This is a genomic window from uncultured Ellagibacter sp. (assembly GCF_934617235.1).
GTDB lineage: Bacteria > Actinomycetota > Coriobacteriia > Coriobacteriales > Eggerthellaceae > Ellagibacter.
This window is the reverse complement of sequence record NZ_CAKTTZ010000018.1, coordinates 1-43,524: the sequence shown is the minus strand read 5'-3', so window position 1 is coordinate 43,524 and position 43,524 is coordinate 1. Positions and strand designations below refer to the sequence as shown.

The 43,524-nt window shown below is 59.6% G+C and carries 42 protein-coding genes and 1 tRNA gene; 10 read left to right on the top strand and 33 right to left on the bottom strand.

All coding sequences use genetic code 11. From position 1 onward, the window contains the following. Nucleotides 1-351: 351 nt before the first annotated feature. Nucleotides 352-1,575, bottom strand: a complete 1,224-nt coding sequence (locus Q0G85_RS05055) for an aminotransferase class V-fold PLP-dependent enzyme (RefSeq protein ID WP_297155341.1) — start codon at nt 1,573-1,575, stop codon at nt 352-354. 51 nt (nt 1,576-1,626) lie between these two features. On the opposite strand from Q0G85_RS05055, the gene pyrE reads away from it, so the two are divergent. After that, entirely contained in the window at nt 1,627-2,307 is a 681-nt protein-coding gene (gene pyrE / locus Q0G85_RS05050; RefSeq protein ID WP_297155339.1) for an orotate phosphoribosyltransferase, read from the top strand. A gap of 126 nt (nt 2,308-2,433) precedes the next feature. On the opposite strand, the gene Q0G85_RS05045 is transcribed toward pyrE, so the two are convergent. From Q0G85_RS05045 to Q0G85_RS05025, 5 genes are all read right to left on the bottom strand, one after another. Continuing rightward, the gene (locus tag Q0G85_RS05045; protein ID WP_297155337.1) at nt 2,434-3,036 is read right to left on the bottom strand and encodes a hypothetical protein; all 603 of its coding nucleotides are present in this window, start codon (nt 3,034-3,036) and stop codon (nt 2,434-2,436) included. A 74-nt stretch (nt 3,037-3,110) separates the two neighbouring features. After that, nucleotides 3,111-3,608 (bottom strand): hypothetical protein, encoded by a 498-nt coding sequence (locus tag Q0G85_RS05040; protein ID WP_297155335.1) that lies wholly within the window; start codon nt 3,606-3,608, stop codon nt 3,111-3,113. A 24-nt stretch (nt 3,609-3,632) separates the two neighbouring features. Further along, complete coding sequence (locus Q0G85_RS05035; protein ID WP_297155333.1) at nt 3,633-4,361, bottom strand: hypothetical protein; 729 nt, start codon at nt 4,359-4,361, stop codon at nt 3,633-3,635. 28 nt (nt 4,362-4,389) lie between these two features. Further along, a complete protein-coding gene (locus Q0G85_RS05030) occupies nt 4,390-5,184 on the bottom strand; it encodes a hypothetical protein (RefSeq protein ID WP_297155331.1) in 795 nt (264 codons plus the stop codon). A gap of 10 nt (nt 5,185-5,194) precedes the next feature. Beyond that, complete coding sequence (locus Q0G85_RS05025) at nt 5,195-5,626, bottom strand: hypothetical protein (RefSeq protein WP_297155329.1); 432 nt, start codon at nt 5,624-5,626, stop codon at nt 5,195-5,197. Nucleotides 5,627-5,821: 195 nt separating this feature from the next. Between Q0G85_RS05025 and Q0G85_RS05020 the strand changes: the two genes are divergently transcribed. The 3 genes from Q0G85_RS05020 (at nt 5,822) to Q0G85_RS05010 (ending at nt 7,331) form a co-directional block, all read left to right on the top strand. Beyond that, the gene (locus tag Q0G85_RS05020) at nt 5,822-6,298 is read left to right on the top strand and encodes an RNA polymerase sigma factor (protein ID WP_297155327.1); all 477 of its coding nucleotides are present in this window, start codon (nt 5,822-5,824) and stop codon (nt 6,296-6,298) included. A 12-nt stretch (nt 6,299-6,310) separates the two neighbouring features. Next, nucleotides 6,311-7,141 (top strand): hypothetical protein, encoded by an 831-nt coding sequence (locus Q0G85_RS05015; RefSeq protein WP_297155325.1) that lies wholly within the window; start codon nt 6,311-6,313, stop codon nt 7,139-7,141. Nucleotides 7,142-7,256: 115 nt separating this feature from the next. Then, nucleotides 7,257-7,331, top strand: a tRNA-Thr gene (locus Q0G85_RS05010). Nucleotides 7,332-7,391: 60 nt separating this feature from the next. Here Q0G85_RS05010 and Q0G85_RS05005 read toward each other — a convergent pair. Beyond that, the gene (locus tag Q0G85_RS05005) at nt 7,392-7,853 is read right to left on the bottom strand and encodes a universal stress protein (protein WP_297155323.1); all 462 of its coding nucleotides are present in this window, start codon (nt 7,851-7,853) and stop codon (nt 7,392-7,394) included. A 208-nt stretch (nt 7,854-8,061) separates the two neighbouring features. On the opposite strand from Q0G85_RS05005, the gene Q0G85_RS05000 reads away from it, so the two are divergent. Together Q0G85_RS05000 and Q0G85_RS04995 are read left to right on the top strand one after the other, a co-directional pair. After that, nucleotides 8,062-9,408, top strand: a complete 1,347-nt coding sequence (locus Q0G85_RS05000) for a putative DNA modification/repair radical SAM protein (RefSeq protein ID WP_297155322.1) — start codon at nt 8,062-8,064, stop codon at nt 9,406-9,408. Next, nucleotides 9,405-10,280, top strand: coding sequence for a TIGR03915 family putative DNA repair protein (locus Q0G85_RS04995; RefSeq protein WP_297155321.1), 876 nt, complete (start codon nt 9,405-9,407; stop codon nt 10,278-10,280). Before Q0G85_RS05000 ends, Q0G85_RS04995 begins: the two co-directional genes overlap by 4 nt. Here the strand turns inward: Q0G85_RS04995 and Q0G85_RS04990 are convergent. The 8 genes from Q0G85_RS04990 to Q0G85_RS04955 all read right to left on the bottom strand — a co-directional run bounded on the left by Q0G85_RS04990 (nt 10,202) and on the right by Q0G85_RS04955 (nt 19,644). Further along, the gene (locus Q0G85_RS04990; protein ID WP_297155319.1) at nt 10,202-11,170 is read right to left on the bottom strand and encodes a radical SAM protein; all 969 of its coding nucleotides are present in this window, start codon (nt 11,168-11,170) and stop codon (nt 10,202-10,204) included. The genes Q0G85_RS04995 and Q0G85_RS04990 overlap by 79 nt on opposite strands. 431 nt (nt 11,171-11,601) lie before the next feature. Then, entirely contained in the window at nt 11,602-12,534 is a 933-nt protein-coding gene (locus tag Q0G85_RS04985; RefSeq protein WP_297155317.1) for an NAD(P)-binding domain-containing protein, read from the bottom strand. Nucleotides 12,535-12,542: 8 nt separating this feature from the next. After that, entirely contained in the window at nt 12,543-13,466 is a 924-nt protein-coding gene (locus Q0G85_RS04980; protein ID WP_297155315.1) for a DegV family protein, read from the bottom strand. A gap of 62 nt (nt 13,467-13,528) precedes the next feature. Further along, complete coding sequence (locus Q0G85_RS04975) at nt 13,529-14,983, bottom strand: nicotinate phosphoribosyltransferase (protein ID WP_297155313.1); 1,455 nt, start codon at nt 14,981-14,983, stop codon at nt 13,529-13,531. A gap of 9 nt (nt 14,984-14,992) precedes the next feature. Then, on the bottom strand, nt 14,993-16,438 hold the full coding sequence (ricT, locus tag Q0G85_RS04970; RefSeq protein ID WP_297155311.1) for a regulatory iron-sulfur-containing complex subunit RicT: 1,446 nt from the start codon (nt 16,436-16,438) through the stop codon (nt 14,993-14,995). Beyond that, nucleotides 16,416-17,567, bottom strand: coding sequence for a DNA polymerase III subunit delta' (locus Q0G85_RS04965; protein ID WP_297155309.1), 1,152 nt, complete (start codon nt 17,565-17,567; stop codon nt 16,416-16,418). Before Q0G85_RS04965 ends, ricT begins: the two co-directional genes overlap by 23 nt. Further along, nucleotides 17,560-18,483, bottom strand: coding sequence for a dTMP kinase (gene tmk / locus Q0G85_RS04960; RefSeq protein ID WP_297155307.1), 924 nt, complete (start codon nt 18,481-18,483; stop codon nt 17,560-17,562). The genes Q0G85_RS04965 and tmk overlap by 8 nt, the downstream gene beginning before the upstream one ends. A gap of 6 nt (nt 18,484-18,489) precedes the next feature. Continuing rightward, complete coding sequence (locus Q0G85_RS04955; protein WP_297155305.1) at nt 18,490-19,644, bottom strand: NADP-dependent malic enzyme; 1,155 nt, start codon at nt 19,642-19,644, stop codon at nt 18,490-18,492. Nucleotides 19,645-19,829: 185 nt separating this feature from the next. Here Q0G85_RS04955 and Q0G85_RS04950 point away from each other — a divergent pair, with 185 nt between their 5' ends. Next, nucleotides 19,830-20,741: a fumarate hydratase gene (locus tag Q0G85_RS04950; protein WP_367116869.1), complete on the top strand. Its 912-nt coding sequence runs from the start codon at nt 19,830-19,832 to the stop codon at nt 20,739-20,741. A gap of 2 nt (nt 20,742-20,743) precedes the next feature. Then, the gene (locus Q0G85_RS04945) at nt 20,744-21,298 is read left to right on the top strand and encodes a FumA C-terminus/TtdB family hydratase beta subunit (protein WP_297155302.1); all 555 of its coding nucleotides are present in this window, start codon (nt 20,744-20,746) and stop codon (nt 21,296-21,298) included. Between the two features lie 193 nt (nt 21,299-21,491). Here the strand turns inward: Q0G85_RS04945 and Q0G85_RS04940 are convergent, their stop codons facing one another. The 4 genes from Q0G85_RS04940 to thyX form a co-directional block, all read right to left on the bottom strand. Continuing rightward, nucleotides 21,492-22,157, bottom strand: a complete 666-nt coding sequence (locus Q0G85_RS04940; protein ID WP_297155301.1) for a TetR/AcrR family transcriptional regulator — start codon at nt 22,155-22,157, stop codon at nt 21,492-21,494. Between the two features lie 4 nt (nt 22,158-22,161). After that, nucleotides 22,162-24,762, bottom strand: a complete 2,601-nt coding sequence (locus tag Q0G85_RS04935; protein WP_297155299.1) for a DNA topoisomerase I — start codon at nt 24,760-24,762, stop codon at nt 22,162-22,164. A 263-nt stretch (nt 24,763-25,025) separates the two neighbouring features. After that, a complete protein-coding gene (locus Q0G85_RS04930; protein ID WP_297155298.1) occupies nt 25,026-26,414 on the bottom strand; it encodes a DUF1385 domain-containing protein in 1,389 nt (462 codons plus the stop codon). Nucleotides 26,415-26,421: 7 nt separating this feature from the next. Then, on the bottom strand, nt 26,422-27,102 hold the full coding sequence (gene thyX, locus Q0G85_RS04925) for an FAD-dependent thymidylate synthase (RefSeq protein WP_297155297.1): 681 nt from the start codon (nt 27,100-27,102) through the stop codon (nt 26,422-26,424). 164 nt (nt 27,103-27,266) lie between these two features. Between thyX and Q0G85_RS04920 the strand changes: the two genes are divergently transcribed. Continuing rightward, nucleotides 27,267-28,160, top strand: a complete 894-nt coding sequence (locus Q0G85_RS04920; RefSeq protein WP_297155295.1) for a class I SAM-dependent methyltransferase — start codon at nt 27,267-27,269, stop codon at nt 28,158-28,160. Between the two features lie 105 nt (nt 28,161-28,265). Then, entirely contained in the window at nt 28,266-28,691 is a 426-nt protein-coding gene (locus Q0G85_RS04915; RefSeq protein ID WP_297155293.1) for a molybdopterin-binding protein, read from the top strand. A 250-nt stretch (nt 28,692-28,941) separates the two neighbouring features. Here Q0G85_RS04915 and rpmE read toward each other — a convergent pair whose 3' ends face one another. From rpmE to fsa, 14 genes are all read right to left on the bottom strand, one after another. Beyond that, a complete protein-coding gene (gene rpmE, locus Q0G85_RS04910) occupies nt 28,942-29,409 on the bottom strand; it encodes a 50S ribosomal protein L31 (protein WP_158049415.1) in 468 nt (155 codons plus the stop codon). A 192-nt stretch (nt 29,410-29,601) separates the two neighbouring features. Beyond that, a complete protein-coding gene (locus tag Q0G85_RS04905; protein ID WP_297155291.1) occupies nt 29,602-29,982 on the bottom strand; it encodes a desulfoferrodoxin family protein in 381 nt (126 codons plus the stop codon). A gap of 106 nt (nt 29,983-30,088) precedes the next feature. Beyond that, nucleotides 30,089-30,922, bottom strand: a complete 834-nt coding sequence (lgt, locus tag Q0G85_RS04900; protein ID WP_297155289.1) for a prolipoprotein diacylglyceryl transferase — start codon at nt 30,920-30,922, stop codon at nt 30,089-30,091. Nucleotides 30,923-30,926: 4 nt separating this feature from the next. Beyond that, nucleotides 30,927-31,145: a UDP-N-acetylmuramoylalanyl-D-glutamate--2,6-diaminopimelate ligase gene (locus Q0G85_RS04895; RefSeq protein ID WP_297155288.1), complete on the bottom strand. Its 219-nt coding sequence runs from the start codon at nt 31,143-31,145 to the stop codon at nt 30,927-30,929. A 67-nt stretch (nt 31,146-31,212) separates the two neighbouring features. Beyond that, nucleotides 31,213-31,503 (bottom strand): hypothetical protein, encoded by a 291-nt coding sequence (locus tag Q0G85_RS04890; protein WP_297155285.1) that lies wholly within the window; start codon nt 31,501-31,503, stop codon nt 31,213-31,215. Nucleotides 31,504-31,639: 136 nt separating this feature from the next. After that, entirely contained in the window at nt 31,640-31,879 is a 240-nt protein-coding gene (locus Q0G85_RS04885; protein ID WP_297155283.1) for a NifU family protein, read from the bottom strand. 108 nt (nt 31,880-31,987) lie between these two features. Then, the gene (locus Q0G85_RS04880; protein WP_297155281.1) at nt 31,988-33,490 is read right to left on the bottom strand and encodes an LCP family protein; all 1,503 of its coding nucleotides are present in this window, start codon (nt 33,488-33,490) and stop codon (nt 31,988-31,990) included. Nucleotides 33,491-33,502: 12 nt separating this feature from the next. Then, on the bottom strand, nt 33,503-34,783 hold the full coding sequence (gene murA / locus Q0G85_RS04875; RefSeq protein ID WP_297155279.1) for a UDP-N-acetylglucosamine 1-carboxyvinyltransferase: 1,281 nt from the start codon (nt 34,781-34,783) through the stop codon (nt 33,503-33,505). 190 nt (nt 34,784-34,973) lie between these two features. Then, nucleotides 34,974-35,834: a translation elongation factor Ts gene (gene tsf, locus Q0G85_RS04870; RefSeq protein WP_297155276.1), complete on the bottom strand. Its 861-nt coding sequence runs from the start codon at nt 35,832-35,834 to the stop codon at nt 34,974-34,976. Nucleotides 35,835-35,916: 82 nt separating this feature from the next. Beyond that, nucleotides 35,917-36,684 carry a 30S ribosomal protein S2 gene (gene rpsB / locus Q0G85_RS04865; protein ID WP_297155275.1) on the bottom strand — a complete coding sequence of 256 codons (768 nt, stop codon included), beginning with the start codon at nt 36,682-36,684 and terminating at the stop codon, nt 35,917-35,919. A gap of 316 nt (nt 36,685-37,000) precedes the next feature. After that, nucleotides 37,001-39,028, bottom strand: a complete 2,028-nt coding sequence (locus Q0G85_RS04860) for a methionine--tRNA ligase (protein ID WP_297155273.1) — start codon at nt 39,026-39,028, stop codon at nt 37,001-37,003. Further along, nucleotides 39,012-40,094, bottom strand: a complete 1,083-nt coding sequence (gene sppA, locus Q0G85_RS04855; RefSeq protein WP_297155271.1) for a signal peptide peptidase SppA — start codon at nt 40,092-40,094, stop codon at nt 39,012-39,014. Before sppA ends, Q0G85_RS04860 begins: the two co-directional genes overlap by 17 nt. Before the next feature lie 130 nt (nt 40,095-40,224). Beyond that, nucleotides 40,225-42,369 carry a transcription termination factor Rho gene (gene rho / locus Q0G85_RS04850; RefSeq protein ID WP_297155269.1) on the bottom strand — a complete coding sequence of 715 codons (2,145 nt, stop codon included), beginning with the start codon at nt 42,367-42,369 and terminating at the stop codon, nt 40,225-40,227. Between the two features lie 3 nt (nt 42,370-42,372). Next, the gene (fsa, locus tag Q0G85_RS04845; protein WP_297155267.1) at nt 42,373-43,059 is read right to left on the bottom strand and encodes a fructose-6-phosphate aldolase; all 687 of its coding nucleotides are present in this window, start codon (nt 43,057-43,059) and stop codon (nt 42,373-42,375) included. Nucleotides 43,060-43,524 lie beyond the last annotated feature (465 nt).

Genomic DNA, 43,524 nt, shown 5'->3' with positions numbered 1-43,524 from the left:
ACCTCGAATGCGGCGACGCCATGGTCTACTGGACCAGGCAGATCGCCGACATGTCAACGGTGGTTTAACATAGAGCTCGCCGGCGAAGCCGCAAACGCCACGACACGCCCGACTCATCACCCGAACCGCGAGCAAACCGCCACCGTAGGCCTCGCGGCGGCGCAAGTCCGAAATAGATTAGCTTGTGCCCCGTCACCCAAGCATCAGCCAACTCATCGCCCGAGCCGCGAGTGCTGCTCGACTCGATCGCCGACTTCCGCACGAGCCCAGAAGCCCCACCCGAGCACGAATACCAGCGAGAAACCCAGCGACACATTCCAATCAATCCGCGCGCTGGCCCCGTGCCAACACCTAACGCAGCGCCTGCGCGATTTCCTCCACCGCCGCAAGCGCAACCTCGACTTCCGCCTGCGTGTTGAAGCTGGAGAAACTCGCGCGCACGACGCCCTGCTCCGCCGTTCCGAGCGCCTTGTGCATAAGCGGCGCACAGTGGGCACCGGGGCGCGTGCAAATCCCGAAATCAGCATCGAGCCGCGCGGAGACCTCGCCCGAGTCGGCGTCGCCGATGTTGAAGGCGACGATCCCCGAACGCCCAAAGCTCGCATGCCCGCCGTACATCACGATCCCAGGAACGCTCGCCAGCCCGCGCTCGAAACGCTCGACAAGCCCAGCCACCTGGGCAGCAATCGCAGCCGGCGTCTTCCCCGTCACGTACTCCACGCCAGCGGCAAGCCCGGCCAAGCCATGTGCGTTTTCCGTTCCCGCCTCAAGCGACTCGGGCATGAAAGACGGTTGGCGCTCATCGAAGCTGTGCACGCCCGACCCGCCTTCGAGAAGCGGCGCAATTTCAAGCCCCTCGCGGACGATAAGGCCACCTGTCCCCTGCGGGCCGTAGAGGCTTTTGTGCCCGGTGAAACAAAGCACGTCCACCCCAAGCGCGGCCATGTCGACCGGCATCGCCCCCGCCGTTTGCGCCGCATCCAAAACGAACAGAGCGCCTGCGTCGTGAGCCATCGCAGTCATGCGCGCAACATCGTACACATCGCCCGTCACGTTCGACGCATGCGTGGCGGCGACCACGTCCGCCCCACCCTCAAGCGCACGCTCGTAGGATTCCCAATCAAGCGACCCATCAGGAAGAATGCGCGCAACCTCCACCTGTACCCCACGCATATCGCGAGCGCGGAAAAGCGGCCGCAGCACCGAGTTGTGCGATGCGGCCGTAGTGACGGCGCGCCCTCCATCAGGCAAAAGGCCAGCAATAGCGATGTTGAGCGCCATCGTGGCGTTCATGGCGAACGAGACGCGGGAAGCATCCGGCGCACCGAGCAGCCCCGCCACGGCCGAGCGCGCCTCGAACACGGCCATGCTCGCCGCAAGCGCCGCCGCATGCGAGCCGCGTCCCGGGCCACCGAACGAACCGATCGCGTTTGCCACCGCACGAGCCACACCGTCGGGCTTCTTAAGCGTCGTCGCCGCATTATCGAGGTAAATCACGTGAGCGCCTTTCGGGAAATCCGCCCGCAGACGAGCAGTATCCGCCGCAGGCGTCGAGTTCTTGTATAGTAGAATCATACCGCGAAAACGACTCGCGCGGCCACGCGCACGACAGGGAAAGGACGCCCCATGGAGCAGTACAAGCAGGAGTTCATCGAGTTCATGGTCGAAAGCCATGTGCTCAAGTTCGGCGAATTCACGTTGAAAAGCGGCCGCAAGTCCCCGTTTTTCATGAACGCGGGCGCCTATGTGACGGGTGATCAGCTGCATCGTCTGGGGCTCTACTACGCGCGCGCAATCCACGACAACTTCGGGCTCGACTTCGACGTCGTGTTCGGCCCCGCGTACAAGGGCATCCCCCTGTCAGTCGTAACGGCGATGGGGCTTCACGAGCTCTACGGCAAAGAAGTGAAGTACTGCTCGAATCGTAAGGAAGCGAAGGACCACGGCGAGGGCGGCAACCTGCTCGGGCACGTACTCGAAGACGGCGACCGCGTCGTCATGGTGGAGGATGTCACCACGTCGGGCAAGTCGATCGACGAGACCTACCCTCTCATCACCGGCGCCGCGAACATCGAGGTCAAAGGCCTTATGGTCTCGCTCAACCGCATGGAGGTCGGCAAGGACGGCGTGAAGTGCGCCTGCGACGAGGTGTCGGAGAAGTACGGCTTCCCCACGGCGAGCATCGTGAACATGGCCGAAGTGACCGAGTGCCTCTACAACCGCGAAGTGCAGGGCGAGGTCCTCATCAACGACGACATCAAGGCCGCTATCGACGCATATTACAAAGAATGGGGCGCGAAGGAATAATCTCGCTCACTTGATTAAGCGGGCGAGAAGGCTCCAGGGCACGCCAAGCCGCACCTTCTCGCCCGCCCCAGCTTAGCCGGATCTCGCCCGCCCCGGCTAAGCCGCACCTCCTCGCCCGCCACCTCGTTAATGGATGATTTCCACGTTTCTCAGCATGTTCTCGGCAAGAGCGACTTCTTGCGCTCGATCCTCTCCCTCAACCAGCCCAAGATATGTCAGCCCCACGCCAATGAGCCGATCGTTCCAGAAATAGCTCGCAACGCGCATCTCCGCAGCCTTGTTCTTGTCCGCCTTCTCATATGCGGCGTAAATGAGAATAGACTCACCGTTTCCTTTGTCGATATCGTCAACGAGGCGAAATTCCGGATCGGTCATTTCAGGACGCGGAAGCGTGAAGTTGTCGATAGCGCTTTTCACATCTTGGCTGGAAACATCGCCATCATTGACCTCGGAAAACATCGAGAGCGAACGAAAGTTATGGTTTTCCTCCTCGCCCGACACCAAAAGCGTGGGCTCAAGATACGTCACTTCATTTAAAGAGAAGAGCGCATTATACGCGTCAAGAAATGTGACGAAGCCTCTTTCGTGGTAGAAGCTGTCCCCAGGAACAACCGCGTAAGGTTCCTCGTAATAAATGCGCAGCTTCCCACTATCCACATGGAGAGACGAGTTGTCGCCGTCGCTCGAGGAGCAAGCAGCCAGCGCAAAAACCATCAGCGCGAAAGCCAAAACCGAGGCAACCCTTACAGGAATAGAGAATCGAGAACAGCGCATTCAGTACCCCCTCGTAGCCAACTATCCAATTATCCAATTATCTCAATAGCATTTTCTTCTGTTCCAATTTCGTGCATGTTACACGCAGGGTCTCTAATTTTGCCATAGCCCCATGCAAAGCCATCCCCTTTCATGAGCTCATTATAGTAATGGCTTTCAATCGCATTGCCAGCGGGATTATCGAAAAAGTTAGTTACTACTGGTCCCCATTCCACTACTTTGGGGTCACCGAAAACATAAATGGTTACACCAGCCTGCGACACAATTGCCCCGGGCATTACCGACCGGTTGGTGTTTTTGACCCACATCCAGGATTCATAAATATTGAAAAGGGCACCATACGATCTTCCGTCATATCCGTTTCTCCATCCGTAGTTAACGTAATCCCCCTCGTGCCAAAAGCCCCTTTCATGATACTGACCAAACTTCTTTGCCGCATATGCCGTGCCCGTAAATGCACCAGCTAAAAGAGCGATACAAACCAATACGCAAATCATAATTACACTTCGACATCTCGAACCGCCCATCGTCGCACTCCCTCCTTTGCTACTTTACATACGATCGACTTCGTATACGCCAACGATCGTCGACCCATCGCTCGCATAAACGGGAACCTCAATACAAACGTCCTTTTGAGCCTCTTTGTAAATGGAGGCAAACAGCTGCTCGTTGATGGCGAAACCCCCCGACAGGAGCAATTCATCCGAATTGTCATCAGCGCCCATAGCTATGGTTGCGATTTCGTTAGCCTTGGCCGACGAAATGACTCCTTCTTCTAAAGCCACGGCAATTCTCTGAGTTGCAGCGCCTTGCATGGCATCCTTTGCTTTTAGCATACCGTTTGCCTGAACGAGAAGATTGCCGATTTCGTAAGCTTCGTCGTAGGTGAGAACCTCAAAACCAAAACGTTGATTCGCTGCGTTAGCCAACGCTTGCGCCTTTTTGTCAGCAAGCGAAGCAAGAACCGTCTCAATTTCATCTTGCTCAACTGCTCCTTCAAAGAAAGCATTCGTCATCTCATCGGGCGATACATATCCGATTTCGCCATTAGTGGCTTTCACGCGAACCATATCCGGCATAGCGATAATGCCCTCATCGCCTTCTACCGGCACACCGTAACTCTGGCCATCAGCTCCGATGAAATAATCCGAAGACTCATCAAACAACGCTTCACCGCTCGCAGTCAGGCAGAAGGCGAAGGAAAGGCAGAACGCCGCCGCGACCGCCAAAGCAACTCCAATTGCAGCTCCAGGTTTTTTAAGCGCGCTATAACTTTTCATTCCCGACACCCCTTTTCATTGACTAGAACTAAAGCGAATCAATTACGATTTCCCCGATTACCGTTCTGCCGTCTTTCTCGTATACAGGGAGCGCAATACCCACTGCGTCCTTCGCTTTTTGATAGAAATACGCATACTCCATCGTGCTCATATAGTTAGTTGCAAGCGCTTCCGACAGGCATGAGGAATCAATAATGGCGGCATTTGTTGATTTGTCAAACGACACGGCTTCAGCCACGTCGCTAATAAGTGACATCCTTTGAGATTGAACAACCTTTACCGCGTCCTCTGCGTTTCCACCATGGACTATCTCACCGCCCGAAACAGTTTCGTTAGCCAAAACTGCGGAGCGCACGTCCCCTTCAAGGAGAGTAATCGCTGCTTCTGTTCCACCAACAGAAGTAGTTAAACTCAATGCCTCTTTCACTTCTTCAATGGAAAGCAACTCGTAACCGTAATAAGTATTGGCCGTCTCCGCAAAAACCTTAGCAATAGTTTCAGCCCTATCGGGCATAATAGAATTGAGTTCTTCGGAAGAAAGCTCGAAATCTCTCTGCGTTATCGCCGAATACTCTCCATAGTACATATACCCCCTTTTCCCGTTCGTGGCTATGCATGATACGAGTTCAGGCATTTCCGTACCATTCATTTCAGCTTCAAGCATTGATCCATAGGTGACGCCCTCGCTGTTTACAGGCAAAGGCGCTTCGCCCTTTCCGGAGGCAAAGCCGATCGCATGAGATACGCCGACCACAGCCAAAGCTGCAATCATTACTAACGCGAGCAGTCCGCTGAGTTTTGTTCGATTCGAAGCAGTAATCATTACGCCTCCTCTAGCTATAATTCCAGTCTTCTGCGCCAACAGTTTCAAAATAGCCATCGTCGTACCCGATGGAGCCGCGATAAAGTGCATGCGTCGAATACGTAGCGCAGTAGTAATAATCCGCGCTCCAAGCGCTCGCCAGGATTTTGTTCTCTATAGCATCACCAGCTGAATGAGCAGTTGTCGTATTCACCACAACTTGATCTTTGTAGAAATCGAGGTTTCTATAAGCTTTTGTTCGATTCCTTAACCAATACTGCGGAGCAGTTGTATTCGTGATTTTCGTCCATGTACGCCAGTCCTCGGTAATCCACGATTCTCCCGAATTCTGATACTCGTACGCAGCAGATCTGCCACGCCAAATCTTGCCGTAATATTCCTTGTCAACAGACTGCCCCATACCGGCAAGAGCAACTGCTGGAGCAAGACAAACCAAGAGCATAGCAAGAAGACAAATCCAGATACTTTTTTCTTCACGCCTCTTTCCATTGACTTTCCCTTTCTTTTGAACGACGATGAGCGCATCATGTTGACCGCCCTGTTAGCTATACGCTTCCAAGGCGTGAATTGTTCCCATAGTTAGATTATTTTTGTTTTTCCGAAAGGAAGCTATCTGACAGGCAGATACGTTGACATAGTGACGTACGCAGCAACTGCTTATGGAAGCACCGTCTTCCGCTTTGCTTTCACTCTCCTTCGCTCTTTTCATCAAGCAGAAGACGTTTATCAAGAAACCTTTTTGGCGCTTCACTCCTCGCAGCAGACTTTCGAGAGCGACGAGCATCTTAAAGCTTGGCTTTTGAAGGTTGCTGGCAACCGTTGTCGCACGTTTTTTCGAGAAAAGCAGCGACATCGAGAAGATTTGCTCGATCCGGCTGACTTCGCATCCATGCCCATCGCGGGCGGGGAGACGCCCAGCTCGGAGGCACCCAACGTAGGCGGTGTCTGGGATATTGTAGATACCCTGAACAACGACCAGCGCGAGGCGATTTATCTGTTTTACGTCGAAGGGTATTCAACAGAAGAGATCGCGAAAATCGTAGGCGTATCGAATGCAACCATTCGAACACGCCTCCATCGGGCAAGAGCCAAAATCAAACAGCACCTGAAATGAGGAGGTGACCGCATGACAAGAAGTGAAGAGAAGGGAAGAGAAGACGAATCTTTCAATGCCTTCATCGAACAGTTCAAGCAAACGTCGCTTTCCATCGAGCCACACGCCGACCTGCAAGAAAGAACGCTGGCAATGATAGCGATGAAGCCTTCGAGCCAATCAGAGGAGGTAGAGCACCACTCAACGCCCCTGAAGCGCAACAATCACCCGAAGCGAATGGGCTTTGTGCTTGCCAGCGCAGCTGCTGCATGCCTCATCGTGGCTACCCTATTTGTCGCAAAACCATGGAGCTATGACCCCGTCGAGCACCATTCCGCAGGCGTAACCAGCGCTTTCGCGGAAACTATGCCCGTTAGAATCTCTGGAATGGACGCTGATGGCGAGCAAGCGAGTAATCTCTTCCTTCCCGCAGGAGAAGGAAGAATCGCCCTCCAGTTTTTCGCATCCTTCAGCCTTTCCGCCCCCAGCAAAGGGGCCTGCTCCATGAACATTGGAGGCGAATATGTCGAGATAAACCGCGAAACGCTCCACGACGACCCACGTTCGGAAAGCGAGATCGAAGCATTTAACGAGTCTTGGGGCGAAAACGTGCCTTTAGATTCGACGGACGAGAATACCGTGGCAATCCGCATCTTCATCGACGTAGATGAAGATGCGCGTCAACGTTACTATTCGGGAAATATGAGCACAGACGAAAAACTGTCTTTTTCCGAATGCGCACAAGCGAAAGCGCTAGCCCAGCTGAAAGAAACTACCGTTTCTTTTGATGATGGCACTGGAAAGTTATCGCGCTATCGATTTGAGGGCACGTTTGAGGATTTAAGGCTCTCGGCAATAGACTAGAAAGTATCGAAAAAAGAGCCAGGGCGCTCCCTCGCTACACCCCGATACCTTCGAGGATTTCCCTCTTTTCAGTTGGCGCGTTTTGCCTTATCATGTCTACTTGCGCAAATCACATGCCGGCGTGGCTCAACGGTAGAGCAACTGATTTGTAATCAGTAGGTTGCGGGTTCGATTCCTGCCGCCGGCACCACGAAAAAACAATCCCCCATCTGGTGGTTCGTTCTTTCCAGATGGGGGATTTTTTCGCTCGCTAATCTTTCACCACGAGAACGGGAACCTTCGCCTCTTTCAGGACGAAGCTCGACACGCTTCCCAAGATGCCGCGCAAACCGCCGAGGCCGCGCGACCCCATGATGATGAGGTCGATGTTGTGAGCCGCCGCATACGCGACGATTTGCACGCCGATCGTCGTCTCGCTCTGCACCTCGACATGGATCTCATTCATAAGCCCACGCGTTGCGAGGCGGACGTCGCGCTCGAGCTTTCTTTGCGCCTCGCTTTGGGCTTCCTCGAAAGCCTCCCTCATACCGACAGGCACCGCCGAGCCATACGAAGAATCAAGCCGCTCGATCACCTGGTGCTCGATGTCGAAGATTTGCAGCACGTGAAGCGCACAGCCCGGATCCTCTTTCGCATAGCGGGCCGCTCCCTCGAGCGCCGCATCAGCTGACGCCGAACCATCGTAGGGAACTAAGATATTGTCATAGAGCATGGCAGCTCCTTCCCCATCACGCGTTTGAAACGCAATCCCGAAGACGGCGATGCAACAATCGCCTTGTAACCTAATAATAACGCGCTTCATTATCTGCGAACAGGGACTATGGCGAACTTTCTTCTTCATGGGGAAAGAAAGTGGGCGTTGCGCATCGGCTTCAAGCTTGTTAAAATACGAACAAATATTCGAGCGAACAGGTGTACCCATGAATACCACCGATAAACTGGAAATCCTCGCTGACGCCGCAAAGTACGACGTCGCCTGCACATCCTCCGGAATCGACCGAGGGGCGCGACGCGGGCAACCGGGAAATGCCATGGGTGCGGGATGCTGCCACAGTTTCACCCCCGACGGGCGCTGCATCTCGCTTTTGAAGGTGCTTCTGACGAACGTGTGCATCTATGATTGCGCCTACTGCGTGAACCGCGCGGGCAACGACGTTCCACGCGCCGCATTCACCCCGCGCGAGCTGGCAGATTTAACGATTTCCTTCTACCGGCGTAACTACATCGAGGGGCTGTTCGTAAGCTCGGGTGTTCTGAAAAGCCCCGATTACACAACCGAGCTCATGGTCGAAACGCTGCGCATCCTACGCGACGAGTACGGGTTTCGCGGGTATATCCACGCGAAGGCAGTGCCCGGCACCTCGCCCGAACTCATCGATCGGCTGGGACGCCTGGCCGACCGTATGAGCGTGAACTTGGAGCTCCCCTCGCAAAAAAGTCTCGCCCTGCTCTGCCCTCAGAAACGTAAGGAGCAGCTTTTAGCCCCGATGCGCCAAATTCGCGACTCCATGGCAGAAGACGCCGACACACAGGCGCTCGTTCGCAAAAACACGACGTACTACTCGCAGAATCGACCGACAAAACGCGAACGAGCTTTCGTTCCCGCAGGTCAAAGCACGCAAATGATCGTAGGCGCCACACCCGAAAATGACTTTCAGATTCTGAACTTATCGGCGGCGCTCTATCGCGCGCTCTCGCTCAAGCGCGTGTTCTTCAGCGCCTACCTGCCAGTGACTACCGATGAGCGCCTGCCTGCATCGGGCGCAGTGGAGCTCGACCGCGAGCATCGACTCTACCAGGCCGATTGGCTTATGCGTTTCTACAAGTTCGACGTGAGCGAGATAATCGACGAGGACAACCCTTTCCTCGACCCGCTCCTCGACCCGAAGGCGAACTGGGCGATCAACCATCTGGAGCACTTCCCCGTCGAAGTGAACACCGCTCCGCTCGAAGTGCTCTTGCGCGTACCCGGCATCGGCCCACGCGGGGCGCGCCTCATCGTGAAGGCCCGGCGCACCTGCTGTTTACGTGAACCCGAACTGCGCAAACTCGGAATCGCCTACAAGCGTGCGCGCTTCTTCATCACCTGCAACGGGAAATACGCGGGAGGTGGCACGCCCTTCACCCCAGGGGCTTTGCGCGCGCAACTCGCCGCGCCGATTGATGGCGGATGGCACGGACGGCGCGCAGCGAAACAATGCCAAGGGCAGCTCAGCCTCTTCGATCCGTTTGAGGGCCAGAATGTGCAGCAGAAGGTTTGCGCATGATCGCCGCAGAGGAACCGCTTGCCCATGTTGCCTATATCTACGACGGAACACCCGAAGGTCTGCTCACCGCAGTGTTCCAAGCATACGCAAACCACGAGGACCCTGAAGATATTGCACGGGAAGACGCATTCCAGCCCCGCCTTGATCAGAGCGTCCGAACCGTAGCGGCCGACGCCAAGCTCGCCGAGCGTGTGAAGCGAGGGATTATCCGGGCGACGGGGAAATCAGGGTTTGAAGCTGTCCTGCACGCATCGCTCTCCGACGACGCACAAACGGGCACTATCGTCTATCGGTTCGTCCGCTATGCCATGCGCCCCGACGCGCGTCGAGCGGCGATCGGCGAAATCACGCACCCTGCAGTGGCCCCACTTGTCGCACTCGACCGCTCGGTAATGAACGAGCGGCATCTCATGCAACAGTTTTTGCGCTTCGAGCGCCTCGAAGGAAATATATGGTTTGCCCGCTGCTCACCGAAGGCATCAGTCGTGCCGCTGCTTATGGATTGGTTCTCGGCGCGCTTCAACGACGTCCCTTTCATGATTTACGATGAGGCGCATCATATCGCGGGAATCTACGAGGGGTCAGGGTGGTACCTCGTGCAAACCGACGAGCTGAAGCTCCCTGAAAAAGCAGCTGATGAGACATTGATGCAGCAGGCGTGGAAGCGATTCTACGATGCCGTTTCCATCGAAGCGCGCTACCACCCGGAGCTCCGCCGGCAATTCATGCCGAAACGCTTTTGGAAGCATTTGCCTGAAATGGATATGCGCAACGGCGCATCAGGTGCGAACGCCTATTCGCTCAACACGCCCTCGAGGTCGAAGGCGGGAATGAAGCTCTCCTCGGCAGCGCCACCCTCCTGCCAGAAATAATCCTCGATTCCGAGCGAGTCGGCAAAATCGAGCAGCCGCTCATAGTCCTCATCGGGAACGCGACGGGCAAGTTCGGGGCGGCGTTCAAGCTCGCGGCAGGCCCAGGCGTCGCCCGACTTGGCGCTATCCGACAAAACGGGAGTGTACTGGCTCATAATCGAGAGCAGAACTGAGCTGCCGAAATGCTCCCATACCGTTTGCACCACGCGCATGGAATCCTCAAGGGCACCAGGCAGCATCAGATGACGTACCACCACCCCGCGCGTCATGCGCTCATCGCCCTCGTATTCGTCGAAGCAAGGATTGCCCACCTCATCAACCATGGCGGAAATCGCATTGAGAGCGACCTGCGGATAGTCAGGAGCCTTTGAATATCGGGCAGCCAGCTCAGAAGACGCATACTTGAAATCGGCGAGATACACATCCGCATACCCTCGGTTTTCGCGGACGGCGCGAACCGTCTCGTACCCCGAGGTGTTCCAAACGATGGGAAGGTCCATCCCTTGCGCCCGCGCAATATCGAGCGCCACGCGCGCATGCGGCGCATAATGAGTCGGCGTCACGAGGTTGATATTCAGCGCGCCTTTTGCCTGAAGTTCAGAATAGATCTGCGCCAAGCGTTCAATCGATATCTCCGCCCCCGCTTCCCCATCAGCGATGACGGCGTTCTGGCAATAGACGCAGCGAAGCGGACACCACGAGAAGAACACCGTTCCCGAGCCGTGCGTGCCGCTGATCGGCGGCTCTTCCCAGAAGTGCAGCGCAGCACGAGCAATGCGAAGGCGCCCGTCAGCCCCGCAAACACCACGAGCCCCCGCACTGCGGTCAGCTCCGCACGCGCGAGGGCAAAGGTTGCAAGAAGATATGTCAATTTCGCTTTGAGACATCATTCATTCCCGTCGTTTCGACAAGCCGAGATTACCTCCGTGCTCAAACATTCCTACTTTGACGAACAGTCCACTGGACTGTTCGCGTCGTGCGGAACTGCGCGCGGAGGCAATTCTCGACTCGTCGAAACAGCTATTCCGTCCATCAGGTCAAGCCGCAATATGCAGCCTGCGAGTATTCGGAGCTGCCTCCGCGCGCAGTTCCGCAGCGCAGCGAGGACTGTCTGAGCACGGAGGTGGCGCCGAGTACTCGCAAGCGGACGAGCCCGACGTAAACTCGCTGAGCGCCCGAACCCGCCGAATTAGCCGAGCAGCACATCAAGAACAGCCAATACTGGAAGCCCAGGATCACGGAGGCAGTGCCGCATGCTCCCGAGCGGACAGGTCAACTCAATTCGCGGCATTCACGCGAATCGTAGCCAGAGCAGCCAAGCTTAGTTCGCTGAATATCCGAATCCGCCGTGATCGTGGTGATGACCACAACCGCAGTCGTCGTCATCGTCAGCGCCCTGACCATATGCTTCCTCGGCACGCGACCAGTCAAGGCCGTTCTCGGCGCATTCGGCCTCCTCGCCGTAAACCAACGCCAGGGCTGCCGGCGACTTGAAGGAGCCTCCGATCACCTCGAGCAGCTCAACGAGGTGCATCGTCGATTCCGCCTGCGGAAGAATAAGATCAGCATCATCGGCACTCGCGAGCGCTGCCTGCAGCTCCGAGAGGAACATCTCAGCGGTGAACGAGCCTTCGTAACGCTTTTCGCGAACCGCCTCGAGCATTCGCTCGGCGGGCTCGGAGAGGCCAGAAATCGCAACATCGGAGAGGCCGTTCCCCAAAGCGGCACGATGTGCGGCGCGGACCAACGCGTTCGCCTCGATTGCGGAGACTACCGCGGCAGCCTCCTGCAAGGTACGAACTGCACGCATGAGCTGGGCCGTTCCCGCAGCACCGCAGTTCACCACGCGACCGCACACCGCGTCGATCAGCCCACGCGCCGCAGCCACAGCGTCCTCTTCACCCGCAACGTAGCAAACGAGGTTCTCCTGTTCGAAGGGACGCGGGTCGAGCATGTCCTCAAGGGCGATCGGCGCCTCGACAAAACCCAAATCGCTCACTGTGGCAACTGCACCGAGTTCGCGCGCGAAGCCGGGCGTCGAAGCCGAGAAGTCGATGAGCACAGCCCCAGGATGCGCCGCCTGGACGAAGCCTCCTTCATCGAAGTACGCATCCTCCAGCGCTGATTGCGAGGTGCAAAACGTGATGACGGCGCTCGCTTCCTCGATGTCGGCGCAGCGCTCGAAGCCGGTGTTCGCCAAGCGCACGGCGATATCATCGTGAAAGTTCTCGTCACCGAAAAAGATATAACGCATGGGACCCCCTAATTGCCTTTCACTTTACGTGCGATACGGTCTGCCACAGAAAGCTCTTCGCGGCGGTCCTTGCCCCAAAACACCACGGCGAGCATCCCCGGTCCCACATGCGAGCCGATGACCGGGCCGATGCTGCTCTCCAGGAACAAGATATTCTCATCAATCTTCGAAAGAGCCTCTTTCAGACGATCGGCATCCTTCGGGCAGTCGGCGTTGCCGATGACGGCGAAGCGGGCGGCCCCTTCGTCCGCGACGTGCTTCGCGTAATACTCCGCGAGCTGCTTGATGCCCTTCTTCCGTCCGCGCGCGACACCAGTGAGCGAAAGCTTGCCATCGAGCGCGATGTTGAGCAGCGGCTTCACGTCGAGCTTCGATCCAGCGAGCGCAACCGAGGCGGGGATGCGACCGCCGCGGCGAAGCGCCTCGAGGTCCTCGACCATGAACTCGGCGTCGATGTAGTAGCGCGCTTCCTCGGCCCATTCAACCATCTCCTTGGCGGTAAGACCCCGGTCACGCTGGCGAATGGCCTCATAGACCAAAAATCCTTCGGCAATCGATGCCAACAGCGTGTCGACCACGTACAGCTCGGCGTCGGGATGCTCGGCCACAAGCTGGTCGCGGATGATCATAGCGGTGTTGTAGCTGCCGGACAGGCCGCTTGAAAAGCTCAGGCACACTGTCGGAACGCCTGATTCAATTGCGCGGGTGAACACGTCTTGGTACACCGTAATCGGAACTTGGGCCGTCGAGGGCTCGTCGCCGTTGCGCATCGAATCGAAGAAGTCATGCGCCGAGCGCGAGCGATACATGTCGTCGGCATGCTCGCCGTCGCCGGCAATGTAGGGAAACTCTATCAACTCGACGCCTTCGCGATCGACCACGTCAAAGGGCAAATCGCAGCAGGAATCGATAATTAGGTTGCAAGCTGGCATCCATTCTCCTCTTCTCATACGGCGCCGATCGTCGCAGCGCCGGAGTTCTCAAATCGCACCCGTTATTCGAACCCGCGCAGTTTCGCCACCAGATCGCTTCGATGGTCGAACAGCCCGCGCTCGAGCCCCACCGGATACGAATGCGGGTTGAGCATGCGTTTCTGGCTCTCGTCAAGCGTGGCAAGCCCCGCCCTTGCGCGCTCCCGTGCGGCGAGCGCATTGCGGAATTCAGGCGCGAGCACGGTCTTGCCGTTGCGGGCAAGCGGCGCAAGCAGCGTCTCAAAGCGCTTGCCGCCGAGGCGCTTGCGGCGCAGCGAGTCGAGCGGGTCGACAATCGTCTCGCACTCCTGCACGCCGGCGTTGGTGTCGAACACCATATCACCTGCGATATGACCGTCCTCATGATAGTAGCGGCGCACGTCGAGAACGCCGGGGAACGTGAGCTTTTTGGCCGACTCGGAAATTTTCAGGTGATCGACCCACTCGCCGCCCGGCTTGCGCGTCGCGGAGAGCTTGTAGACGCCGCCAAGGGTAGGCTGATCGTAGGCGCAAGCCAGCTTCGTGCCCACACCCCAGGCGCTCACCTGGGCGCCCTCTTCAAGAATCGACTGAATCGTGTATTCGTCGAGGTCGTTGGAGAGCACGATGCCGCAATCGGTGAGCCCCGCCGCATCGAGCTTGCGCCGGGCCATCTTGGCAAGCCACGCTAAGTCGCCCGAGTCGATGCGGATTCCCGAGAGCTTCTCGCCGCGCTCGCGCATTTCGAGCCCGACGGTGATCGCATTATCGATGCCTTGCTCGACGTTGTAGGTGTCCACGAGCAGCGTGCAGTTCTTGGGGAATGCCTCGGCATACGCACGAAACGCCTCAAGCTCGCTCGGAAACGCCATGACCCACGAATGAGCATGCGTGCCCGACACGGGAAGGTTGAACATCTTGCCCGCAAGCACATTCGAGGTGGAAGAGCAGCCGCCCACAATGCTCGCGCGCGATGCCCACAGGCCGCCACCCGCTCCTTGCGCACGGCGCAGGCCGAACTCGGCCACGGGCGCACCTTGCGCTGCCAGGCACACACGCGCTGCCTTCGTCGCGATGAGCGTTTGGAAGTTCACGCAGTTGAGAAGCGCGGCTTCAAGCAGTTGACACTGTATGATTGGGCCCGTCACGCGCACGAGGGGCTCGTTCGGGAACACCACCTGGCCTTCGGGCACGGCGTCGATGTCGACCGTCAACTTAATATCGCGCAGCCATTCCAGGAAATCGGCGGCGAACAGCACACCGCCACCCGGGGCGGGAATCTTCGAAAGATAATCGATGTCCTCGCCCGAAAACCCGTAGGTATCCACCATGTCCGCAAGCTGGGCCATACCGCACGCGATGGCATAACCACCCCTGAACGGCGTGTCACGGAAATACATGTGGAAACACGCCTCGGTATTCTCATGTCCGGATTCCCGATAACCCTGAGCCATCGTGATCTCGTACAAGTCCGTGAGCAGCGCATAATCGATCGGCATCTTAACTCCTTAGGCTTCAGGCTGCGAGCTACCGCCAGCCTTATGGGAGCGCCGACGCGCACGACGATGCTCGTTTTGGGAAGACGCGCCACCCTGTGAAGGCTGATGACCGCCCTCCCCCTGATGGTGGCTTCCCGCAGACTGCTTCTGCGGCTTCGCGCGCAATCCCGAAGACTTCTGCCCAGGACGGGGGCCGCTCTTTTGCTGGGTCTTACCCTCTTCCTTGACGCGTTGCGGCTTCTGTTGCCTGCTCGAGCGCTCCGCCGACTGCTTGCCCTGCTTGGACTCGCCCGCCTTCTGGTCCTGACGACGGCGCGGCTTTCGCTTGCTCGAAGACCCGCGGGAGGCCTGCTTGTCCTGCTTCTTCTCCCGAGAATCCTGCTTGGAAGCATGCTCGCTTTCGGCGGAAACCTTGGTGGAGCGACGACGGCGTGCACGGCGCGGCTCCTCGCTTGAGCGCTCGTCTGCAGAAGCTTTGCGCGAGTTCTTCGAGGAACCCGTGCGACGTACGCTCCCCGCTTCTGCAAGCTTGTCTCTGCCGGTGAACTGGTCGGTCGAGAAAAGCGCGTTGGACATGAACTCCGGCTCATCGGGAGCGTTCGCCTCGTCCCACGCCTCCTGCCCGATCGTGTTCGGGCGCGTGCCCTCTTCGGGCGCATCGAAGGCGGAAAGGGGCACGCGGACAGGCTTCTCGCCCTCAAGGCGCACCGACACGATCTCGCGCGGCACGTCCAAATCGACAACTTTCGCCGGGCCGTCGGGCGTTTTCACCGTGGCGTTCTGCTTAGGTGCGCGGCTCTTGAAATCCTTGTACGCGTCGAATTCGTAGCGCAAGCAGCACATAAGGCGGCCGCATACGCCGGATATTTTCTGAGGGTTGAGGGAGAGGTCCTGCTCCTTGGCCATGCGGATGGACACGGGGCAGAACTCGCCGCCCAATCGGGCGCAGCACAGCTCCTGCCCGCAATGGCCGAGTCCTCCGACCATGCGCGCTTCATCGCGCACGCCGATTTGGCGCATGTCGACGCGCACATGGAAGCGCGAGGCGAGTTTGCGCACGAGCTCGCGAAAGTCGACGCGCTCCTCCGCCTCAAAGTAGAAGACCGCTTTGTCGCCTTCGAGCAGATATTCCACCGATACGGGGTGCATGTCCTCGTTCGCCTCGGCGGCCATCTCCTTGAAGATGGGCAGCGCCTCGCGGCCCAAACGCTCCATCTCAGCGGCGCGCTCCACGTCTTCGGGCGTAGCGATGCGCTTCACGGGCTTGAGCGGCGACTTCAGCTTCTTCACCTGGTCATCGTCGATTTCGAACACGTCTCCGGCAGCTTTGCCGAACTCGACGCCGCGCGCGGTGAGCACCACCACGTCGTCGCCGTTATGGATATCCAAATCACGCGGGTCGAACCACAGCGTGCGGGGATTGAACGCGAGCCTAATAGGTGCGACTCGAACCATACAGAACCTCTCTTACTTCAAACAGCATCGCATCGATGCACGTTTCCAGGGAAACATTATACGAGATAGCCTCGTCGCTTTTACGCAGCGCCGCCAGCGCGGCCGCACAACGGGCCTCGTCGGTGCGTGAGGCGGCCGCCTCGATCTGGGCCTTGACGTCGACGTTCACGATAAGCTCAGGCGTGCCGGCGCAGGTTGCCATCACGTCGCGCAACCATGAGCTCGCGATGGAAAACACCTGATGGAGTGCCTGCGACGTCTTCGCGGTAATCTGACGCTTGTTGCGCGCCTCGATTTGGCGGATCGCCGATTTGGCCAGGAAATCAGCGTTCTCGGAAAGCTCGGCCTCAAGTGCCGCGCGAACCTCGTCGAGCGGAGCCTTCGCCGCCCTCACCAGGCCGGCAGCGAGCTCTATGATATCCCAATCGTCAGCAGAGCCAAGTCGCGACATCGCTTCGACCACGCTTCTTCGAAACGCGAGGCTATCGTTTGACTTCAAAAATTCGCATGCCCGCGTGATCGAGCCCGAGCATGCCTCGATGGCGATGCGCGCGGTCTCGAGCGAGGCGCCCGTGTTCTGACGGATGATGCCCGCGGCCTCGCTTGCGGGGATATGACGGAAGGGAACGACCTGGCAACGCGAAACGATCGTGGGAAGCACGCTTTCCCGCGTACGGCCCAAAAGGATGATCACCACATTCGCCGGCGGCTCCTCGAGCGTCTTCAAAAACGCGTTCGCCGCAGCAGTGCCCAACATATCCACGCGATCGAGGATATAGACCTTCAACTTCGCCTGGATGGGAGCGTAGGATACATCCGACACGATTTCGCGAATCTGCTCGACCAGATAGCCTCCCGCACCCTCGGGCGCGTAATAGCGCACGTCGGGATGCTTGCGCCGAGCGATGCGCGAGCAGGCATCGCACGCGCCGCACAAACCACCGCGCGGGCCCTTCGCGCCCTTGGGACACAGGCACGCCTGGGCAAGCGCATATGCAGCCGCCGTCTTGTTCGACCCCGCCGGGCCGCAGAACAGATACGCCTGGCTCACGTGCTCGCCACGGACACTCGCACGCAAAAAATCGCGTACTTGGGGCTGGCCGAAGATGTTCTCGAACGCATCAGCCACGGCGTCCTCCTTGTCCCCGATTGCCTCGGTTACGGCTCGAACGCGACCTGTGCTTGCCCGAATTCGCCCTCTCATCTCGAGATTTAGTAGAAGAAGACGACGGCGCGCCCTTTCCGCAAGCAGGGCCCTTGCCGCGAGTAGGGCCATCTGCGCAGGCAGACTCGCCCTCGCAAGGGGAAAGCTCGGGCAGAAGATCGGCGAGCTCGCCCGCAACGGCGGCGGCAGTCGCCTTGCGCGACGACTGCGAGCGAACGACGCGAATCCGCTTCGGGTCGCGCTTGGCAAGTTTCAGAAACGCCTTGTTCACACGCGTGTGGAACGCTTCCCCTGCCTGCTCCATCCGGTCCCCCTCGCCTGCCCCGGTCGCGCGGGCAAGGCTTGCACGTGCATTGCCGTACACAAGCAGAATGGTGCGGTCGGGAACGATTCCGCCGGTGGCGAACAGGTTCGCGCGGCGTACGAAGTCGATCGGGAGGCCGCGCCCGTAGGCCTGATAGGCGATCGTCGAGTCGAAGAAGCGGTCGCAAAGCACCACCGCGCCCCTCTCGAGGGCGGGGCGAATCACTTCGCAGACCAGCTGGGCGCGTGCGGCCTCGTAGATCAAAAGCTCGGCCTCGCTCGATATCTGCCCGTTTGCCGGGTCGAGCACCATCGCCCGAAGCGATTCGCCAACGCTCGTGCCGCCGGGCTCGCGCAGGCACACGACCTCGCGCCCCGCACGGCGAAGTTCCTCGGCGACATAGCGGATATGGGTCGATTTCCCCACGCCGTCGCCGCCTTCGAACGTGACGAAGACGCCGCGAGGGGAATTCCCGTCGGGCTGCGCACTCGTCTGCGCCTTGCGCGCATCGGCGCCCGCGCGCCCCTCAACAGGCTGCACAGGCTCGGCGGTATGTCTCTCGGACGTCAACGGCACAAGTCCCTATTCCGTCACGCAATCGCGCACGGCGGCGGCCACCGCCTCGACGGCTCGCGGATCGAAGGGCTCGGGCATGATGAAGTCCTCGCAGAGCTCCTCGTCGGAAACGAGGGCTGCAAGCGCGGATGCGGCGGCGAGCTTCATGTCGTTGGTGATGCGGGTCGCGCGCGCCTCGAGGGCGCCCTTGAAGATACCCGGGAAGGCGACCACGTTGTTGATCTGGTTCGGGAAATCCGAGCGGCCCGTGCCGACGACGCGCGCGCCCGCACGGCGAGCCACGTCGGGGTAAATCTCGGGAACGGGATTGGCCATCGCGAAGAGGATGGCGTCGTCGTTCATGGAGGAAACCATGTCCTCGCTCACGATGTTCGGGGCGGACACACCGACGAAGATGTCGGCGCCGCGCATGGCGTCGGCGAGCGTACCCTCCTCGTCCGCAAGGTTCGTCACATCAAGCATTGCGCGCTGAGCGTCGGTCGCGCCCTCCGACTTCGAGCAGATGATGCCGCACTTATCGCACAGGATGAGGTTCTTGAAACCGAAGCTCAACATGAGCTTGGAGATGGCGATGCCCGCCGACCCCGCACCGTTCACGACCACGCGACACGCTTCCTTCTTCTTCCCCGTAAGGCGAAGTGCGTTGATGACGCCGGAGAGCACGACGATGGCGGTGCCGTGCTGATCATCGTGGAACACGGGGATGTCGAGCTCGTCGATGAGGCGATTTTCGATTTCGAAGCAGCGCGGGGCCGAGATATCTTCCAGATTGATGCCACCGAACGCGGGGGCGATGCGCTTGACCGTCTCGACGATTTCGTCGACATCTTGCGTATCGAGGCAGATGGGCACGGCGTTCACGTTGCCGAAAGCCTTGAAGAGAGCGCACTTGCCCTCCATGACGGGCATCGCGGCCAGAGGGCCGATGTTGCCCAGGCCAAGCACAGCCGAGCCATCGGAGACGACGGCGATGGTGTTCGCCTTTTGCGTATAGGTATAGGCGAGCGCGGGGTCCGCCTCGATCTTCTTGCACGGCTCGGCAACGCCCGGCGTGTACGCGAGTGCCAAATCCTCGCGCGTCTTGATCTCCATCTTCGGGACCGTATTGAGCTTGCCCTGCCACTGCTCATGCAAACGCAGCGATTCCTGCGCGATGTCCATGCCTAACCTCCGAGATTTCTCACTTCGCGCGCCTGTGCGCGCTTCCATACAACCGTAAAAGTATAGCGCTTCGGGTCTCACCGCACCGAAGCCATGTGAGCAAGCGCACAGGCAATCCATCGAGTGGAGCACGCGCTCGCGACATTGCGCCGCTGTTCGAGGTTTCAAACGGAAACTGCCCCCTCGTGCTACACTCAACGCATTTGCATAACGAGAAGGGAAATCGAGTGGAACGCGAAAACGAAACCCTCACGGCGAAACGAGTGGCAAACGCAACTTACGACGCAATCCGCGCCGCCGCTGTCGGACTGCGCGACGATGTGCTTTTTGGCCTAACCGAAGCCCGTGCCATCGAGACGCAACCCCGCGCGCAATCGGTGCTTGATTGCCTGCTGGAAAATGCGCAGATCGCGCGCGAGGACGGCGTGCCCCTGTGCCAGGACACGGGAACCTGCTGGGTAAGGCTCGAAGTCGGCGAGGAGCTCTCCATCCCCGGCGACATCCTCTCCCAGGTCGACGACGCGGTCGCGCGCGCCTACGCCGACGGGCGCCTGCGCATGAGCGTGGTGCGCGATGCGCTGTTCGACCGCGCGAACACCGGCGACAACACGCCCGCATTCACCGAGATCGCAACGCGGCCGGGACACGGCGTGACGCTGCATGTCCTTTTGAAGGGAGGCGGATCGGACAACGCCTCGCGCGTCGTCATGCTCGCACCCGGCGCGGGAATCGAAGGCGTAAAGAAGGTCGTGCTCGACTGCGTGCGCGAGAAGGCCGCGAACGCATGCCCGCCGCTTGTCGTGGGCGTGGGCGTGGGCGCCACCTTCGACAAGGTCGCAGGGCTTGCCAAGCACGCGCTTTTGCGGAAAATCGGAAGTCCCGCCGCAACGCCCGAGCACGCCGCTTTCGAGCGCGAGCTGCTCGACACCATAAACGCGACCAGCATAGGCCCAGGCGCGCTCGGGGGCAAGACCACGGCGCTCGCCGTGCACCTGGAGACGGCACCATGCCATATTGCAGCGCTTCCCGTTGCCGTCAACATGGGGTGCTCGGCCATGCGCAGCGCCTCGATCAACCTTGTGAGCTGGGAGGATTAACCATGAGCGAACCAATCCGCATGACCTTGCCGGCAGATCGCGAAAAGCTGGCGAAGCTGCGAATCGGGCAGGAAGTGCGCCTCACGGGCGCCGTGTTCACGAGCCGCGATGCGGGGCATGAGCGCATGCTCGCCGCCTTAAGGGAGACAGGCGAGCTACCCTTCGGACTTGCGGGCGAGACCATCTTCTACGCCGGCCCCACCCCTGCCGCCGCAGGTCGCCCGCTCGGAAGCGTCGGCCCCACGACGGCAAGCCGCATGGATTTCGCGACGCCCGAGCTCATGGATGCGGGCCTTGCTGCCTGCATCGGGAAGGGGAAGCGTTCCCAAGCCGTCATCGACGCGTGCGTGCGCAACCGCTGCGTGTACTTCGCAGCAGTCGGCGGCATCGCGGCGCTGCTCGCGAAGCACGTGACCGAAAGCGAGACCATCGCTTGGGACGATTTGGGGACTGAAGCACTTCGTCGCATCGAGATTGTCGACTTCCCCGTCTTCGTGGCCGTCGATTCCCAAGGCGGCGACCTCTATCGGGCAATCGAGGCAGGAGAGGAGCTGTAGGGTGCCTGGGGCTTCGGCCAACCCGCATGGCAGGGCAAGGCAGCCAGCCTCTGTTGGAACCAGCTCTCTACCTCACTTGCCACCCGCCAGCCCCTCCATCTCGCCGCGAACCGCTGACCCGCACAACGCAAAAGCCCTGCCCCGCAGCTTGAAACTGCAGGACAGGGCTTCTTTTTCTCACGTAAGCAAGCCCTTACAGCCTGCGCGTGCTCGCTGCCAGGCCGCCTAAGATGAAGTTGTCGATCGCGGCCTGCGTGCGCGCCCATTCCTCCGGACTTGCATTGATGCAGCGGCGCACCGCAGAGAGACACCCGCTCGACTGGAAGTACAAAAGGTCGGCAAGCTCCCCTTCGCTCAGATCGCAGATGCCCTGCATCGCGCGCATGTAGACGCCCTTTTGGCTTTCGACCATCTTGTCGAGGACGATGCGCGTGAGGCTCTCATCTAAGAAAATGCCCGAATAATGCTTGTTCTCGCGCACGAACTGGCAAAACGGCATATCGCACCCAGAGCATGCGCCCGCCGTGCGCATCTCACGCGAAACGAGATGGCGGGCAAGCGAGCTTGACTGCGAAAGGGCATCGTCGAGCACCTCGTCGAGCACCTCGGTCATGTTGCGGTAATGGCGATAGAACGTGCCGCGCCCGATGCCCGCACGCTCGCAGAGGTCGGTCACCTTGATATCGGCAAGCGTGCTCGACTTCTTCAGTTCTAGAAATGCCTCCTTGATGAGGCCCTTCGTGAAAAGGATGCGACGATCGACCTTCGGTGCCGACGCCGAGCGCGCGCCTGTCCGCGACCTGGCGGCAGGTTGCTTTTCCAGGCGGATCGCCGTCTTCTCGCTCGTCTTCTCGGACATGACGCTATTTCTCCGCCGTCTCCGATGACGCCTTGCGGGTCGAGGAGCTCTTCGCCGTTGCCTTCCCCGCCGCAGCCTTGCCCGTCGCCGCCTTCTTGGCCGCCGTCTTCTTCGCCGCAGGCTTCTTCCCCTTCGAAGTTGCCTTCTCGGAATCGTCCTGTTCCTTGCCCGGGCAGTCGAAATTCGGGCAGAGCTTCCACGGACCGCGGGCCGTCGTCACGATGACGAGCGGCGCTCCGCAATGCTCGCAAACCTCATCGGTTGCCGTGAGCTTTCCGTACTGGGGCAGCGGGTAACCCACACCGCACTCGTCATAGTTCTCGCAGCGGATGAAGCGCTTGAGCGTGCGCGGGTTTTTCTGCGCGATCAGCTTCGCCTGCTTGCCGGCGGCCTTGCACGTCGGGCACTCGCCGACGACCACATCGGGCTCTTTGTTGGTCTCGCAGTTCGGATCGATGCAGATGACACGCGGCTTCGAGCGGAAGGCCGTCACCTTCACCTGCGGCATCCCGCACGTGGGGCAAAGCTCCTCCATCGACTCGATCTTGCCCTTGGGGAGCGGATAGGTCATATCGCAGTCGGGCCAGCCGGCGCATCCGATGAACATGCCGCGCGTCTTCTGAGAGGCGCGAATCTGCAGGTCCTTGCCGCATTTGGGGCATTTGCCCACGTACGCGTCGGCCGCGACGGCGTCGGCGAGGGCGTCTTTCACTTCCTCAGAATGGGGCATGAGGTCGGCCAGCTGCTCGGAGAGCAGGTTGCGAGAGTTCATGACCACATCGGCCTTGGTCTTCTGACCTTCTGCGATGTTGTCCATCTCCGCTTCGAGTTCCGCCGTCATCTCCGAGTGGGTGATATGCGGCGCGAACTTGTCGAGCGCATCGCACACCGCCATGCCGAGCTGCGAGGGCTCGATGGGGTCGTTTTGGATGTACTTCACCGTGTAGAGGCGCTCGATGATGCTGTGGCGCGTGGATTTCGTGCCCAGCCCGAGCTTTTCCATCTCCTGAATGAGCTTGCCCTGGCTGTAACGGGCAGGCGGCTCGGTCTGTTTCTTCGTGCAGGTGGCGCCGTTGAAGGCAATCTGCTGACCCTCGGCGAGCGCGGGCAGCTGCTCGTCTTTCTTCATGCCATACGGATAGATGGCGCGATACCCCTCATGCACAAGGACGTCGCCCTTCGCGGCGAAGTGCTCGCCTGCGATATCGAGCGTGACCTTGGTCCCCTCGACGACGGCGGCTTCGGAAAGCGTCGCCAAGAAACGGCGCGCGATCAGGTTGTAGAGCTTGTACTCCGCAGGCGGCAAGTCGTCGGGCGTGACCATAGCCGTCGGGTAGATCGGCGGGTGGTCGGTCGTTTCCTTCTTGCCGCGAGTTGCCGTAAGCTGCCCCTTCGCGAGGAGTTCCTTGCAAAACGGCGCGTAGGCAGGGTTGCCCGAGATGGTTTTCACGACCTCCGCCAAGTCGAGCGAACTCGGGTACACCGTGTTGTCGACACGCGGATAGGAGATGTAGCCGTCCATGTAGAGGCTCTCGGCGAGACACATCGTGCGAGCAGGGGAAAGGCCCTCGGCCGACGCTGCGGTCATAAGGCTAGTGGTGTTGAAGGGAACGGGCGGCTGCTGCTTGCGCGAGCGCTTCTCGATGGAGAGCACCTTCGCGCTTGTCGCCCCCTTGACGGCGGCCATGGCGGCATTGGCGGCGGCCTCGTCCTTGAAGCGAGCCGTGGCATGAGGTGCCTCGAAGGCAAGCGGGCCCTCCCCCGATGTGGGGCCGGTCTTGTCGGCGGCATCGAAGGCGCCCTTGATCACCCAGTAGTCCTCGGGAACAAACGCCAAGCGTTCGCGCTCGCGCGCCACGATAAGGGCAAGCGTCGGCGTCTGCACGCGGCCCGACGAGCGCACGTTTCCGTAGCCCGCGAACTTCACGAGGGTGAGATAACGCGTGAGCACCGCACCCCAGATAAGGTCGATATCCTGGCGCGACGCACCCGCAGATGCAAGGTTGACATCGAGCTCCACGAGGTTTGCGAACGCATGGGTGATCTCCTCCTTCGTGAAGGCGGAGTAGCGGGCACGCGACACGGGGGCGGTGGGGTTCACTTCCTGGATGCACGAAAGCGCATCGGAGCCGATAAGCTCGCCTTCGCGGTCGAAGTCCGTCGCAATCACGATGGAGTCCGCCTTCTTGGCGAGGTTCTTTAAGCTGCGGATGATTTCTTTTTCTTTAGGAAGCTTCTCAATCGGCGCGTAAACCAGATACGGCAGCGCGTCCATCTTCCACCCTTTGAGCTCCACGCCGTCTTCGGTGAAGGGCTTTTTCTTCTTGAAGGGGGGCTTGGGAAGGCTCGCAGGCACATCGGCGGGCACGGTCTCGCCCTCGACAGTTACGCCTTGCCAGCCGCCGCGCTTCTTATACACCAGGTTGGGGGTGAAGTCGGGCTCCAAGATATGCCCGCGCAAACCGATGGTCACCCACTCCTCGCCGTTCACCTCGAATCGGTAAATCGGCGTCGAATACACCTTGTCGGCCTTCGGCTTGCTCGCGCCCAAAAGGCTCGCAATCTTGGTTGCCGCGTCGTTTTTCTCCGTTACGACCAGTTTCACGTGGTCCTCCTTGCCCCCAGAGCGCCTGTCGCGCGCTGAGAATCGTTCACACGATTACCCCGATTCGTCCATTTTACGTGTGCGGGGATTCTCCTACCTTTCTGGCGCAGCGTCCAAGCGTTGCGCATAACGCGCCTTAGCATACACGATTTACGCTCCGCAACACAAAAAAGGTTCCCAAAACGATTGTTTTCGCTTCGGGAACCTGGAAAACGAGCCCGGCGCCTATTGAGAAGACAAGCAGGAAGGCCGCCGCATTGGCTCTACGCCGTTTGCACCGCCTGCGTTGTCTGCTCTGTTTGCGCCGCCCGCGCCGCCTCGGCCTCCTCGCGCTCGAGCACGAGCTTCATGGCAGCGATGGCGCATTCGAGCATGCCGTCATCGGGCTCGTTCGTGGTGAGGTACTGCATCTGCATGCCGGGCCAAAGCACCACCCTCACAAGCGGGTTATCTGGATGCGAGCCCGCCCATCTCACCGTGATCTCATAGGACACGCCCGCGATCACCGGCATGAGCACGATGCGCGATAAGATGACAAGCGCAAGCTTCGGCGCGCCATCAGGCACGCCCCATGCGGCGATGAGCGCGTTCAGGGGCACCACCGTGTACACGAAGATGGCGATGATCATCACCATGATGAGGAAGGCGGTTCCGCAGCGCACGTGCAGACGCGGGAAGCTGCGCGCGTTCTCGGGCGTGAGCGGCAAGCCGTGCTCGTAGCAGTGGATGGTCTTGTGTTCGGCGCCGTGGTAGCCGAACATGCGCTTGATCTCGGACATGCGCTTGATCTCGGACATGCGCCCGATAAGCCAGATGTAGAAGACGAACACGGCAACGCGCAGCACGCCGTCGACGATATTCCACAGAAGCGTGTTGCTGTCGTATTCTCCCACGATGAGATTGGTGACGAAGGCGGGCGCCACGATGAAGAGCACGATGCCGAGCACAAGCCCGCCGACCATCGAGATAATCATTTCCTTCTTGCCGAACTCGGGTTCGGGCTCCTTCGCGCTTGGGATGCTGTTAGCGTCCTTGCTATTTGCGATGAGCTCGGGAGCATCCCTCTCGGTTTCTCCCACCACCTCAAGCGAGCTTTGCGCGCCAAGTGCATCGATCATGGTGTCCGGGCGGCCGAAGTCGTCCTTCCAGGAAAAATCAGGATCGAATTCCTGACGCGTATGCTGCTCGCAGGCGACTTCATGCTCCGTCCCCTGCACGCAGGCAACCTCGCGCGCAGTTCCGCACGAGCCGGAAGTGCCCTTTGGCACTTCCGCGCGAGCAGGGCTGTCTGAGCACGAGGTTGCCTGTGGGCAGGCCGCGGTGCGTATAGAGGAGCCTTCTTCCCCCTCGTCCTCTTCCTCATAGGCATGAAGCGTCGCGATCTCGAGCGCCTTGAATCCTAAGACGAGCGACTCGACCAAAGCGCGGCATCCGCGCACGAGCGGCCAGTACAGCCAGCCGTTCTTTTCCTTTCCGCTCGCCAGGTCATGCTCTTCGGTGTACACAGCGCCTGAGGGCTCGCGCACGGCAACCGACCAGTTGTACTTGCCGCGCATCATGATGCCCTCAAGGAGCGCCTGTCCTCCGACATGGGTTTTGCGCGCGCCGTCTTCCGAGAACGCGCGGGAAAGATCGCTTTTCTCGCGAGTCACGTCTCCGCTAGCTCCTTTTCACACGAGGGTACGGGTTTTTGCAGCTCATCTTGCCTTCGGGACATGCCCCCGAAACACAAGGGGCACCTGCGTCCGCGAAGATGAACGGCGCAGTCGGGCGGGCAAGCTCGAGCATACGGTGCGCCATGTCGCGAATCTCCCATTGGGCGCGGTTGCAGCAGCGCAGTTTGAAGAAATGCAGCAGCTCGCGAACGTTCATGGTGATCACGATCTTGCTCTCCGCAGCGTTCGGCAAAAGGTAGCGCGCGTCCTCGGCGGGCACGCCCGCATCGAGCAGCTTCTCATATGCACTGACGGCTGCCGCGATGGCCTCGTCGAAAAGCGCCTTTCGCTCGGGATCGGACGCGATCGTGTCGGGCGTGACCACATCAACGCCGTTTTTGAACTTGACGTAGCGCTGGCTTTGCTGGTTGAAGCTCGCAATGCGATGGCGCACGAGCTGATGAGTGAGGGCGCGCGAGACACCATCGACGGCGAAGGTGTAGCTTGCATGCTCAAGCGTGGAGAAGTGCCCGCTTTCCATGATGGTCGAAAGCACGCTTCGGACCCGCTCCTCCGGCATCGTCTCCATCAGCTCGGCCGCGCCCACCGGCGCATAGCACAGCCGCGCCGCAGTGGCGATAGCCCGCTCGGGGTCGGGCGTGTGGTACAAAAGCTCAACGTGCATGGGATACCCCCTCATTTCCAGTCTCCAATGGCAGAAGATGGCCCATCTTGGCCCTTGTCCAACCACCATCGGTCATTGTCCGCTAATATGATAGGCAAACACCCGCAAAGCGGCGCGGCCGATTCGCTCCAACGCGAAAAACTCATCGAGAAAGGCAGCTTCACATGACAGAGAATTTCACGCCCCTGCTCACCACCACGGATTGGAACAAGGAGTGGATGCAGCTGCAGAAAGCACGCCGCCACAACGACGACGCATCTTACTGGAACGAACGCGCGAAAACCTTCACTTCAAAAGACTACCCCAACCCCTACGTTACCGCATTTCTCGAGCGCGCGGGAATCGCCCCCGAAGAAAGCGTATTCGACATGGGTTGCGGAACGGGCGCGCTCGCTTTGCCGCTCGGAGAAGCGGGGCACGCCGTCACCGCCGCCGACTTCTCGGAAGGGATGCTTTCGATTCTTCGCGACGCGCTTGAGACTCGTGGCATTACCAGCGTCCATTGCGAGCAGATGAGGTGGGAAGACGACTGGCAGGAGCACGGGATCGCCCCGAAGTCCCACGACGTGTGCACCGCATCGCGCTCGATCGCCGTCGACGATATGCGGGCAGCGCTCTTAAAGCTCACCCAGGTCGCCCGTCGCCGCGTCTGCATCACCCTGCCCACCGGCGCCTCACCGCGCACCGACGACAACGTAATCGAGGCGCTCGGCCTCGCTTCGCGCGTCGGACGCGATCACCTCTACGCCGTGAACATCCTCTCGGGCCTGGGCTTCGAACCCGAGCTGTCCTACATCAAAAGCACGCGGGTCGATACGTTCGATTCCTTCGACGAGGCACTGCGCAAATACGACGACATGGTGCGCAAGGCATGCATCTACCTACCTGAAATGCGCACACAAGTCGCGCTCGCGAAGCTCGAACCCTGGCTTCGAACGCAGATCGTCGAGAACGAGAACGCAGGCACTCCCGGCGAGAAGGGTGCTGCTCAAGGTGCGCTGCGACTTCTTAAGCCAAGAACTATCACCTGGGCTTTTATCGCCTGGAACGTCGATTAGGCTGCTAGGCAGGCGCGGTTGTGCGCTTGAAGGGCATTGCTTATACTTGGTAGATGACAATCCCCCACGAGGGGTGTATCCGATAAGAACAGCGAACGGGGAACCATGCGTATATCAGCTCGAAACGTCTTGAAGGGCACGATCACCGACATCGAAATCGGAGCCGTGAGCGGAATCGTCTCGATCACCGTCGGCGAGACGCCCCTCACCTCCGTCATCACCATGGAGGCTATTCGCGATCTTGGCCTCGAAAAAGGCATGCCGGCATACGCCGTCATAAAGGCGAGCCACGTCATGTTCGCGCGCGGAGACGAGCCCGTCGACAACCTGTCAGCCCGAAACCAGCTCGTCGGCACCGTGACCACGGTTCGCCCGGGGAAAACGGACGGGCGCGTATCCCTCACGCTGCCTGACGGCAACGTCATCACCGGTTCGGTCTTCAACGACATGATCGGAGAGCTCGGTCTGGAAGTCGGCAACAAGGCGATTGCCATCGTGAAGTCTACCGACCTCATGATCGGCGTCGATTAACGCTGGCAGTTCGTCCGCGCTGCCGGAGTCACGTCCCGCGCCTTTTGCGGTTCGGCACATGTGCGCGGGCTCCCGGCTTGCCCGTGCGCCCGCGGCCTGGTCGCTCACTCTGAACGGCGCTCGGCTCCTTCTCGGGGGCTCTCCCGTACGCCCGCGGTCTGGTCAAGCGTCGGGCCCCCATCTCTCGGAAAAAGAAAAAGGCCGAACAGCACAAAAAGCTGTTCGGCCTTGCTTTTTCCCAGAGGAAAAGCTATTCGGCTGCGGGAGCCTCGACCTCGAGAGCGGCCTCTGCCTCAGCGTCGGCGGCAGCCTCTTCTGCGGAGCCTTCAGCCTCGGCGGTAGCAGCAGCCTCGGCAGCGCGGGCAGCTTCCTCTTCAGCCTTCTTGGCGTACTCTTCAGCACGCTTGGCCTTCTCGGCAGCCTTCTTCTCGCGCTCGGCCTTCTTGGCGGCCTCTGCCTCGGCGACGGCTGCAGCACGCTTGGCCTTCTTGGCAGCCTCGCGCTCGGCAACCATGTCCTTCGCGGAGCCGAACTTGTCGGCAAAGCGCTGGACGCGTCCGCCGGTGTCGATGAACTTCTGCTGGCCCGTGAAGAACGGGTGGCAGGCGTTGCAGATGTCAACGCGCAGCTCAGACTTGGTGGAGCGAGTCGTGAACGTGTTGCCGCACGTGCACTTGACGGTGCACTCGACGTAATCCGGATGGATTCCTTGCTTCATGTTGGTTCTCCTTTACCATGCCTTGGTTTCCGACCAAGGCGAGACAAGCTTGTTTATGATACCACAGTGCATTGGCATTGCAATATAAAACGGGCGGTGAATCCCATCGATTCACCGCCCGTACAAAAGTCAAGCACCCACCTCAGTCTTGCGACCGCAAGCAATGGACACACCTCGGCGCTCCCCCGATTGCTACACCTCAGCGACCCACAGACCGTGCAAGTTGCAGTACTCGTAGACCTTGATCGCGCGATCGCCGTCGGCGACGGCGAAGTCGGCTTCCGGCTTATCGGCGCTCGTCAGCTCCGCGATCTGATAGCCCTTCTCGGTCACCAGGCAAACGAACGCGATGAGATGCTCATCGGTCATCGGATGGGCCACGCTGCCAACCTCGACGTGAACGGCATCCCCCGAAACGCTTACGACGGGAACGTGCTTCTCAACCGCCGCATCGGTGGAGTTCGCGACCAGTTCGGTCATCTTCTCACCGCAGCAGGAAAGCGGAACCTTCTTGTCGAAGGGCTTCACGGCAATATTGCCGCAGTGGTTGCATTTATAGAACGTGACGTCCATAACGTATCCCTTTCTCGTCTGTATACCCGCGCGTCCCTTACCGAGAAGCACGCGACTACTGGAAACAAGGCTCCTCTCACATCATCGCCTTGCCCTGCGGAATATGTTACTCGCTTTGTTTCAATTCTGGAAGTCCTTGTTGAGACTTCTTCGCAATAAGCGCATAAAGCAGCACACCAATGCCTATCGCAATGAGCGGAGTCGAGAGAACCTGCCCCATCGTAAGCCAGCCGCCCCACAGATACCCGAGCTGCACGTCAGGCTCGCGCACAAACTCAATAACGAAGCGGAAGCACCCGTACATGATGAGGAACACGCCAAGGAAGGTTCCCTGAGCGCGCGGCGGACGCTTACGCGAGAGCGCGAACAGCACAAGGAAGATGACGATGCCCTCAAGCACCGCCTCGTAGAGCTGCGAGGGATGACGGGGCATCATTCCCGCCTGCCCGCCGAACACGACGCCCCATGCGGCATCGGTCGGCGCACCCCACAGCTCGCCGTTCACGAAGTTGGCGCATCGACCGAAAAACAGCCCGATAGGCGCCCCGATGCAACCGAGGTCGGCCAGCGTGAGATAGGGGATGTGCGTGAAATGAGCGGCGACGACTCCCGAGAGCAACGCACCGACGAGCCCGCCGTGGAAGCTCATACCACCTTTCGATAGCGCAAAGATGTCGGCGGGATGCTGCAGGTAGTAGCCATCCCCGTAGAACAAGACGTATCCCAGACGCCCGCCCACGATGACGCCCACGACCACGCACAGCATGATGGTGATGAGCGCATCCGAGTCGACCCGCACCCGCCAGCGCTTCGCCGTGCTCATAAGCACAAGGGCAGCGCAGATGAATCCGAGCACGTAGGCGATGCCGTACCAGCGTACAGAAAAAGGCCCGACCGAGAATGCGATCGGGTCAAGGCTTTGATAGATCTCGTTGAGCAAGGAGCTAGTCCCTTCCCATTCCAGCGCCCACCTCGATGGCTGCGAAGCGGACTTCCTCGCGCAAGGCCAAAGGAATCGTTTGGACCGATGAAACGCTAGCCCCGCATCGGGGGCACGTGACCGCGAACAGCGCAACGTCGCTGCGAAGGACCATCATGGAGTCGTAGCGGCATACGTCCAGATCGCTTTGCCCGCACGTGGGGCAGCTCAGCGCTTGAACCATGGCTCTCGCCTCCTCATCACAGTCGGTCGTCTCGATTCATTGTAACAGTGTTTGGGGCCAAGGCCTCCTAAAGGATGAATCGATTGCGCGCGCCAAGCTTGCGCTCTTGACGCGGGTATTCCTCGATAGTGGGTCCGTGCGTCAGGAAGAACGTGCAGAAATGGCACACTTCCTTCACCGCCGCGTCGTAGCCCAAATCGGGGTTGAGCAGCAACTCGAAGTCGTCACAAACCTCGTGTGTCGGACGATGACATGCAGCGTAGTGGCAATCTGCCGGGCACGGCTCGCCCGGCGTGTTGTGAGGGCAGCGGCTCTGCATCTCATCGTCGCAGCCTCGCATTTCCCAGCAGTGAGACACCTTCTCCTCCTTCTTTAAGCCCATGTCGTTCGAGGTGGCTGTCTGGAAATACACACCCTCAACCCAAACAGCCTCCCCGAAACAAAGAGAAGGGCGGGAAATCCCCGCCCTTCTCGCACCTTACGCCAAAGGCTTACTAGTATTCATCGTGGTGCGGAACAACGCGCACGACGCCCGGCACGCGCTCCTTCAGGATGCGCTCGACGCCGTTGGCAAGCGTCATCTCCGACATCGGGCAGCCCTTGCATGCGCCCTGAAGTTCCACCGTGACGATGCCGTCTTCGCTGACGTCGATGAGCTTCACATCGCCGCCGTCCGCCTGAAGACTCGGTCGGATAAGCTCCAAAACCGCGGCCACATCAGTCTTCTCAACCATCGTTGCTCCTTTTCGAGTACTGAAGTTTCTCTTGGTTCGTAATACTACCACAAGCCGCCGCGCTCAACGCCGCGCACAGGCGAAGCGCAGGAACAATACGGGTTGGCGCTATTGAATCGGCTGCCAATCCTTGCCAACCACCACGAGCACGTTCGCGTCGAAAGTGTAATAGTCCCCGCCGTTGACGACGCGGCCGCCATCGATCGTCTTCACGATGGTGTTCGCCGCCGCCTCATATGCCGCATCGCGATAGATGACAAGCGTCTCGTTGTAAACGCCGGCATCAGTGACGTTCCCGATGGTGCCGATGGTGAATCCCGCATTCCCGAGGATCTCGCCCATCTTCGCGCCAACACCGGTGATGCCACCGCCGTTGCGAATCTCGACCTTGATACCCGTAGGATCGCTCACCGTTTCCACCTCTTCGGCAGCATTCGGATCGGCCCCGGCCTCGACGTTTTCCATAACCTTCTTCCACTGGGAATCCGACGCCTTGAACAGGCTCACGCCGTCTTGCTCGCTTTCGCTTCCCGGCACGTACGCCGAATAGACCGTCGCCTCGCCGAGGGGGCGAAACGCGTTCGCCAAGTCGATCACCTGCGAAGACGACAAGTCGGTCCTCACGTTGCCCGCGATGCCGTCAAGCTCGCTGGCAAAATCGAGTCCGCCCGCCTCGAGAAGGCGCAGCGCCATCGCATGGGCGAAAGCCGTACGCACCGAGGCCTGCGTCTGCGCGGCATTCGAGTAATTGCTCGCACGAAGCGCCACGAGCGAGCTGTCCGCATCGAGCACCTGCTCCCCCGCCTCGAGGTAGATGCTGCCCGCATACGGATCGTCGACGGATGCGGGAAGACTCATGCCGATGCCGCCCACCAGATCGACGAGCGAGCGTATGCCCTCTTCGTCCGTTTTCACGAGATGGGAAATATCCACACCTGCAAAGGAGGAGACGGCCTTCACGAGCGCCTCGTCGCCGCCGATCCCGTAGGCATCGTAGAGCGGATGGGTCTTGCCATCCGAAAGGCTCACGGCAAGATTGCCGGGAATCGACACGAGGGTGAGCGTGCGCGCAGCTTCGTCGACGCGCGCGAGGATATATGCCTCGTTCGACGCATCGGAGCCCCCTTTGGGGGAACCGAGGTTCGCCGCAGCGAGCACGTAGTAGGGAGACCCCTCTTTGGCAGCGACAAGCGCGCTGCTCGCGTTCGACTTCTGCAGCGACAACTTCGAGTTCGACGCGTTGAAGTAAACCGTGGTGCCCACCGCAACAGCGACCGCGATGATGACGATCACCGAGATGACGCCCACCGCTGCGCGGCGCATCCCGCTTTTCCGTTGGGCGCTCTGGATGTATCCGCGCTTGTTCACGCGGCGGGAATAGGCGCGATAGTTCTCTCCCGAAGCGGTTTGGGGGGTGACATGATCGACGATGCCACGCGCTGCCCGACGCTTTTTACGATCGCTCGAGAAGCCGACCGATGAGGCGTTCATCCCCCGCGAATGACGCGGAGCGCCGCCCTTCGCCACATGCGTGCCGATGGTGTGAGACGTCATCTTCCAAGAGGTATGCTTCGACTGTGAGGCGGAGAAGCCTTTCTTCTTCTTGAACATCTCGCGAGGCGCCTACATATTCTCGTCGACGTCGATACGAGAGACCTCCGCGCCAAGCCCGCGCAGCTTGCCAACGTAGTCCTCGTAGCCTCGGTCGATATGGTAGATATGGCTCACGCGCGTCTCGCCTTCGGCGACGATGCCAGCAAGCACGAGGGCTGCGCCAGCGCGAAGGTCAGTCGCCTTCACGGGAGCACCCTGGAGAAGGCCCACGCCTCGAACGAGCGCATGGTGATCTTCAATGGTGATGTCGGCCCCCATGCGCGAGAGTTCAGCCGCGAACATGAAGCGGTTCTCGAACACATTTTCCGTAATGACCGAAGGGCCCTCGGCAAGCGACGCCAGCAGCATGAACTGCGCCTGAAGGTCGGTCGGAAAACCCGGATGCGGAAGCGTTTGGATATCGACGGCGCGAAGGGGCTCAGTGCGCGCGACGGTGATGGAGTCCTCGGTGGTAGAAATCGTGCACCCCATGGTCTCGAGCTTCATGAGCGCCATCCGGAGATACGAGGGGTCGATTCCGTGAACCGTGACAGGCCCCCCGGTGAGCGCGCCGCCGACGAGGAACGTCCCCGCCTCGATACGATCACCCACGGTGGTATGCTCGCAGGGACCCGTGTCGTCAAGCGAGACGCCGTGCACTTCGATGGTGGAACTGCCCGCCCCCTCGATATGGGCGCCCATGCTCGAGAGCATATTCGCCAAATCGACGATTTCGGGCTCGCGCGCCGCGTTCTCGATGAAGGTCGTGCCATTCGCCACGACGGCAGCCATGAGCGTGTTCTCCGTTGCGCCGACGCTTGGGAACTCGAGCATGACATGGGCGCCATGAAGGCCGTTCGGCGTCGTCGCGTGAAGGACGCCGTGGGCATTGTCGAAATGCACGCCCAGCGCCTCGAGCCCGACAAGATGCATGTCGATCTTGCGGGCGCCGATTTGGCAGCCGCCTGGCATAGCGACGCGAGCCTCGCCAAAGCGCCCGATGAGCGGGCCGAGAACCGAGATGCTCGCGCGCATCTTCGAAACAAGCTTATAAGGAGCCTCATATTTGTCGACCGTGGAGGTGTCGATGGAGAGCGAGTGGTCCGCGCCGCGCTCGACCGTAGCACCGAGGTGCATGAGAACCTCGGACATGATCTCGATATCGGAAATGCGCGGCACATTGTGGAGCACCGTTTTGCCCCGTCCGAGAATCGAGGCGGCAATTAGCTTCAGCGCCGAATTCTTCGCGCCGGAAATGCGAACGTCCCCCTTCAGCACGCCATTGCCCGCAACGATGATTTCCTCTGCCATGGAAGAGCACCTTCTATCACGACGTACGGCGGGCCGACCCCATCGACCCGAAACCGTGCACTAACAACATTCCAGTCCATCCATTATAAAAAGCGAAGGCCCGCACGCGGCGAGCCTTCACAAGTAAAGCGTTTGGTTACAGGCGCAAGAGCGGAAACCCGCCAATGTGCCGAAACAGCAAGAGCGTCGACTATTCGCCGAGCATGAAACGCTTGAAGCCGGACACCTTGATGGTGCCGCCGAGGTTCTTGGCGACCTCGTTGACGTATTCGCTCACGCTCTGGTCCGGGTTCTTGACGAACGCCTGCTCGGTGAGGCAGTTCTCCTTGTAGAACTTCTCGAGACGGCCAGTGGCGATCTTCTCCTGGATGTTCTCGGGCTTGCCGGAATCGGCAGCCTGAGCCTTGTAGATCTCCATCTCGTGCGCGACAACCTCAGCAGGAACGGACTCGCGGGTAGCGGAAACCGGAGAAGCAGCAGCAACCTGCATGGCGACGTCGCGGCCGCAATGCTGGAACTCGTCGGAAGCCGGATCGATACCCTCGACGTCGAACGTCACGAGAACGCCGATCTTGCCGCCGCCATGAATGTAGGAGGCAACGCCGCCAGCCTCGACGACGGCAGCACGAGCGAGGTTCATGTTCTCGCCGAGCGTGTGGATGGCGTCGGTGAGCACGTCCTCGACGGTTTCGCCTTCAGCGTCGACAGCCTTCAGAGCCTCGATGTCTTCAACGTTGGCAGCCATAGCGGCGCGGGCGATCTTCTCAGCGTAGCCCTTGAACTTCTCGTTCATGCCAACGAAGTCGGTCTCGCAGTTGAGCTCGACGACAGCGCCCTTGGTTGCGTCGTCGGAAACGATGGCCATAACGGTGCCCTCGTTGGTGGCACGGCCAACCTTCTTGGCGGCAGCAGCCAAACCACGGGTACGAAGAACGTCAACGGCCTTGTCCATATCGCCATCGGCCTCGACGAGCGCCTTCTTGCACTCCATCATGCCGGCGTCGGTCATTTCGCGGAGCTCTTTGACCATTGCAGCGGTAATTGCAGCCACGGATGTTCCTTTCTCTCAAGTGAAAGATGAATGAAAACACCGCGCCCCCTTTCGAGCGCGCGGCTGGAGCTAAACGTTTGCGCTATTCAGCGGCAGGAGCTTCCTCGGCGGGAGCAGCCTCAGCAGGGGCAGCTTCCATCTCGGCAGCGGTCACGGGAGCGCCCGTGCCAGCGATAACGGCGTCGGCCACGAAGTCGGCGAGCAGACGCACGGAGCGGATAGCGTCGTCGTTTGCCGGGATACCGAACTCGACGTCGTCCGGATCGCAGTTGGTGTCGAGCGTGCCGATCACGGGGATGCCGAGACGCTTGCACTCATGGATGGCGATGCCCTCGCGGTTGGTGTCGATCACGAAGACGGCATCGGGGGTGCGCTTCATGTTGCGGATACCGTTGAGGTTGGTCTGCAGCTTGCCGAGCTCCTTGTGCAGCAGGATCTGCTCCTTCTTGGGAAGCGACGCCATGCGGCCGTCGGTATCCATGGCCTCGAGCTCCTCCATGCGGGCAACGCGGGAGCGGATGGTCTGGAAGTTGGTGAGCATGCCACCAAGCCAACGGGCGTTCACATACGGCATACCGCAGCGGTTCGCAGCGTCGGCGATCGGCTCCTGAGCCTGCTTCTTGGTGCCGACGAACAGCACGGTGCCGCCCTTCTTGGCGGTTTCGGAAGCGAAGGTGTAGGCCTGGTCGAGACCGATGAGGGTCTGCTTGAGGTCGATGATGTAGATGTCACCGCGATGGCCGAAGATGTACGGCTTCATCTTGGGGTTCCAGCGGCGGGTCTGATGACCGAAGTGCGCGCCTGCATCGAGCAGCGACTGAATGCTGACTTTCGTCATGTTCTTCTCCATTCGTTAATCCTCTGCCTGCGGTCATCCCCAACTACCGCAGCCTTTTTCGGTTGGCCACTGGCGGCGTGGGTCGCACAAGCATGTGTAATATAGAAACCGTTGAATTATAACGCTCTTCCCTAGGCTTCGACAAGAGCAAAAATGCGTTTTCTTATGAAGAAAGGCGACGGGACGGAAACGTCATTTTTCGCGCAGCAAGCTTCCCGCCCCATCGAAACGAGACGCGCGGCGGGCTCGCAACGAAAGAAAATGCGGGCGGAAAGGCAACCCTTCCACCCGCACTCAAAGCCACAACCCTGCTAGCGCAAGCGACCTGCTACTTCTTCTTGATCTGGCTCTCGTGCTTCTCGAAGAAGTCGAAGCGCGGCGGAAGCTCGCGAACGCGATGAGCCCCCTCGTCAAGCTCGGCGGCGCCGCACAGCTCGCCCATGCCCTCGAAGTCGTAATTCCAGCTGAAGAACTCATCGGCATCGAAGTTCATCTGCAGACAGATCTTCTCACAGCCAAACGGCACGATCGGGTGCATGAGCAACGTGCACATGCGCAGCAGATAGAACGAGTCCGCAAGCACTTGTCGACGCGCATCGGCGTCGCCGGAAAGCTCAGCCTCCCTGATGCCGTCGGTCCAGTACTTGTTCGAGTAGCGGATAAACTCATCCATGAGCGACATCACCGTGTGCAGCTCGACTTTGCGCATGAGCTCATCGTAGGTATGAAGCGCCTTCTGCGCGCGCGCGACGACTTCCTCGCTGATCGCGCAAAGCGGCATCATGCCATCGAAGTTCTTCTGCGCCTCGTAGAAGCAGCTGCGCGCCAGGCGGTTGAACACGTTGGTGAGCAGCGTCCCTTCCTTGAGCGCTGGGTCGGCCACGCGCGGATCGGTGCGCTTCGACTCATCGGGGTCGAAGGGCTTGGGCTTGAACCCGACCGACTTCTGATCGAGGCCGAGTGCAAGGAAATGCGCACGCAGCTGTTCGGGCGTGTAGTAATCAAGCAGTTCGTCGGCAGAGGGCGGCTTCACCGCGCTCGACGACGATGCCTTCTTGTTGCCGAGCAGCAAATGGTGGTTCGCGATGAGCGTCGTCTGGCGCAGCGCGGGGGACTGTTCGCCTCCGAAGAAGTTCCCGGGATTGAGCGCCTCCCACATCGCCGGCTGAGCAACACCGTAGAAGTAAAGGTTGTCCTGCCCGATGAACTGGAATACCTCCGCGTCATCCGAGCACCACCACTCCTGCCAGCTCGAACGCGGAAGACCGAGCTCATCGTTCACCGCCATGGTAAACGAGATCGGCGCCCACAGCGACTCAGGCCAGCACCACACGGTGAGTCCCTCGACGCCTTCGATAACCGGAGCCTTCACGCCCCACTCGATGTTGCCGGTGATGCGGAAGGGAACGAGCGTCTTGCCCATGCGGAAGCGAATGTTCGCCCGCGCGAGCAAAGGGCGCGCCGCGTCGCGATCCTCGATGGACGAGAATTCGAGCTCGAAGCTCTGCTTGCCCTTCTCCGCAGGGCGGAAAGTGTGCTTCGGCAGCTCTGAGGCAATCTCGCGATAAGCGTCCTCAGCCTCGTTTTTCACGTAAACCACCGGAGGCGTGAGGAATTCCTCGATTGTCTGCGGGACAACATCGCGAATGGTGGGGTCGGCCTTGAGCGCTTCCACGTGTTTTTTCAAGAACTCGGAGAAGGCGGGCAGGTCGAAATACCAGTTCTCAACCGGGCGCATCTCGGGCACCGTTCCCGTGACAGACGATTTCGGCGCGATGAGGTCGACCGGGTCGTACTGATGGCCCAGGTCGCACTCGTCGGCATACGCATGCTCCGACTTGCAGCCCTGAACCGGGCAATGTCCCACGACCTGACGACCGTTTAAGAACGTTTGGGCCTCGGTGTCGTAGAACTGAAGCGTCGATTCCTTATGGAGAAAGCCGTTCGCATACAGCTTCTCGATGAACGCCTCCGAAACGCGCTGATGAACCTCGCCCGCATGGCCGATTCCCGAGCCATCGTAAATGGAGAGACTGATGCCGTAGGAGCGCAGCGTGTTCGCCTGGCGCTCATGGTTGCGCATCACGTAGTCGGAGATGCTCCCGTCGAACTCCCCCGCCTCGACGAGCTTTCGATAGCCCTCGTTGATCGGGGAGCCGAAGCAGTCGGTTCCGGAAACGAAGCGGACGTTATCCTTGCCGATGCGGTCCCGCAAAAAGCGCGCGAACGCATCGGCTGGGACGAACACCCCGCCGACATGGCCGAAATGCAGCGGCTTGTTGCCGTAGGGCATGCCCGCGGTGACTACCGCGCGCGCAGGCCATTCGACCGGGTTCTCATTAGTGCTGTGGGCCATTGCCGTTAAGCTCCTTCAATCTTTCGATCACATCTTCGTTCGACATCTTGCTGCTCGAAAGCAGGCCGACAAGATCGGACAGGTCGTCGGAATCGGGCTCGAGGCTCACGACCGCATAGGTGCGCATGCCGGCAAGCTCCGCTGCCTTCGCGATGGCGTCTTCCCTCGTGCCGATCTCGTCCGCGAGGCCGTTTTGGACCGCTTCAATGCCGGTGTAAGTAAGCCCCGTGGCAAGGGCGCGAACCTGCTCCATCGACAGCGAGCGACCCGACGCGACGGTCTCCATGAACGTCTCGTTGATCACATCGACCATGCTCTGGTAATACTCGCGCTCCTCTTCGGTGAGCGGGCGGGTTCCGTAGCTCGAATCCTTACTATCGGCCGACGTGATGTTCTCTATTGTAATGCCAAGCTTGTCGAGCAGACCCGAAAGGTCGGTCACCTGCATAGCGGTTCCAATAGCGCCGATGGCGGTAGTCTTCGCGGTGAAGATATAGTCCGCCTGAGACGAGATCTCATAAGCCGCCGAAGCATTCATCGAAGCACTCGAGACGACGATGGGCTTCGAGAAGCCTTCGACGTAGCAGGCCATTTCCTCGCCCGCGGTCGCCGTGCCTCCGCCCGAGTTGACGCGAAGGACGACCACCTTGATGTGCGGGTTGTTCTCCGCGCGATCGAGCTGAGCCTTCAAGCCCTCAGGGCTTGCCGTGGTGCCATCGTAGGCGATCGTTCCGTCGATGGTGATCACGCCGACGGCATCTTCGGAAAGCGAGTCGACTGCGCTTTGGGTGCCTGTTCCGAGCATCGAGGAGCTCGCCCCCATCATCACGCTGTTGCACGATGCGAGCGTCGCGAACAGGAAGGCGAACAGAAGCACCACCGCGACAAGCGCGACGATCCAGCCTCGGCTCTTCTTCTGCGGTTGCATCGCGGCGGCATACTGAGCCCCATACGTCGGTTGCTGCCAATAGGGCTGGCCAGTCGGTTGCGCCTGGTAAGGAGCATATTGGGCATTGGCGTTGTCGGAGAATCCATTCAGTCGGGTGCTATCAGGCTGTTGGTTCATCTTCCCTCCTCGTCTTTTAGTCCCATACTACCTTATGAAAAAACGCGCCGGACGAACATGCCCGGCGCGTCTACTGATAAAGCAAAACCCTTTGCGCATCGAAAATTCAGGGGCAACGTTAGAAAGCGCGCTACAGCTCGATGCTTTCTTCCACCTTCCCGTGAGTCGATTGCGCCTTTTTCGCCGTGCGCAAGAGGAATTCCTGATTCGTCTCGGTGCGCTTGAGCGACTTGATGAGCATGTCCATCGCACGTTCCGTGTTGTTCATATTCGACAGAATACGACGAACTGCCCAAATAAGCGGGGCCTCCTGCGGATCAAGGAGCAAATCTTCCTTGCGAGTGCCGCTTGTCACCGGATCGATAGCCGGGAAGATTCTGCGATCGGCGAGGTTGCGGTCGAGCTTGAGCTCCATATTGCCCGTGCCCTTGAATTCCTCGAAGATCACCTCGTCCATCTTCGAACCGGTATCGATGAGCGCAGAAGCGAGAATCGTCAAGCTGCCGCCGCCTTCGATGTTGCGAGCCGCGCCGAGGAAGCGCTTCGGCGGATAGAGCGCCGTTGAGTCAACACCACCAGAAAGGATGCGCCCGGAAGCTGGCTGGGCAAGGTTGTACGCGCGAGCAAGACGCGTAATAGAATCGAGCAGGATAACGACGTCCTCGCCCATTTCCACCAGACGCTTCGCGCGTTCGATAACAAGCTCCGACACAGCGATGTGGTTTTCGCACGGCATATCGAACGTTGAGGAAACCACCTCGCCGCGAACCGAGCGCTCCATATCGGTGACTTCTTCGGGGCGCTCATCGACAAGCAGGCACATCAGGTGAACCTCAGGATTGTTTGCCGTGATAGACGCCGCGATGTCCTTCAAGATGGTCGTCTTGCCCGCCTTCGGGGGCGACACGATAAGGCCACGCTGGCCTTTGCCGATCGGAGCCGCAAGATCGATCACGCGAGCGGTGATCGTGTTCTTGCCATGCTCCATGATCAGGCGCTCGTCAGGATAGACAGGCGTGAGGTCAGAAAATTTGGGGCGCTTCGACCCCTCTTCGGGCGTCTTGCCGTTGACCGAGATGAGCTTCTGAATCGCCGCGAACTTCTCGTTCTCGCGCGCCGGGCGCGTCTGCCCGCACACCATGTCACCCTTGCGCAATCCGTTGCGGCGAATCATGGAGAGTCCCACGTAGGCGTCCGTCTCGCTGGGGAGATACCCTTGCGTACGCAGAAAACCGTATCCGTCAGGCATGATATCGAGAATGCCAGTGACTTCGATAAAACCCTCGGCCTTTACGGTCGCCTCGTACACCGCATCGACAAGCTCAGCCTTCTTAAGACCCGTCACATCCAACTCAAGCTCGGCAGCTTTTGCACGCAGCTCCGCAACTTTGAGAGCGGCAAGCTCCTCGCGATTCACGCTCGGGGTGATTTCGCGATTCTGCTGATTGCGACCACGACGCTGTTTGCGGTCGTTGCCATGCTTTTGCTGGTACTGCTTTTGATTATTGTTGCGATCTTTGTTGTATCCGGAATAGTTCTTACCAGATTGCTTTTGATCGTTCGATGAACCCTGCTCCCCGCGAGAACGACGTACATGAACCGTAGTCTTCGAGGAAGAAGAAGGCTCCTTTGGGGAAGCGTCGGCAGAAGACTCAGCGGAATGCTTAACGTCGGCATCTTGCTTTGAATCGCCAGCGTGCTTGGAGGCGCCGTCAGCAGGCTTAGCGGACTCCGCCTCAGCAGAGTGCGCCTCGCCCTCTTCAGCTGCGCGAGACTCGGGCTTGGGTGATTCCTCGTCGCGAGCCGCCGCTTTCGCAGAACGCACAGCACGCGCTGTAGATTTAGCCGCCTTCGAACCACGAGGTTGAGACTTGCCCGATTCGCCGCCGCTGTTTGCCGAAGGCTCAACGGTCTTCTTGTCAGTCGTCGGCGCAGCCTTCACCTTCGGCTCGCCCTCAACAGCCTCGGGAAGAGGGTTCTTCCGCGGGCGACCAGGACGACGCTTCGGCTTCTCCTCAACAGGAGCCGAAGCAGACGACTGAACAGCATCCGCCGCGGCCTCAGCCGCAACCGGTGTCTTACGGGGCCGACCAGGGCCGCGCTTCGGCTTTGCCTCTGCAGCCGACTCGCTGGTCTCAGCCTTCACCTTCCGTGGGCGACCGGGGCCGCGCTTCACGGGGGAAGCGGAGTCCGATTTGGCGGCAGACTTTTTCGGAGCTTCGGAAGCTTCGGGCGCGCGAGCCGCTTGGGTCTCCGCTACTTCATTTTCGCTCATAATTTATGCCTGCTGCACTTTCTCCCAGTCCTTAAGGAAGGAATCGAGGCCGCGGTCAGTCAGCGGATGCTGCACCATCTTCTTGAGAACGCCGAAAGGAACCGTCGCAATGTCGGCGCCCATAAGCGCGGCTTGGGTAACGTGATTCGCAGAGCGAATAGAAGCCGCGATAATCTCGACCTGTTCCCCGTTAACCGTATTGCCGGTAAAGTCGTAATTGTTAATTGCCGTCACGATATTGGCAACCTGCTCAAGGCCGTCCTCGGAGATATCGTCGAAACGACCGATGAAGGGGCTAATGTAGCGAGCGCCCGCACGAGCCGCAAGAAGCGCCTGCGGAACGCTGAAACAAAGCGTCATATTGACTGGGATTCCCTCTGCAGCAAGGGTATGGGTGGCGGCAAGGCCCTCGACCATGGTCGGAATCTTCACGACGACGTTCGGCGCGATCGCAGCGAGCTCGCGGCCATCAGCGACAATCTCGTCGCGCTGCATAGCCACCGACTCAGCCGAAACAGGGCAATCCGGACCAACGATGTCGCAGATGCGCTTGATATGGTTGTGGAAATCATCGAGCTTTCCACCGATGCGCGCATACAGCGACGGGTTCGTCGTGACGCCGGCAAGGGCGCCCCAGCTTGCAGCCTCCTCGATTTCCGCAAGGTCAGCGGTGTCAAGAAAGAACTTCACGGGTCCTCCTCAGATAGGGAATTAAGATATGAGAATGTGCTTATGCACAATAATCACCGAAGAATAAAAGAAGTAATGAACGAATACAAAAGATAGGCAACGCAAAAATTGCATCAAACTGGTGTTATCCTAGCGCAACGAGGCAAAACCTTCAAGGAAAGATTAGTAAGCAAGCCTTAAATAAGTCATTGCGACAGAATTTTCACGTATATCATATGAGAAGAAACGCGTCGCGCCAATTCCGGCAGCGACATTTTTCGCATGAACGCCTCTATCCCATAAGTTCGCTAAAGCAAAGCAAAACGCCTGCTCGAAGACAGGCTCAAATCAAGACACTCGACAACAAGATAGATTTCGTGCAGCCGGAGAAACGAAGATGCGGAAAACTCCTACGGCTCTGATTGAAATCGCAAAGCACTTGCATTTAACGAAAAAAGGCCGCGGCCCGGGGAACCCTCCCCCGGG

Coding starts and splice junctions, on each gene's coding strand:
- Q0G85_RS04955 (WP_297155305.1), bottom strand. CDS start 19,644: ATGGACATCGCGCAGGAATCGCTGCGTTTGCATGAGCAGTGGCAGGGC.
- Q0G85_RS04980 (WP_297155315.1), bottom strand. CDS start 13,466: ATGCCAGCTTGCAACCTAATTATCGATTCCTGCTGCGATTTGCCCTTT.
- Q0G85_RS05015 (WP_297155325.1), top strand. CDS start 6,311: ATGACAAGAAGTGAAGAGAAGGGAAGAGAAGACGAATCTTTCAATGCC.
- murA (WP_297155279.1), bottom strand. CDS start 34,783: ATGGCAGAGGAAATCATCGTTGCGGGCAATGGCGTGCTGAAGGGGGAC.
- Q0G85_RS04940 (WP_297155301.1), bottom strand. CDS start 22,157: ATGTCCGAGAAGACGAGCGAGAAGACGGCGATCCGCCTGGAAAAGCAA.
- Q0G85_RS04880 (WP_297155281.1), bottom strand. CDS start 33,490: ATGTTCAAGAAGAAGAAAGGCTTCTCCGCCTCACAGTCGAAGCATACC.
- Q0G85_RS04985 (WP_297155317.1), bottom strand. CDS start 12,534: ATGCGTTATATCTTTTTCGGTGACGAGAACTTTCACGATGATATCGCC.
- Q0G85_RS05040 (WP_297155335.1), bottom strand. CDS start 3,608: ATGGGCGGTTCGAGATGTCGAAGTGTAATTATGATTTGCGTATTGGTT.
- Q0G85_RS05025 (WP_297155329.1), bottom strand. CDS start 5,626: ATGCTCTTGGTTTGTCTTGCTCCAGCAGTTGCTCTTGCCGGTATGGGG.
- Q0G85_RS05005 (WP_297155323.1), bottom strand. CDS start 7,853: ATGCTCTATGACAATATCTTAGTTCCCTACGATGGTTCGGCGTCAGCT.
- Q0G85_RS04945 (WP_297155302.1), top strand. CDS start 20,744: ATGAGCGAACCAATCCGCATGACCTTGCCGGCAGATCGCGAAAAGCTG.
- Q0G85_RS04995 (WP_297155321.1), top strand. CDS start 9,405: ATGATCGCCGCAGAGGAACCGCTTGCCCATGTTGCCTATATCTACGAC.
- Q0G85_RS05030 (WP_297155331.1), bottom strand. CDS start 5,184: ATGATTACTGCTTCGAATCGAACAAAACTCAGCGGACTGCTCGCGTTA.
- Q0G85_RS04920 (WP_297155295.1), top strand. CDS start 27,267: ATGACAGAGAATTTCACGCCCCTGCTCACCACCACGGATTGGAACAAG.
- thyX (WP_297155297.1), bottom strand. CDS start 27,102: ATGCACGTTGAGCTTTTGTACCACACGCCCGACCCCGAGCGGGCTATC.
- Q0G85_RS05000 (WP_297155322.1), top strand. CDS start 8,062: ATGAATACCACCGATAAACTGGAAATCCTCGCTGACGCCGCAAAGTAC.
- rho (WP_297155269.1), bottom strand. CDS start 42,369: ATGAGCGAAAATGAAGTAGCGGAGACCCAAGCGGCTCGCGCGCCCGAA.
- Q0G85_RS04885 (WP_297155283.1), bottom strand. CDS start 31,879: ATGGTTGAGAAGACTGATGTGGCCGCGGTTTTGGAGCTTATCCGACCG.
- rpsB (WP_297155275.1), bottom strand. CDS start 36,684: ATGGAGAAGAACATGACGAAAGTCAGCATTCAGTCGCTGCTCGATGCA.
- Q0G85_RS04905 (WP_297155291.1), bottom strand. CDS start 29,982: ATGGACGTCACGTTCTATAAATGCAACCACTGCGGCAATATTGCCGTG.
- Q0G85_RS04860 (WP_297155273.1), bottom strand. CDS start 39,028: ATGGCCCACAGCACTAATGAGAACCCGGTCGAATGGCCTGCGCGCGCG.
- Q0G85_RS05055 (WP_297155341.1), bottom strand. CDS start 1,575: ATGATTCTACTATACAAGAACTCGACGCCTGCGGCGGATACTGCTCGT.
- Q0G85_RS04895 (WP_297155288.1), bottom strand. CDS start 31,145: ATGGTTCAAGCGCTGAGCTGCCCCACGTGCGGGCAAAGCGATCTGGAC.
- Q0G85_RS04990 (WP_297155319.1), bottom strand. CDS start 11,170: ATGATGTCTCAAAGCGAAATTGACATATCTTCTTGCAACCTTTGCCCT.
- Q0G85_RS04975 (WP_297155313.1), bottom strand. CDS start 14,983: ATGCCGATCGATTATGCGCTGCTCACGGACTTGTACGAGATCACGATG.
- Q0G85_RS04915 (WP_297155293.1), top strand. CDS start 28,266: ATGCGTATATCAGCTCGAAACGTCTTGAAGGGCACGATCACCGACATC.
- pyrE (WP_297155339.1), top strand. CDS start 1,627: ATGGAGCAGTACAAGCAGGAGTTCATCGAGTTCATGGTCGAAAGCCAT.
- ricT (WP_297155311.1), bottom strand. CDS start 16,438: ATGGTTCGAGTCGCACCTATTAGGCTCGCGTTCAATCCCCGCACGCTG.
- Q0G85_RS05035 (WP_297155333.1), bottom strand. CDS start 4,361: ATGAAAAGTTATAGCGCGCTTAAAAAACCTGGAGCTGCAATTGGAGTT.
- rpmE (WP_158049415.1), bottom strand. CDS start 29,409: ATGAAGCAAGGAATCCATCCGGATTACGTCGAGTGCACCGTCAAGTGC.
- sppA (WP_297155271.1), bottom strand. CDS start 40,094: ATGAACCAACAGCCTGATAGCACCCGACTGAATGGATTCTCCGACAAC.